Source organism: Aeromonas salmonicida (assembly GCF_028355655.1).
Taxonomy (GTDB): Bacteria; Pseudomonadota; Gammaproteobacteria; order Enterobacterales; family Aeromonadaceae; genus Aeromonas; species Aeromonas salmonicida.
On the sequence record NZ_CP110645.1, the window covers coordinates 745094 to 802764 of the forward strand.

General features: G+C 59.4%; 46 protein-coding genes and 14 tRNA genes (2 of these 60 running past the window's edge). 46 read left to right on the top strand and 14 right to left on the bottom strand.

Going from position 1 to position 57671, the window contains the following annotated elements:
* Nucleotides 1-595, top strand: the end of a protein-coding gene (locus ONZ54_RS03655; RefSeq protein ID WP_021138612.1) for an aldose 1-epimerase family protein. It extends 620 nt beyond the left edge of the window; the window shows 595 of its 1215 coding nt (coding positions 621-1215); its start codon lies off the left edge, out of view; it ends in the stop codon at nt 593-595.
* Between the two features lie 82 nt (nt 596-677).
* On the opposite strand, the gene ONZ54_RS03660 is transcribed toward ONZ54_RS03655, so the two are convergent.
* A complete protein-coding gene (locus ONZ54_RS03660; protein ID WP_271787487.1) occupies nt 678-2468 on the bottom strand; it encodes an AMP-dependent synthetase/ligase in 1791 nt (596 codons plus the stop codon).
* A 185-nt stretch (nt 2469-2653) separates the two neighbouring features.
* Between ONZ54_RS03660 and ONZ54_RS03665 the strand changes: the two genes are divergently transcribed.
* The gene (locus ONZ54_RS03665) at nt 2654-3199 is read left to right on the top strand and encodes a thioredoxin domain-containing protein (RefSeq protein ID WP_125608171.1); all 546 of its coding nucleotides are present in this window, start codon (nt 2654-2656) and stop codon (nt 3197-3199) included.
* Between the two features lie 24 nt (nt 3200-3223).
* Here the strand turns inward: ONZ54_RS03665 and rimI are convergent, their stop codons facing one another.
* Entirely contained in the window at nt 3224-3673 is a 450-nt protein-coding gene (gene rimI / locus ONZ54_RS03670) for a ribosomal protein S18-alanine N-acetyltransferase (protein ID WP_005313345.1), read from the bottom strand.
* Nucleotides 3674-3782: 109 nt separating this feature from the next.
* On the bottom strand, nt 3783-4187 hold the full coding sequence (locus ONZ54_RS03675; protein ID WP_271787488.1) for a DNA polymerase III subunit psi: 405 nt from the start codon (nt 4185-4187) through the stop codon (nt 3783-3785).
* Between the two features lie 238 nt (nt 4188-4425).
* Here ONZ54_RS03675 and ONZ54_RS03680 point away from each other — a divergent pair, with 238 nt between their 5' ends.
* Both ONZ54_RS03680 and viaA read left to right on the top strand, forming a co-directional pair.
* Nucleotides 4426-6051, top strand: coding sequence for an ATPase RavA domain-containing protein (locus ONZ54_RS03680; protein WP_271787489.1), 1626 nt, complete (start codon nt 4426-4428; stop codon nt 6049-6051).
* Complete coding sequence (viaA, locus tag ONZ54_RS03685) at nt 6052-7506, top strand: ATPase RavA stimulator ViaA (protein WP_005313338.1); 1455 nt, start codon at nt 6052-6054, stop codon at nt 7504-7506.
* Here the strand turns inward: viaA and ONZ54_RS03690 are convergent.
* Nucleotides 7453-8391, bottom strand: coding sequence for a DMT family transporter (locus ONZ54_RS03690; protein ID WP_271787490.1), 939 nt, complete (start codon nt 8389-8391; stop codon nt 7453-7455). The two genes, viaA and ONZ54_RS03690, sit on opposite strands and share 54 nt — an antisense overlap.
* A 138-nt stretch (nt 8392-8529) precedes the next feature.
* Between ONZ54_RS03690 and ONZ54_RS03695 the strand changes: the two genes are divergently transcribed.
* Nucleotides 8530-8982 carry an Lrp/AsnC family transcriptional regulator gene (locus ONZ54_RS03695; RefSeq protein ID WP_271787491.1) on the top strand — a complete coding sequence of 151 codons (453 nt, stop codon included), beginning with the start codon at nt 8530-8532 and terminating at the stop codon, nt 8980-8982.
* Between the two features lie 6 nt (nt 8983-8988).
* Here ONZ54_RS03695 and ONZ54_RS03700 read toward each other — a convergent pair whose 3' ends face one another.
* Nucleotides 8989-9993 (bottom strand): sensor domain-containing diguanylate cyclase, encoded by a 1005-nt coding sequence (locus ONZ54_RS03700; RefSeq protein WP_271787492.1) that lies wholly within the window; start codon nt 9991-9993, stop codon nt 8989-8991.
* Nucleotides 9994-10237: 244 nt separating this feature from the next.
* On the opposite strand from ONZ54_RS03700, the gene ONZ54_RS03705 reads away from it, so the two are divergent.
* Together ONZ54_RS03705 and prfC are read left to right on the top strand one after the other, a co-directional pair.
* The gene (locus ONZ54_RS03705) at nt 10238-12118 is read left to right on the top strand and encodes a GGDEF domain-containing protein (protein WP_271787493.1); all 1881 of its coding nucleotides are present in this window, start codon (nt 10238-10240) and stop codon (nt 12116-12118) included.
* Nucleotides 12119-12368: 250 nt separating this feature from the next.
* The gene (gene prfC / locus ONZ54_RS03710; protein WP_271788243.1) at nt 12369-13958 is read left to right on the top strand and encodes a peptide chain release factor 3; all 1590 of its coding nucleotides are present in this window, start codon (nt 12369-12371) and stop codon (nt 13956-13958) included.
* Nucleotides 13959-14053: 95 nt separating this feature from the next.
* Here prfC and ONZ54_RS03715 read toward each other — a convergent pair whose 3' ends face one another.
* Both ONZ54_RS03715 and ONZ54_RS03720 read right to left on the bottom strand, forming a co-directional pair.
* Nucleotides 14054-14986 (bottom strand): bifunctional helix-turn-helix transcriptional regulator/GNAT family N-acetyltransferase, encoded by a 933-nt coding sequence (locus tag ONZ54_RS03715; RefSeq protein WP_096119686.1) that lies wholly within the window; start codon nt 14984-14986, stop codon nt 14054-14056.
* A gap of 205 nt (nt 14987-15191) precedes the next feature.
* Nucleotides 15192-16229, bottom strand: coding sequence for an alkene reductase (locus tag ONZ54_RS03720; RefSeq protein WP_271787494.1), 1038 nt, complete (start codon nt 16227-16229; stop codon nt 15192-15194).
* A gap of 187 nt (nt 16230-16416) precedes the next feature.
* Between ONZ54_RS03720 and ONZ54_RS03725 the strand changes: the two genes are divergently transcribed.
* Nucleotides 16417-16983, top strand: coding sequence for a TetR/AcrR family transcriptional regulator (locus tag ONZ54_RS03725; RefSeq protein ID WP_111587976.1), 567 nt, complete (start codon nt 16417-16419; stop codon nt 16981-16983).
* A gap of 102 nt (nt 16984-17085) precedes the next feature.
* On the opposite strand, the gene ONZ54_RS03730 is transcribed toward ONZ54_RS03725, so the two are convergent.
* Both ONZ54_RS03730 and ONZ54_RS03735 read right to left on the bottom strand, forming a co-directional pair.
* The gene (locus ONZ54_RS03730) at nt 17086-18810 is read right to left on the bottom strand and encodes a proline--tRNA ligase (protein WP_111587975.1); all 1725 of its coding nucleotides are present in this window, start codon (nt 18808-18810) and stop codon (nt 17086-17088) included.
* A gap of 136 nt (nt 18811-18946) precedes the next feature.
* Nucleotides 18947-20956 (bottom strand): methyl-accepting chemotaxis protein, encoded by a 2010-nt coding sequence (locus ONZ54_RS03735; RefSeq protein WP_271787495.1) that lies wholly within the window; start codon nt 20954-20956, stop codon nt 18947-18949.
* A gap of 239 nt (nt 20957-21195) precedes the next feature.
* On the opposite strand from ONZ54_RS03735, the gene ruvA reads away from it, so the two are divergent.
* The 27 genes from ruvA (at nt 21196) to ONZ54_RS03870 (ending at nt 34140) form a co-directional block, all read left to right on the top strand.
* Entirely contained in the window at nt 21196-21810 is a 615-nt protein-coding gene (ruvA, locus tag ONZ54_RS03740) for a Holliday junction branch migration protein RuvA (protein WP_005313314.1), read from the top strand.
* Nucleotides 21811-21818: 8 nt separating this feature from the next.
* Complete coding sequence (gene ruvB, locus ONZ54_RS03745; RefSeq protein WP_005313309.1) at nt 21819-22829, top strand: Holliday junction branch migration DNA helicase RuvB; 1011 nt, start codon at nt 21819-21821, stop codon at nt 22827-22829.
* A gap of 934 nt (nt 22830-23763) precedes the next feature.
* The gene (locus tag ONZ54_RS03750) at nt 23764-25320 is read left to right on the top strand and encodes a cytochrome ubiquinol oxidase subunit I (RefSeq protein WP_005313307.1); all 1557 of its coding nucleotides are present in this window, start codon (nt 23764-23766) and stop codon (nt 25318-25320) included.
* Nucleotides 25321-25332: 12 nt separating this feature from the next.
* A complete protein-coding gene (cydB, locus tag ONZ54_RS03755) occupies nt 25333-26469 on the top strand; it encodes a cytochrome d ubiquinol oxidase subunit II (protein ID WP_005313305.1) in 1137 nt (378 codons plus the stop codon).
* 14 nt (nt 26470-26483) lie between these two features.
* Complete coding sequence (gene cydX, locus ONZ54_RS03760) at nt 26484-26600, top strand: cytochrome bd-I oxidase subunit CydX (protein WP_005313303.1); 117 nt, start codon at nt 26484-26486, stop codon at nt 26598-26600.
* Nucleotides 26587-26898 (top strand): cyd operon YbgE family protein, encoded by a 312-nt coding sequence (locus tag ONZ54_RS03765; protein WP_005313299.1) that lies wholly within the window; start codon nt 26587-26589, stop codon nt 26896-26898. The genes cydX and ONZ54_RS03765 overlap by 14 nt, the downstream gene beginning before the upstream one ends.
* 105 nt (nt 26899-27003) lie before the next feature.
* Nucleotides 27004-27411, top strand: a complete 408-nt coding sequence (ybgC, locus tag ONZ54_RS03770; RefSeq protein ID WP_271787496.1) for a tol-pal system-associated acyl-CoA thioesterase — start codon at nt 27004-27006, stop codon at nt 27409-27411.
* Nucleotides 27401-28090, top strand: coding sequence for a protein TolQ (gene tolQ, locus ONZ54_RS03775; protein ID WP_005313294.1), 690 nt, complete (start codon nt 27401-27403; stop codon nt 28088-28090). Before ybgC ends, tolQ begins: the two co-directional genes overlap by 11 nt.
* Entirely contained in the window at nt 28090-28536 is a 447-nt protein-coding gene (gene tolR / locus ONZ54_RS03780) for a protein TolR (protein ID WP_005313291.1), read from the top strand. Before tolQ ends, tolR begins: the two co-directional genes overlap by 1 nt.
* 5 nt (nt 28537-28541) lie before the next feature.
* Nucleotides 28542-29705 carry a cell envelope integrity protein TolA gene (gene tolA / locus ONZ54_RS03785; protein ID WP_087756455.1) on the top strand — a complete coding sequence of 388 codons (1164 nt, stop codon included), beginning with the start codon at nt 28542-28544 and terminating at the stop codon, nt 29703-29705.
* A gap of 94 nt (nt 29706-29799) precedes the next feature.
* Nucleotides 29800-31125 carry a Tol-Pal system beta propeller repeat protein TolB gene (gene tolB, locus ONZ54_RS03790; protein ID WP_011898362.1) on the top strand — a complete coding sequence of 442 codons (1326 nt, stop codon included), beginning with the start codon at nt 29800-29802 and terminating at the stop codon, nt 31123-31125.
* Between the two features lie 49 nt (nt 31126-31174).
* Nucleotides 31175-31699 carry a peptidoglycan-associated lipoprotein Pal gene (pal, locus tag ONZ54_RS03795; protein WP_005313284.1) on the top strand — a complete coding sequence of 175 codons (525 nt, stop codon included), beginning with the start codon at nt 31175-31177 and terminating at the stop codon, nt 31697-31699.
* Between the two features lie 86 nt (nt 31700-31785).
* Nucleotides 31786-32586: a tol-pal system protein YbgF gene (ybgF, locus tag ONZ54_RS03800; RefSeq protein WP_017412184.1), complete on the top strand. Its 801-nt coding sequence runs from the start codon at nt 31786-31788 to the stop codon at nt 32584-32586.
* A gap of 174 nt (nt 32587-32760) precedes the next feature.
* Nucleotides 32761-32836: transfer RNA gene (locus tag ONZ54_RS03805), tRNA-Lys, on the top strand.
* A 30-nt stretch (nt 32837-32866) separates the two neighbouring features.
* A tRNA-Val gene (locus ONZ54_RS03810) sits at nt 32867-32942 on the top strand.
* A gap of 58 nt (nt 32943-33000) precedes the next feature.
* Nucleotides 33001-33076, top strand: a tRNA-Lys gene (locus ONZ54_RS03815).
* Nucleotides 33077-33097: 21 nt separating this feature from the next.
* Nucleotides 33098-33173 (top strand) — tRNA-Val (locus tag ONZ54_RS03820).
* A 23-nt stretch (nt 33174-33196) separates the two neighbouring features.
* Nucleotides 33197-33272: transfer RNA gene (locus tag ONZ54_RS03825), tRNA-Lys, on the top strand.
* A gap of 18 nt (nt 33273-33290) precedes the next feature.
* A tRNA-Val gene (locus ONZ54_RS03830) sits at nt 33291-33366 on the top strand.
* Between the two features lie 24 nt (nt 33367-33390).
* Nucleotides 33391-33466, top strand: a tRNA-Lys gene (locus ONZ54_RS03835).
* A gap of 18 nt (nt 33467-33484) precedes the next feature.
* A tRNA-Val gene (locus ONZ54_RS03840) sits at nt 33485-33560 on the top strand.
* A 24-nt stretch (nt 33561-33584) separates the two neighbouring features.
* Nucleotides 33585-33660: transfer RNA gene (locus ONZ54_RS03845), tRNA-Lys, on the top strand.
* 18 nt (nt 33661-33678) lie between these two features.
* Nucleotides 33679-33754 (top strand) — tRNA-Val (locus tag ONZ54_RS03850).
* Between the two features lie 23 nt (nt 33755-33777).
* A tRNA-Lys gene (locus tag ONZ54_RS03855) sits at nt 33778-33853 on the top strand.
* An 18-nt stretch (nt 33854-33871) separates the two neighbouring features.
* Nucleotides 33872-33947 (top strand) — tRNA-Val (locus ONZ54_RS03860).
* A 23-nt stretch (nt 33948-33970) separates the two neighbouring features.
* A tRNA-Lys gene (locus tag ONZ54_RS03865) sits at nt 33971-34046 on the top strand.
* Nucleotides 34047-34064: 18 nt separating this feature from the next.
* Nucleotides 34065-34140, top strand: a tRNA-Val gene (locus ONZ54_RS03870).
* A gap of 48 nt (nt 34141-34188) precedes the next feature.
* Here the strand turns inward: ONZ54_RS03870 and ONZ54_RS03875 are convergent.
* Nucleotides 34189-36294 (bottom strand): methyl-accepting chemotaxis protein, encoded by a 2106-nt coding sequence (locus ONZ54_RS03875; protein WP_271787497.1) that lies wholly within the window; start codon nt 36292-36294, stop codon nt 34189-34191.
* Nucleotides 36295-36435: 141 nt separating this feature from the next.
* On the opposite strand from ONZ54_RS03875, the gene nadA reads away from it, so the two are divergent.
* The gene (gene nadA, locus ONZ54_RS03880; RefSeq protein WP_058395912.1) at nt 36436-37509 is read left to right on the top strand and encodes a quinolinate synthase NadA; all 1074 of its coding nucleotides are present in this window, start codon (nt 36436-36438) and stop codon (nt 37507-37509) included.
* An 88-nt stretch (nt 37510-37597) separates the two neighbouring features.
* On the opposite strand, the gene ONZ54_RS03885 is transcribed toward nadA, so the two are convergent.
* Both ONZ54_RS03885 and gap read right to left on the bottom strand, forming a co-directional pair.
* Nucleotides 37598-38464 carry a D-hexose-6-phosphate mutarotase gene (locus ONZ54_RS03885; RefSeq protein WP_059113053.1) on the bottom strand — a complete coding sequence of 289 codons (867 nt, stop codon included), beginning with the start codon at nt 38462-38464 and terminating at the stop codon, nt 37598-37600.
* Nucleotides 38465-38580: 116 nt separating this feature from the next.
* Nucleotides 38581-39576, bottom strand: coding sequence for a type I glyceraldehyde-3-phosphate dehydrogenase (gap, locus tag ONZ54_RS03890; protein WP_005313250.1), 996 nt, complete (start codon nt 39574-39576; stop codon nt 38581-38583).
* Between the two features lie 345 nt (nt 39577-39921).
* Between gap and malQ the strand changes: the two genes are divergently transcribed.
* The 4 genes from malQ (at nt 39922) to msrB (ending at nt 46955) form a co-directional block, all read left to right on the top strand.
* Nucleotides 39922-42111 (top strand): 4-alpha-glucanotransferase, encoded by a 2190-nt coding sequence (gene malQ / locus ONZ54_RS03895; RefSeq protein WP_271787498.1) that lies wholly within the window; start codon nt 39922-39924, stop codon nt 42109-42111.
* Nucleotides 42112-42193: 82 nt separating this feature from the next.
* Nucleotides 42194-44371: a 1,4-alpha-glucan branching protein GlgB gene (gene glgB / locus ONZ54_RS03900; protein WP_271787499.1), complete on the top strand. Its 2178-nt coding sequence runs from the start codon at nt 42194-42196 to the stop codon at nt 44369-44371.
* Nucleotides 44371-46512 carry a glycogen debranching protein GlgX gene (glgX, locus tag ONZ54_RS03905; protein WP_125608205.1) on the top strand — a complete coding sequence of 714 codons (2142 nt, stop codon included), beginning with the start codon at nt 44371-44373 and terminating at the stop codon, nt 46510-46512. The genes glgB and glgX overlap by 1 nt, the downstream gene beginning before the upstream one ends.
* A 56-nt stretch (nt 46513-46568) precedes the next feature.
* Entirely contained in the window at nt 46569-46955 is a 387-nt protein-coding gene (gene msrB / locus ONZ54_RS03910) for a peptide-methionine (R)-S-oxide reductase MsrB (RefSeq protein WP_059113056.1), read from the top strand.
* A gap of 173 nt (nt 46956-47128) precedes the next feature.
* Here the strand turns inward: msrB and ONZ54_RS03915 are convergent, their stop codons facing one another.
* The gene (locus ONZ54_RS03915) at nt 47129-48379 is read right to left on the bottom strand and encodes a methyl-accepting chemotaxis protein (RefSeq protein ID WP_271787500.1); all 1251 of its coding nucleotides are present in this window, start codon (nt 48377-48379) and stop codon (nt 47129-47131) included.
* A gap of 100 nt (nt 48380-48479) precedes the next feature.
* Between ONZ54_RS03915 and ONZ54_RS03920 the strand changes: the two genes are divergently transcribed.
* From ONZ54_RS03920 to hemE, 5 genes are all read left to right on the top strand, one after another.
* Nucleotides 48480-49232 (top strand): potassium channel family protein, encoded by a 753-nt coding sequence (locus ONZ54_RS03920; protein ID WP_021139416.1) that lies wholly within the window; start codon nt 48480-48482, stop codon nt 49230-49232.
* A gap of 152 nt (nt 49233-49384) precedes the next feature.
* Nucleotides 49385-49990, top strand: coding sequence for a TIGR04211 family SH3 domain-containing protein (locus ONZ54_RS03925; RefSeq protein WP_017411655.1), 606 nt, complete (start codon nt 49385-49387; stop codon nt 49988-49990).
* 311 nt (nt 49991-50301) lie between these two features.
* Nucleotides 50302-53466 (top strand): bifunctional proline dehydrogenase/L-glutamate gamma-semialdehyde dehydrogenase PutA, encoded by a 3165-nt coding sequence (gene putA / locus ONZ54_RS03930; RefSeq protein WP_271787501.1) that lies wholly within the window; start codon nt 50302-50304, stop codon nt 53464-53466.
* Nucleotides 53467-53659: 193 nt separating this feature from the next.
* A complete protein-coding gene (gene nudC, locus ONZ54_RS03935; protein WP_271787502.1) occupies nt 53660-54439 on the top strand; it encodes an NAD(+) diphosphatase in 780 nt (259 codons plus the stop codon).
* 163 nt (nt 54440-54602) lie between these two features.
* Nucleotides 54603-55670, top strand: a complete 1068-nt coding sequence (gene hemE / locus ONZ54_RS03940; protein WP_005313219.1) for a uroporphyrinogen decarboxylase — start codon at nt 54603-54605, stop codon at nt 55668-55670.
* A gap of 88 nt (nt 55671-55758) precedes the next feature.
* On the opposite strand, the gene ppa is transcribed toward hemE, so the two are convergent.
* On the bottom strand, nt 55759-56289 hold the full coding sequence (ppa, locus tag ONZ54_RS03945) for an inorganic diphosphatase (RefSeq protein WP_005313216.1): 531 nt from the start codon (nt 56287-56289) through the stop codon (nt 55759-55761).
* 234 nt (nt 56290-56523) lie between these two features.
* Here ppa and mpl point away from each other — a divergent pair, with 234 nt between their 5' ends.
* Nucleotides 56524-57671 carry the 5' portion of a UDP-N-acetylmuramate:L-alanyl-gamma-D-glutamyl-meso-diaminopimelate ligase gene (gene mpl / locus ONZ54_RS03950; protein WP_271787503.1) on the top strand. The gene runs 223 nt beyond the window's last position, so only the first 1148 of its 1371 coding nucleotides appear in the window; it begins with the start codon at nt 56524-56526; the stop codon falls past the right edge of the window.

Genomic DNA, 57671 nt, shown 5'->3' on the forward strand with positions numbered 1-57671 from the left:
GGAATTTTCCCTGCAGGACAAGCTGACCAACCACGCGGATTATGAGAACGAGTACCAGATCATCTACCACAGCAATTTCGGGGCGCCGATCCTGGAAGAGGGGGCGCAAGTCAGCACGCCGGTGAAGCAGATCTCCCCGTTCAACGACTACGCCAAGGCGGGCCTGAAGAGCTGGCAAACCTATCTGGGGCCGACCAAGGGCTTCGACGAGATGGTGTTCAACCTGGTGCCTTACAGCGATGCCGATGGCAACACCCTGGCTGTGCTCAACAACCGGCAGGGCAGCGCCGGTGTGGCGGTGGCTTACAACACCCACCAGTTGCCCGTGCTGACCCTGTGGAAGAACACCGACACCCGGGCCCAGGGGTATGTGACGGGTATCGAGCCTGGTACCAGCTATGCCTACAGCACCAAGTACCAGCGTCCGCTGGGGCTGGTGCCCAAGATCCAGCCAGGCGAGACCAAGACCTTCGATCTGACCTATCGTCTGCTGCGCAATGGGGATGAGGTGAAGCAGGCGCTGGCAGAGGTCGACAAGATCCAGGGGGGCCGTCCCACCGAGATGCGCGAGCTGCCACTGGTCAAACTGCCCTGATCACTTGTCAGACAGACAGCAAAAAGCCGCTCGATGAGCGGCTTTTTGATTTCATGGCGGGCGGGATCAGACGTGGTTGTACTCAGACATGGTTGTACATGGCCTCGATCTCGCTTTGGTACTTGGATTCAATGATCTTGCGGCGCAGCTTCATGGTGGGGGTGATCTCTCCCAGCTCCATGGAGAAGGCGCTCGGCAGCAGGGTGAACTTCTTCACCTGCTCGAACTTGGCCAGCTCCTTTTGCAGATCCTGGATGCGGGCATCGAAGAACTCCATCACCCGGGAGTGGCGCAGCAGTTCCGTCTTGCACTGGTACTGCAGGTTGATGGAGCGGGCGTATTCTTCCAGCGATTCGAAGCAGGGCACTATCAGCGCCGAGACGAAGTGGCGGGCATCGGCGACGATGGCGATCTGCTCGATGAAGCGATCCTTGCCGATGGTCCCTTCCACCAGTTGCGGGGCCACATACTTGCCGTTGGAGGTCTTCATCAGCTCCTTCAGCCGTTCGGTGAAGTAGATATTGCCGTCCTTGTCCAGCTCGCCCGCATCACCGGTACAGAGAAAGCCATCTGCGGTCATCACCTCGGCAGTGGCTTCCGGCTTGTTGTAGTAGCCGCGCATCACTGTCGGTGAGCGCACCAGCAGCTCGTTGTTCTCCCCCAGCTTCACTTCGATGCCATTCAGGGCCGTACCGATGGAGCCCAGCTTGAATTGTTGATCTTCGTAGCAGCAGACGGTAGCCGTGGTCTCTGTCATGCCATAGCCGTACTTGAGGTTGAGCCCCATGGCCTGGAAGAAGAGATTCACGTCGTCGGCCAGACGAGCGCCGGCCACCGGCAGGAAGCGGGTATGGCCGCCAAAGCGGGCGCGCAGCTTGCGAAATACCAGTCGCTCAGCCAGCGCGAGCTGGGCACAGAGCAGGGGAGAGGCTGATTTGCCCGCCTGACGGGTCGCCACCATCTGCTTGCCGACGCGGGTGGCCCAGCCAAACAGGGTGCGGCGCAGGCGCGGCGCCTGGGCAACCCTGGCCTGGATCATGGCGTAGGCCTTCTCGTAGAGGCGCGGCACGGCGCACATCACGGTCGGCTGCACCTCGCCGATGACGTCCATCACCTTCTGCGGGTCGCGAATGTAGACGTTCTCGGCGCCGCAGTAGAGCACATAGTAGGTCCAGGCACGTTCGAACACATGGCTCAGCGGCAGCATGCAGAGCGACACATCCTGCTCGTTGAGGTCCAGGCGGCTGTTGTGCATCTCGAAACAGGCGGCGATGTTGGCAAAATCGAGCATGACCCCCTTGGGTTCGCCCGTGGTACCCGAGGTGTAGATCAGGGTCAGCAGGTCATCCATCCGGTACTGGCTTTCCCGCACCCGCAGCTCCTGCTCGCTGGCCTGATGGTTGCCGGAAGCGAGAAATTCCTGAAAGTGGCTGGCCTGGGCGCAGCCGCGCAGATTGACCTTGCCATCGAGGGCGACAATCTGGCGGATCTCGCCATCATTCAACAAGGTCAGCGCCTGATCGAACTGGGGCTGCTCACCCACGAACAGCAGGCCGATACTGGCATCGCGCACTATGTACCTGAGTTGCTCAAGGGTGCTGGTGGGGTAGATGGGCACGCTGACGCCGCGGGCGGCGAGGATGCCGAGATCTGCCTGGGTCCACTCCGGCATGTTGCGGGCGTAGAGACCGACCATTTCGGTTGGCTGGTGGCCGGCGCGGATCAGCGCCTGGGCACAGTAGTCCATGGCCTGTCCCAGGGTACGCCAGCCGATGGCGCGCCACTGGCCATCCTGTTGTACGCGCAGGGCGGCCTTGTTGCCAAGCCGGGCAATACGTTCACGCATCAGTCGAACCAGATGGAGTTTCGGCATCAGTCAAACATCCTCAAGTAACAGTTGTACGCCCGCGAGGGCACTAAAATTCGCGCTAGAGTTTAAACTCCAACATTACAGCTTACAAGTGTTCGCCATTTGTCCTGGATCACAAAGTCGCCAACCAGGGCGAGCTGAGGCATGATGGTCGACAAGTGAACGGAGTCATTCAGAGAGGGTGAACAATGCGTGTCGGGATCAAGGGAATTATCACGGGGGTATTGCTGTTGCTGGCCGGGACGGGTGGGCTCTGGTTTGCGTTCAGTGGCACGCCGGCCGAGGAGGAGACCCCCTGGCTGGCTGGGGCCCAGGGGTACGAAAAAGCGCAGCAGCTGGCTCTGCACAAGGGGTATTCATTGCTCTATGTGATTGAGAGTGCCAAGTGCCGACGCTGCAAACTGCTGGACAAGATGCTGTGGCAGTCTGACGACATGTCACCCGTGCTGGCCAAGCTGATCAAGGTACGGCTCAATCCCCATGCGAAGGATGGCAGCGAGCATATACTGCGCCGCTTCCCGCAGGTTGCCACCCCGCCAGGCATCTATGTGCAACGGCCGGGAGAACCCCTCAAGCCCATCAAGATAGTGGTGGATCTCGAGCAGATCTGGATGCCGGGAGTTACCTGGCAGCGCGGCTTCTTCATGCCGCTGTCGGCGGCCGGTTTCGAAGCCGTGCTGCACACCACCCAGAGCCTGCAGGATCCGGCCCTCGACAATGCGCCGCTGCTCTGAGTGGCGCCGGCATGAGGGTTTGGCTCAGCTGAAGTCGAACAGGCGCGACATGAGCACGGCATCTTCCCGCTCGTTGCCGGTGCCATAGTAGTCGACCCGGCGGCAATACTCGGCAAACCCTTCACTCTCGTAGAGGCCGATGGCTGTCTTGTTGCTGGCGCGCACCTCCAGAAACCAGGCCTCGGCTCTCTTTTCCTTGCTGCGGGCGAGATACTCCTTCAGCAGTGCCCGTCCCAGCCCCTTGCCCTGAAAATCGGGGTGCACACAGATGTTCATCAGCGAACTGTCGCCCGCCACCAGATCCGAGATGTAGAACCCCGCAGGCCGCCCATCCACCAACATCAAACCATTGAGATAGCGCGGCCCGAAACAGGAGAGCAGATTGGCCTGGCTCCAGGGCTCCTTGTGGGCGGCTTGTTCTATGGGATAGACAAGCTCGAAGTCGGATTCGAGCAGGGGGCGAAAGAGGTGCATGATCACTCCGGTTAATGCGGGGACGGCTGGCCCGGTCGGCCAAATGTAAAGTTTGGTAAAGATGAGATAGCCGGGCTGTATTGCGGCCCGGAGCCGATCACAATGGGCCCTACTCCTGGCAGGATGGCACCCGTTGACGCAGCTGTTGCCACAGCGCCCGTTTGTGGGGCGCATCGGGAGAGAGCGGACAGATCAGCGCCTCCGGCCAGCGAGGATCCGGCTCGGTGAGCCAGAGCAGCGGGGGGGCAGCTTGTTCGGGCATCTCCTGCAGCAGGCTCACCTCATGGGGGGCAATCCCCAGCAGCTGGCAGATGTCATGGAGCAGAGCGGTATCCGGCAGCGCCGGTGCCCGCACCCAGAGCTTGCCGGTGGGCAGGTCGACATGAGGCCGGGGATCTGGCTGCCCGGTCTGTGCTGCCTCATCACGAGAGCCAGCCAGTAACTGGGGGCGTCTGAGTTGCCAGCCTTGAATACCGATTCTGGCCAAGATGTGCTGGCGAACGGGATCTTGCATGGATGATGACTCACTCTTGATCTGAGTTGGTGAAAAATGTGCTGCGAAGGGTACACTCGAACGCCTTTTTCTGCACTCTTTGCCCTTTGCCATTCTGCTGTGCTTCCAGTCCGGTCAGTCGGGATGGGGTTGGCAGGCAGACCATAACAGACAACATCATAATAAAACCAACCCCGGGCAATCTGGTCGTCATGACGTGACCCGGAATTATCGTGATCCCAGCTTCGGAATGCTCTCTATGTCATTATCTGCTCACAGTTCTGCCCGTGCCGTGCCCATTCATGAACGCCTGCCCAACCTGCTGGCCGCCCTCAGTGAGGGGCTTTATGAACGCCAGGATGCCTTGCGGCTAGGCCTGCTGGCAGCACTGAGCGGCGAGAGCGTGTTTCTGCTGGGCCCCCCCGGGATTGCCAAGAGCCTGATTGCCCGTCGTCTGAAGCTGGCCTTCCATGAAGCCCGTCACTTCGAGTATCTGATGACCCGCTTCAGTACGCCGGAGGAGGTGTTTGGCCCCTTGTCTATCCAAGCCCTGAAGGAAGATGGCAAGTACCTGCGCCTGACCGCCGGATATCTGCCCCAGGCCGAGGTGGTCTTTCTCGACGAGATCTGGAAGGCGGGCCCGGCCATCCTCAACACCCTGCTGACTGCCATCAACGAGCGTCAGTTCCGTAACGGCGACGAGACACTTCCCATTCCGATGCGTCTGCTGATCAGCGCCTCCAACGAGCTGCCCGCCCCGGACAGCGGGCTGGATGCGCTCTATGACCGCATGCTGGTGCGCGTCTGGATGGACAGGGTGCAAGAGAAATCCAACTTCCAGGCCATGTTGTCCAGTGATGGCGCCTCCCCCCGTCACCTATCTCCCGGCCTGCAGGTGCAAAGCGAGGAGTATCAGCTGTGGCAACGGCAGATCGAGCAGGTGGTGTTGCCCGACGAGGTATTCGAGCTTGTCTATCAGCTGCGACAGCGGCTCGACAGCATGGGCGACGAACCCTGCTATGTCTCGGATCGGCGCTGGAAAAAGGCGGTGCGCCTGTGCAAGGCCAGTGCCTTCTTCCATGGCCGGCGGGAGGTAGCGCCGCTGGATCTGCTGCTGCTGAAAGATTGTCTCTGGCATAACGAAGATAGCCGCACCGCCCTGCTGACGCTGATGGAGGAGTTTGCCCGCCTGCACTGTTACCGGCAGCAGGCGTTGATTTCCCGTCATATGGCCGTCACTTCGGCCTTGCAGGAGTTGCAACAGCAGATGAGTACCCGGCTGGCGCTCAAGGCTGATCCCCACAAGGGGATGCTGGGCAAGCGCAGCAAGGGCTGGCAATTGCCTCTGGAGGAGGCCCGCAAGCAGGGAGAGCGGGGCCTGCAAATCCAGCTGCACCTGCTTACCCCGGCCCGACTCAGCCCGGAGGAGCCTGATCTGCTGGTAGAGACACTGGAGTGTGACAAGGTGGTGCTGGGTCACTGGCAGTTCGGTGGCGACAAGGTGATGTTCCATCCCGTTGGCAGCAAGACAGGATTGACGCTGGAGCTTGAGCTCGACAGCAGCCAGCGTCTCAACCTGCTCGACAGCCAGCGCCACCCCATTCCTCTGGTGCTGGTGTGCCGTGAGCCCTTGCCTGGTCTGATAAGCGCCCCCTGGTACAAGACCCTTGCCAACCTCAATGACCAGTTGGCGGCCTTGCGCACCGAGCTGCGTCGCCAGCGTCATCGTTTTGATGACCACCAACCCCACCATTTCATCGGCTCGCGCTGGCTGGTTGCCATCGAGGAGGGCTTCTTCACCCTGGCCCGTGAACTTGATCAAACGGCTGAGCAACTGGCCCAGTGGCAGCAGCGCCTGCCACTGCTGTGCGGGGAGCAGGGGTAAATGATCGAAATTGGCACCATGAGCGCCTTGCTGGCGATCTCGGAGGGAGAGATGGTGTCCGAGATGGTGGTCGCCCTGCTGGCCAGTACCCAGATCTCCCGCTTCATCCGGATAGGCAAGGCACAGGGGCGTTCCCTGAAACAGCGGCTGCAGCGCTGGCGCCATCAGGTGAACGACACCATAGCTCATACCCCTGTGCCTCCCGTGCTGGAACAGGAGTTTCTGCTCTATCAGCACTTTATCTCCCTTTCCCTCGCTCGCCTTGTGGCCGAGTTGCCTACCCTGCTCAGTGCTCTGGAGCGGGGTAGCGACTTTGCCGATGAGGGGCGACAGCTGGCCCATCAGTTGGTGGATCATCCCACCGAGGGAGCCAGGCGGCTGATGCTTGAGAAGTGGCGAGCCAGCCTGGTGGGGGCCTTGCTGCGTTTGCAGCAGGAGCTGGCCGAGGCGGAGCGGCTCAGGTTGCAGCAGGAGCTGGAGGAACAGATAGGCGCCAGCGAGGAGCTGGAACAAGTGCTGGATCCCCAGCGGCGCACGGCCGGTGGCTTGTGGAACCTGGCTCAGGGACGCTGGCAGCCTGCCTCTCTGGTGCTGATCCGCCAATATGCCGCCATGCTGCGCAAAGAGCCCATGTTGCAGGAGATCGCAGACAGCATGGGGCGCAGTCTGCACGATAGCGAGCAGTTGCAGCGGCCCCAGCCGCCGCAGCCGACCCTGATCCAGGAGCCGGTGTTAAGTGACGACGTGCCCGATGATCTGGTCGGGATCCATCCGGCCAATGATCTGATGAGAATGCTGCCGAGTGAGGCCGTCATGCTGGGGGTGCCCGAGCTGGAGCTGGAGTTTTACCGCCGCTATCTGGAGCGGCGCCTGCTCAGCTATCAGGCCAGAGGTACCCTGCCGAGGCATCAGTTGCTGCCTCGTACCACGGATCGGGGTGATCAGGAGTTGCAGCCCATGGGGCCAGTGATTGTCTGTATCGACACGTCCGGCTCCATGGGGGGGTACCCTGAGCAGTGTGCCAAGGCGCTGGCGCTGGCACTGTTGCAGCTTGCCTTGACCGAGCAGCGGCGCTGCTTCGTGATGCTCTTCTCCACCGATGTGGCGACCTTCGAGCTGACCGATGCCAACGGCCTCGATGAGGCTCAGCGTTTTCTGGCCATGACCTTCAATGGCGGCACGGATCTGCTGCCCTGCCTGAGCGCCACCCTGCAACAGTTACAAGCGCCCGGTTTCGAGCTGGCGGATGTGCTGGTGATCTCCGACTTCATTGCCCAGCGTCTGCCCGCTTCGCTGGTGGAGCTGATGGACCGCCAGCGTGGCCGTGGCACCCGGTTCAACGCCGTTGCCATGTCTCGTCACGCCAAGCCGGCCCTGCTGCGGGTGTTCGATAAAAGCTGGCTACTCGACTGCGGTCTGCGCGGCCGCCTGCTGCGCCGCTGGTTGCGTAGCTGATATTGCCCCCCCTGATCCGCGCCATACTGGCAGACTGGCCAGCACAACGCCGACACACAAGAGGCCCTGCGCCAGCCATACCGGCTGGGGTATGGTCTCCCCCAGTATCCACCAGGCCAGCATGGCCGCCATCACAGGGGTCAGGGAGCCGAGTGCCGAGCTGACCTCGGCCCCCAGGGTGCGAATGGCGTGGGCGTAACAGAGCGCCGCCAGCAAACCGGCCCCAATTCCCTGCAACAAACCCTGCCATAACCAGATGCTGGCATGACTCACAGTGGGCAAGGGGCTCCACAGGAGTGTCGGCAGCAGCAACAGGGCTGAGGGCACCGCCACCAGAGCGGCGGCATCCAGTGCCGCGAGTCCGCTGTGCCTGACTGCCAGGGTAAACAGGGCCCACAGCAGGGCCGCCCCCAGAAAACAGACTTGCCCCTGCCATAAACCGGGCTCCCCGCTCAGCAGCAGGGTCGCCGTGGCCAGGGCGATGAGGGAGAGCCCGCAGCGCCGTTGGGCGGGACAAGGTTCGCGCCACAGCAGCAGGCCCAGCAGGCTGACCATGAGGGGGGCTGTGCCCGGTATCAGGGCGCTGCCCTGGGCGACCGGAGCCAGCTGCATGCCGGTGGCGCCGAGCCAGAAGAAGGGCAGACCGGCCCCGGTCAGCATGGCCAGCTGCCAGCGCAGGGGAACGCTGTGCAGCCGGGTGCGGTGGCGCCAGTAGTAGGGAAGCAGCAGCAAGGCGGGGATACCAAATCGCAGCAGCGCCAGCGCCTGTGGCGGGAGCTTTTCCTCTGCACCAAGGCGCAGGGAGAGGAAGAAACCGGACCAGAGCAGCACAGTGGCGAGGGCGGCGGCCCAGCCGCTGCAACGGGGTGACAGGGTGAATGACATAAGGGCTCCCTCCATGGAATGTCCTGCACCATTATCCAGCCAGGAGGGAGGGTGTTTCAGGGCAAACTGTTTGAGAAATCCGGATGTAGTTGCTAGCTTCAGCCAATCCAACAGGGATTTTTACCGGATATCGCCAAAATGCTCGACAGAATTGATTTACATCTGCTGCGGTTGCTGCAACAGGATGGTCGCCTCTCCACTGTGGAGCTGGCGGAGCAGGTTGGGTTGTCAGCCTCCCCCTGTGCGCGGCGCCTGAGGCGGCTGGAGGGGGAGGGACACATTCATGGGTATCGTGCCGTGCTGGCGCGGGAGAAACTCGGCCTTGGCATCACCATCTTCGTCAACGTGCGGCTCAGCCAGCACAAGGAGCCCTTGGTAGATGCCTTCGAGCAGGCGGTGGCGGCCATGGCTGAGGTGATCAGCTGCCACACCGTCTCCGGCAATTACGACTATCTGCTGGAGGTGGTGGTGCCGGATCTGCCCGCCTATGAGCAGTGGATCAGACGATTGCAGTCCCAGGACATGGTCAATGACATCAGCAGCCACTTCGCCATTCGCGCGGTCAAGGTGATGGGGCCGCTGCCCATTTGACCTTTTTCAGGCGCCGGGCTGGTGGCCGAGTCCCCGCTCGTTGACCTGATCCTGATCCAGCAGGGGCTGGCCGCTGGGCTGGGAGACATAAAAACCCCGCTTGCCGCTGCGCTTGACCCGGTACATGGCCTGGTCGGCTCTGGCCAGCGCCGTGCTGAAGTCATCCTGTGGCCGGATCTGCGCTATCCCCATGCTCAATCCCACCTCGGCCTCGCCGTTGGGCAGCTCGAACGGAGTCGAGATGACATTGACGCACTGGTGGGCCAGGTGATGGGTGCGGGGATCGTCACTGTGCCAGGGCAGCAGCAACACGAACTCATCCCCGCCGAGGCGGCCCAGCTTCACCCCTTCGTCACAACATGCCTTGATCCGCTGGGTGAGGGCGATCAGCAGCTCATCACCTGCCCTGTGGCCCAGGTTGTCGTTCACCTGCTTGAAGTTATCGAGATCGATGAAGCAGATGGCCCTGAACTCCTGCGGGAACTGGCGTTGCAATGCAGTGCGATTGAGCAGGCCAGTGAGAGGATCCCTATGGGCGAGCTGGGCAAGCTGCTGTTCGTACTCCTTCTCATGGGTGATGTCGATGTGGGTACCCATCACCCGCAGCGGTTGGCCCTGCTCATCCCACTCCACCACCCGGCCCCTGTCCAGCACCCAGGTGGTCTTGCCATCCTTGGCGATCATGCGGTGCATCGCCTGATAGAAGGGGCTCTTGCCGCTCAGATGATCGAAGAAGGCCTGCAGTACCCGCTCCCTGTCTTCCGGATGCAGGTGTTCACGCCACACATCGAAGTGGGCCGACAGCTCCTTGGGCTGGTAGCCGAGCATGGCCCCCCAGCGTCGGTTGAAGATGATGAGCTTGCCGGTGGGAAGGTGATTCTGCCAGATACACAGGCCAGTGCCGTCCATGGCGGCATCCAGTTTCTCCCGCGCATCGTCGGCCACCCGCTTCAGGCGCTCATTCTCCTGCAGCAGCTTGTCATAGGCGGCCTGCAGCTCCTCGTATGTCATGAACTCGTTCTTCCCTGTGGTCGTTGCGGCCTATAGTCGATGCTGGCTGTGAGCCTGTAAAGTGCGACAAAACGATAATGCAGCCCTCCTCTCGTCTTGCACTTCTTGGCAAAGCTTCTGGCCGGGGCTGGTGGCCTGTGAGTGGTACCGCAAGGACAGGTTTTGCTGGCGAGCCACCCAAGGAGCGATATGATAAGTCCATGTTTGCGCAGCAATGAGCTTGTTTCCTCTCATGATTCATAAAATGGCTTCACTTTGTCTGATGCCGCTGCTCCTGCTCGCAGGGGGGGCCATGCCGGCGTGGGCAGCCCGTGGCCCCTTGCCGGAACCTGTGCTCGTCGGGGAGCTGAGCCAGTTGGAAAATGATGCTCTTCCCCCTCGAGTCTTCCGGCTGCGAGTTGCCGCCCTGGCGGCCCACAGAGAGAGCTATTCACCACAGTTGCAGGGACGCATCGCTCGGTTGCAGTGCTGGGCGCGCGATTCCGAGCGTACCAGCGAATATGAGGCGACCATTGCGTTTGCTAGTGAGCAGTTGGCGTCGGCTCGCAAGCAGCAGGACAGAGAGACGGAGGCCGGACTCTTTATCTGCCGGGGCTTCAATCAGCAGATGCTGGGCAATATGACCCAGGCCAAGGCGGATTATGATGCCGCCCTGGTACTGGCTGAGGCTCTCGAAGCCCCTCGTCTGAAGAGCGATGCTCTCAGTTATCGGGGCGATATGTTTGCCTATCAGGGGGCATTGGCCCAGGGCTTGATAGACCTGCTCGCCGCCTATGACGGCTATGTTGCGCTGGGACTGGAGGGGATGAGGCTGCAGGTGTTGGCCCAGATTGCCAACACCTACCGGCGAATGGGGATATACGCGCGAGCCCATGAGTATTTTGAAGAGCTGATGCAGGCCTATCTGCAACGGCACGATCAGAGCAACCTGATCGATGTCGGTACCCAGCTGGCCATCCTCTATACCGATCAGGGCCGTTACGAGCAAGCCCTGCCCCTGCTAGAAGCGGGTGAGCGTTATTACCGTCAGCAGCAGAGAGAGATGGATCTCGCCTGGCTCAGGGTCGAGTTGTCCTGGTGCCTGCTGAATCTGAAGCGGGTTGACGAGGCGCTGACCAAGCTGGAGCAGGCGAAACCTGTTCTGTATCGACATGAAAAAGATACGGACGAGGCGACGCTGGGGCTATGGCAACTGGTGATGGGATTGACGCTGGATGCCAAAAAGGAGTGGGACAAGGCCCTGCACTATCTGGCCAGGGCCGAGTCCATCTTCAGTCAGGAGCAGAACCAGCGCTTTCTCGCCTGGATCTATCAGGCCAGGGCCAGAATTCTTGAGCAGCAGGGTCAGGTCAATGGTGCGCTGGCGGCGCTCCAGCAGTATGTGCAGATAAAGAGCGAGCTGGATCGCTTGCTGAACGAACAGCGTTCGGCCCAGATCCGCCTGGAGTTCGATCTGGCGCGCAAGGAGCTGGAGAACCAGACCCTCAAGACCCGGCAGCTGGTTCAGGCCGAGCGGTTGAAGCAGTTGCAGGAGCGGCGCCAGTGGCAATATATCGTGGTGGTACTGTTGCTGGTCGTTATGGGGATGCTGGCGCTCTATCTGTTAAATCGCTCCCGCAAGCTGCGTCAGCTTGCCATGACCGACGAGCTGACCGGCATCCACAATCGTCGCCAGATCCAGGCCAAGGGAGAGGTGTGGTTCAGGCAGGCCAGAGACAATGGCAAGCCACTGTGCGTGCTGATCCTGGACATAGACCACTTCAAGCAGGTCAATGACACCCTGGGTCACCACATGGGAGACAGGGTGCTGACTGCCGTGGCCAGGTGCATCGGCGCCCAGATGCGTCATCTGGACAGGGTCGGGCGGCACGGTGGCGAAGAGTTTCTGGTGCTGCTGCCTGATACCCGTATGGAGGAGGCACTCGAGGTGGCTGAGCGGATCCGTCATGAGGTCTCCCGGTTGCACATAGAGGAGATGCCGGAGGGTCATCCGGTGCATGTCAGCATCGGCTGTGCCGAATGCAGCCTGCTCGATGACAGTCTGGGGGATCTGATCAAACGGGCTGATGAGGCCATGTACAGAGCCAAGCAGGCCGGTCGCAACCAGGTAATGCGGGCCGAATAGAGCGATCTGACGCCCTTCGCGAACGGCCCTAAGCCGGGCTGGGTATTTTTCACTCGCGCGGGTATAATGTCGCGCAATTTTGCTTTGACTCAGGCGAGAAGACCCATGTAACGCAGCCCTCCTCCCTCTCTCCACCGGGTTGGCAAAACGCCAGCTGGCGTGGCTTTCGTTGCGTATACATGTGCCGTGAGCGGCATCCCGTATTTATTCCCACGGTGGTCAAGGCCGCCGCCCAATAGAAGAACGTTGAATTATGTCAGCTGAATTTCTGAGTGAAGTCTCCAAGAGACGCACTTTTGCGATCATCTCGCACCCGGATGCGGGTAAAACCACCATCACCGAAAAGGTCCTGCTGTTCGGACATGCCATTCAGCGCGCCGGTACCGTCAAGGGCCGTGGCTCAGGCCAGCACGCCAAATCTGACTGGATGGAGATGGAGAAGCAGCGTGGTATCTCCATCACCACCTCTGTGATGCAGTTCCCCTATGCGGATTGCCTGGTCAACCTGCTCGATACCCCGGGTCACGAGGACTTCTCCGAAGATACCTACCGTACCCTGACGGCGGTCGACTGCTGCCTGATGGTCATCGATGCCGCCAAGGGTGTCGAAGATCGTACTCGCAAGCTGATGGAAGTGACCCGGCTGCGCGATACCCCCATTCTTACCTTCATGAACAAGCTGGACCGCGAAGTGCGCGATCCGATGGAAGTGATGGACGAGGTGGAACGCGAGCTGAAGATCATGTGTGCCCCCATCACCTGGCCCATCGGCTGCGGCAAATCCTTCAAGGGTGTCTATCACCTCTACAAGGACGAGACCTACCTGTATCAGACCGGTCAGGGCCATACCATCCAGGAGAAGCGGGTGGTCAAGGGCCTGCACAACCCTGATCTGGACGCCGCCATCGGCGAAGATCTGGCAGCCCAGCTGCGTGGTGAACTGGAGCTGGTGCAGGGCGCCTCTCCCGAGTTCGATCACGAGTCCTTCATCGCGGGCGAGATGACGCCAGTCTTCTTCGGTACTGCGTTGGGTAACTTCGGTGTCGACCACATGCTGGACGGCCTGACCGATTGGGCCCCTGCGCCTATGCCGCGCAAGGCCGAGAGCCGCATCGTTGAAGCGACCGAGGAGAAATTCTCCGGCTTCGTGTTCAAGATCCAGGCGAACATGGATCCGAAACACCGCGACCGTATCGCCTTCATGCGCGTGGTGTCCGGCACTTACAGCAAGGGCATGAAGATGCGCCACGTGCGGATCGGCAAGGACGTGAACATCTCAGATGCCGTCACCTTCATGGCCGGTGATCGGGAGCAGGCCATCGAGGCCGTCGCGGGCGATATCATAGGTCTGCACAACCACGGCACCATACAGATAGGCGACACCTTCACCCAGGGTGAGGATCTCAAGTTCACCGGCATCCCGAACTTTGCCCCCGAGCTGTTCCGCCGCATCCGCCTGCGCGACCCGCTCAAGCAGAAGCAGCTGCTCAAGGGACTGGTCCAGCTCTCTGAAGAGGGGGCTGTGCAGGTGTTCCGTCCTCTTATCAGCAACGATCTCATCGTCGGTGCGGTCGGTGTGCTGCAGTTCGATGTGGTGGTCTCGCGTCTGAAGAGCGAGTACAACGTCGAGGCCCTGTACGAGGCGGTCAACGTCTCTACCGCCCGCTGGGTGGAAGGGACTGACGCCAAGAAGTTCGAAGAGTTCAAGCGCAAGAATGAGCTGAACCTGGCGCTGGATGGCGGTGACAACCTCACCTACATAGCCCCGACCATGGTCAACCTTCGTCTGTCTCAGGAACGTCATCCGGACGTTCACTTCCGTCAGACTCGCGAGCATTGATAATGGCTTGCCTGCAAGATAAAAAAGACCCCGCTTCGGCGGGGTCTTTTTTGTTGGCGACTTGGGTGCCCGGTCTGAACCGGATTTATCGATTGCTAGGATGCTGAGGGGCTTCGGGTGAGCGACAGCATCATGCAGATCTCGCAGGCATCGTGGCCGGTACAGCCAAGCGGCCCTGGCAGATGCTCGAAGCCAAGGGATTCGTAGAGCGTGGTCGCCTCGCGCAGTACCTCTGTGGTTTCCAGATAGCAGCGCTGGTAACCGAGGGTGCGTGCCTCGTCCAGTGCCTGCAGCACCAGCCGTCGACCCAACCCCAGCCCGCGCAGGGAGGGCATGAAGTACATCTTCTGCAGCTCGCAGACCTGATCCTCTTCCCCCGCCAGCGGCGCTATGCCGCCACCGCCGAGGATGGTGCCATCCGGCCCTTCGATCACCCAGTAGCGGCTCTTCTCGCCCAGATAGGTCTCGTGCAGTCGATCGAGGTCAGGGTCGGCCACCCCGTAGCCCTTGTCGGCGGTGAGACCGTACTCGGCAGAGACGGCGCGCACCACGGCGGCGATATGGGGATTGTCGGCGGCTGTGATGGGACGGATGCGGTAGCCCTGCTGACGGCGGGCGCGGGAGAGGGCGCTGCGATAGAGGCGCAGACCGGCCCACAGTTGCTCGCGCTCGCTCAGGGTGAGCTGGGCCAGGGTCTCTTCCATGGCGCTGTCCATCTCCTGATGCAGTACCAGCAGTTGGGCCTGCCCTGCGATGGTGAGGCGCGCCTCCTTGCTGCGGCCATCGGACGGATGGGGATGCCAGCTGATGAGCTCGCGCTCGGCGAGTCGCGCCAGCGGGCGGCTGGCATTGGATTTGTCGATACGCAGCCGCTCTGCCAGCTGCTGGTTGGTGGCAGGGCCGCTCTCCAGTTCGATTAGCAGATGCGCTTCGAGCGGGGTCAGTGCCAGCTCGCCACACTGCTGGGAGAGCATGCCGAGTTCGCGAACCAGATCGCGCGACAGGGCGCGCAGGGGACGGGGATCCATATCAGGGCTTCCTATTTGGTTGTCTTCAACAACCAATATAGCCAACTAGTTGTCACTGGCAACCTTTTTATGAGGGTTGAGTGGTGGATCATGAGGCGGACAAGGAGAGGCCGGATATAAAAAAGGGCCCGAAAGGGGCCCAAACATTGGAAACCCGCGCCGGGGGGCGCGGATCCCATCCTTGGTTGGTCATGAACTGGCGTGTTTACACCAGCTCTGTCAGCATGGCGTCGGCATAAGGGGTCAGTGCCTCGCCCTTCTGCACTTTGGCGAGATAGTCCGGGTTGGCGATCAGCGGGCGGCCGATGGCGACGAGGTCGAACCGGTTGGCCTTGATGGCATCCAGGGCGGTGTCGGCGCTGTAGTTGCCAACCCCGACCAGATGGCCGTCATAGTGGGCGCGCAGGTAGTCGGAAGCGCGGCCATCCAGATAGTCGAAGGTGAGGCTGTCATCGAAGATGCCCAGATGCACATAGGCCAGGGCGCGCTGGTTCAGCTCGGCCAGCAGATAATCGAACACGGCGCGATCCCGCTTGTCACCTTCCAGATGCACATAGGCACCGGGGGAGAGACGCACTCCCACTCGATCTGCCCCGATGCGGGCGTTGACCGCATCCACCACTTCCAGTGCGAAGCGGCTCATGTTTTCCGGGCTGCCGCCGTACTGATCGGTACGCAGGTTGCTCGAATGGTGCAGGAACTGGTCGATGAGGTAGCCGTTGGCACCGTGGATCTCCACCCCGTCAAAACCTGCTTCAATGGCGTTGGCAGCGGCCAGGGCGTAATCCTCTGCCAGCTGGCCTATCTCGGCCACTGTCAGGGGACGGGGCACCTGATACTCCAGCTCGCGCATGCGTGGCACAGTCCCCTCATGGGCGACGGCAGACGGTGCCAGTACTTCGCCATGATGGAAGAAAGGATGGGAGAGGCGACCCACGTGCCACAGTTGGGCGAAGATTTTGCCGCCATTGGCGTGTACGGCGCTGGTGACCTTTTTCCAGCCTTCGATCTGCTCCGGGCTGTAGAGTCCGGGGGTATTGGGATAGCCCTGGCCATCCGGGCGAATGATGGTGGCTTCGGAGATGATGAGGCCGATATCGGCACGACGGGCGTAATAGGCGGCCATCTGTTCGGTGGGCACCAGGCCCGGACCGGCCATGCAACGGGTGAGCGGTGCCATCATGAAGCGATTCGCGAGGGTGAGGGTGTCGTTGAGGCGATAGGGCTGAAACAGGGTATTCATGATCGTCTGTCCTGAGGGATTGATTCTTGAACGTGCATTCAAGACGTTTTTTGTTTTGTGTGCAAGTCTTTTTTGAACGAGCATTCAACATGGGTTGGTCTTGCCTGCCAGCTGGGGTAAACTTGCCGCCCTTTTTGTTCCCCCTCATCGGCTCTGCGCCGATGATCGCTTTTTCAACGGAGAAACCATGCGCAGCGCCGAGTTCAACCGGGACGACGTCTTGCGAAATGCCATGGAGGCATTTCGGGCCAAGGGTTACGCCAAGACCACCATGCAGGAGCTGGTGGCGGCGACCGGGTTGCATCCGGGCAGCCTCTACGCGGCGTTTGGCAACAAACGCGGCCTGCTGCTGGCGGCGGTCGATCACTATGTGCAGGAAAAAAGCGCGCTGCGCCGTGGTTTCTTTGCCGGCCAGAGCCCGCTGGCGGGGGTACAGGCCTACCTCAGCCAGATAGTGAACGATGCCCTGTGCGGCACCTGTCTGGTGACGCGTACCCTGATGGAGCTGGCGGAGCAGGACGAAGAGCTGCACCTGCGGCTCAAGGCTATCTATGCCGAGCTGGACGCCGATCTGGCGCAGATCCTGACTCTCGCCCAGCAGCGCGGGGAGCTGATGGCCGACCGCGACATCCCGACTCTGACCGCCTTCCTGCTGATCAATATCCAGGGGCTGGTCACCTTCGCCCAGTGCCGCCCCGACCGCGCCCTGCTCGATGGCGTCGTCACCCAGCTGATGACGGCCCTGCGCGCCTGAGTCGTAGGGGGATCTGATGGCCCTTCGGCCTGTCAGGCTCAGCAGAAAACAAAAAGCGCGCCGATTGGCGCGCTTTTTTATACCAGCAGTGGCAGCGTGGGATTAACGACCCAGCTTGGCCTTGAGCATGGCAATGATCTCTGTGATCGCCACTTCCTGCTTCTCGCCTGAGCGGCGGCACTTGTATTCCACCACGCCGTTGTCCAGACCGCGATCGCCGATGACGATGGCGTGTGGCACACCCAGCAGCTCCATGTCGGCGAACATCACGCCTGGGCGCTCCTTGCGGTCATCGAACAGCACGTCCACACCGGCGGCTTTCAGCTCGGCGTAGAACTGTTGTGCCTGCTCGGCCACGCGCTCGGATTTGTGCATGTTCATCGGCACGATGGCCACTTCGAACGGGGCTATGGCGTCCGGCCAGATGATGCCGTACTGGTCGTTGTTCTGCTCGATGGCAGCCGCCACCAGACGAGAGACCCCGATACCGTAGCAACCCATCTCCATGGTGACGGACTTGCCGCCCTCGTTCAGCACGCTCGCCTTCATGGCTTCGGAGTACTTGGTACCCAGCTGGAAGATATGGCCCACTTCGATACCGCGCTTGAGCAGCAGCTTGCCCTGGCCGCACGGGCTCGGGTCGCCTTCCACCACGTTGCGCAGGTCGGCAACGTCAAAGGTGGCGATATCGCGATCCCAGTTGGCACCGGTCAGGTGGAAGCCGGTTTCGTTGGCGCCGCAGACAAAGTCCGCCAGATGGGCGGCGCTGCGATCGGCAATGATGCGACCAGCAAAGCCGACCGGACCGATGGAGCCCGCATCGCAACCGGCGGCAGCCTTGATCTGCTCGTCGTTGGCGAAGGTCAGCGGGTTGGCAACACCCGGGAGCTTCTCGGCCTTGATCTCGTTCAGCTCGTGATCGCCACGCAGCACCAGGGCGATGACGGCCTGCTTGCCGTGCTCGTCTGCTTCGGCCAGTACCAGCAGGGTCTTGGCGATGGCGGTCGGTGCCACGCTCAGGAAAGCAGCGACGTCGTCGATGGTGTGGACATTCGGAGTGGCCACCTTGCTCAGTGCTGCGGTGGCGGCAGGACGCGCGCCAACGGGTGCCAGCGCTTCAGCCATCTCTATGTTGGCGGCGTAATCTGAGGTATCGGAGAAGGCAATTAAATCTTCACCGCTCTCGGCCAGTACCTGGAATTCGTGAGAGCCGGTGCCGCCGATGGAGCCGGTATCGGCCTGTACAGGACGGAAGTTCAGCCCCATGCGGGTAAAAGCGGCGCAGTAGGCGGCGTGCATCCGCTCGTAGGTCTCGATCAGCGAGGCCTTGTCGATGTGGAAGGAGTAGGCGTCCTTCATCAGGAACTCGCGACCGCGCATCACCCCGAAACGGGGACGCACTTCATCGCGGAACTTGGTCTGGATCTGGTAGAGGTTGAGCGGCAGCTGCTTGTAGCTGTTCACTTCGTAACGGACCAGGGAGGTGATCACCTCTTCGTGGGTCGGACCCAGCACGAAGGGGCGGTTGTGGCGGTCGGTCAGGCGGCACAGCTCGGGGCCGTAGTCGTCCCAGCGGCCGGACTCCTGCCACAGCTCGGCGGGTTGTACCACCGGCATGGAGACTTCGATGGCGCCAGCATTGTTCATCTCTTCGCGAACAATGTTCTCGATCTTTTTCAGTACCCGCAGGCCGGACGGCAGCCAGGCATACATGCCGGAGGCCAGTTTGCGGATCATGCCGGCGCGCAGCATCAGCTGATGACTGACGACTTCGGCGTCGGACGGGGTTTCCTTGAGAGTGGAAAGCAGGTATTGGCTGGTACGCATCGCTCGTGACCTTAGATAAGACGGGCCGCGGGGCCCTGGATAAATTCAAGAGCGGAATTTTAACAGGGAGGGCCCTGTGGCCCAAGGGCTAAATTTAGCGCAGCGGGAGAAAGCGGGGGCGGGGCCCCCGCCCGTGTCAGACCCGAAATTGCGACAGCAGTCGCTGTTGCAGCAGGCTGGCCTGATGGAGGGAGGAGGCAAGCTGCAGGCACTCCTGCGCCTCCTGCTCCCCTGTCTGGGCCTGCAGGCTGATGCCGGAGACCTTGTCCGAGGTGTGGCTCAGGGTGTGGGAGAGCTGACCTGTGGCATCCGCCACCTGCTGCACCATGTCGGCCAGATGGTCGATGGCTTCCTCCACCTTGAACAGGATCTGCTTGGTGTTGTCGGAGTCTTCCATCCCCGATTCCACGGTTTTCAGGTTGCGTTGCATCATCAGATAAGCCTTCTCGGTCTGCTGCTGAATGCTGTTGATCACCTCGGTTATCTCGGCGCTGGAAGCGGCGGTGCGGTTGGCCAGGGTACGTACCTCGTCCGCCACCACGGCAAAGCCCCGGCCCATTTCGCCGGCCCGGGCTGCCTCGATGGCGGCGTTGAGGGCCAGCAGGTTGGTCTGCTCCGAGATACTGCTGATGGTGGAGATGATCTGGCCAATCTGGCTGGCCTGCTCCTTGAGGGCATTGATGGCATTGGCACATTCACCTACTTCCACCACCACTCGCTGCATGCCTGCGCTGGCAGAGGCCACATACTGACTGCTCTGTGTGGTCAGCTGACGGACCTGATTGGCGTTTTGCGCGGCCAGACTGCAGTTATCCGAGATGGAGGTGGCGACCTGTACCATCTGCTCGCTGTCGTGGTGCAACGCCTGGGCGTGTTCGGCGGTCTGACGGCTGCTCTGGCTGATGGCCTCGACCCGGTTGACCGAGGTGTGCACGTGGTCGCTGATGTGCTGATTGTTGTCCATGGTGGAGCTGATCATCTTTTGCAGCTTTTCGATGAAGCAATCCACGCTGCCCGCTAGCGAACCTAGCTCGTCGTCCCGCTTGAGGTTGATGCGCGCGTTGAGATCCCCGTCGCCCGCGGCTATGTCCTGCATGCGCTTGTCAACTTGCAGCAGGGGGTTGACTATGGTGCGCACCAGCCAGAAGCCACACAGAGTGACAATCAGCAGGCTCAGCACCAGACCGCCCAGGATCAGGTTTTTGGTATAGCCGATGATGGTATTGAGCTGGTTCACCTGATCCTCGACGGTCGCATCGCCCTGGGCCTCGACCTCGACCAGCGCCTGTTTGAGTTGTTCGGCACTGCTCTCGTAAAGAGCCAGCTGGCGCTGGTAATCAGTCAGGGCCGCGATCCACTCACTTGTCAGCCGCGTGCTGTCGGCCAGCAGGGCGCGATACTGAGTGGAGAGCGACTGGCCGGCAAACTCCCCTTCACCGGGCACATCGAACAGGCCGGTCGCCAGCATGCCGTCCACCGCTTCCTGATAGAAGCGGTTTGCCTCCGCCAGTTCGGCCTGGATGGCGGGGGTGGGGCCTTCACTCTGCATCTTCTCCAGAGCATAGAGCTGACGCAGGAAACCTATGTTGGCCTCCATGCCGCCGTCAGCCGCCTGCCAGCGGGTGGAGAGGCCGCCGTTCCAGCTGATGGCCTGATCAGGTGACTGGGTGAGGCTCTCGACTGCGCCATCACCGATCACCTCCAGCTGGGTTGAAAGGCGTGACATGCGCTCCGAACTGGCGCGCAGTGCCTGATCGATACCGGTAAAGGTGCGGTAGAGCGTCAGCAGTTTTTCCTGCTGTTGCTGATACGTCTGCTCATGCTGGTTCATGGTACTGATAGCCGTCGTATCGATGAGCTTGCCTTCCTCAACCCGTTGCAGGGCCTCGGTGGCTGCCTGTTTGGCTCGCTGCAGCTCGGGCTCGTCGAGGGGCATGCCTCTGAGCATTTTCTGGATATACAGAGACTGGTTGCCCAGCTCGATGGATCCCTCCATGGCGCCATCGGCGGTTTGCCAGGCGGCGCCCAATACATAGGAGAGCAAGTCGGCCAGCCGCTGGCTGCCATACCAGCCGATCGCGCCCATGCCCAGTGTGCAACCGAGCAGGATAGTCAGCCCAAGATTCGATGTAGTGACAATTTTCATGATGCAGGACCTTCCCTGGTTCCGAACAAACCCAATTCAGTGTTCTATCAATGGCCAAGATTCGCCATTCCCGGTGGAAAATAAAGTTACTGCCCAGATCCGATCCAAGCATGGCTCCGAAAGCGCCAGAATGCCGAGAATCCTCTGTCATCCGTCACCGCCCTATGCTGGATACTTATCCAGTTATTCTTTATGCTATGACCCAATTTACAGATAGATGGTTTGGCGAGGAGAGAGCCGTGATTGGTCGCTTGAGAGGCGTAGTCATTGAGAAACAACCCCCCGAGGTGCTGCTGGAAGTCGGGGGCCTGGGTTATGAAGTACAGATGCCCATGAGCTGCTTCTATGATCTGCCCGAGATCGGCAAGGAAGTGACCATCCACACTCATTTCGTGGTGCGTGAAGATGCCCAGCTGCTGTACGGCTTCAATCACAAGCAGGAGCGGGCGCTGTTTCGCGAGCTGATCAAAACCAATGGCGTCGGCCCCAAGCTGGCGCTGGCCATTCTCTCCGGCATGACCGCTACCCAGTTTGTGCTGAGTGTCGAGCGTGAGGAGATAAGCTCCCTGATCAAGTTGCCAGGCGTGGGCAAGAAGACCGCCGAGCGGCTGGTGGTGGAGATGAAGGACAGGCTCAAAGGCTGGGTCAGCCACGATCTCTTCTCGCCGGCCGAGATCAGCCTGCCAGCCAGGGAGAGCGTCCTGCGTGCCCCGGATTCGAGCGAAGAGGCGGCCAGTGCACTGGTGGCGCTTGGCTACAAGCCGCAGCAGGCCAGCCAGATCGTCAGCAAGATAGCCAAAGAGGGAATGTCGGTGGAAGATATCATCCGTGAATCCCTGCGTAGTCTGGTGTGAGGTAGGCAATGATTGAAGCGGACCGTCTCATTTCCGCCACTGGCGTGCGTGAGGATGAGATCATCGATAGGGCCATACGGCCAAAGATGCTGGCCGATTACACAGGTCAGGATCCCGTCTGCGAGCAGATGGAGATCTTCATCGAGGCGGCCCGCCAGCGTGGTGAGGCACTCGATCACCTGTTGATCTTCGGCCCGCCGGGTCTGGGCAAGACAACGCTTGCGAACATAGTCGCCAACGAGATGGGGGTCAACATCAAGACCACCTCGGGCCCTGTGCTGGAGAAAGCCGGTGATCTGGCGGCCCTGCTCACCAACCTCGAACCGAACGACGTCTTGTTCATCGATGAGATCCACCGTCTCAGCCCTGTGGTGGAGGAGGTGCTCTATCCGGCGATGGAGGATTACCAGCTCGACATCATGATAGGGGAGGGCCCTGCCGCTCGCTCCATCAAGCTCGACTTGCCACCCTTTACCCTGATCGGGGCCACCACCCGGGCCGGTTCCCTGACCAGCCCGCTGCGGGATCGTTTCGGCATAGTCCAGCGGCTGGAGTTTTACAACGTCAAGGATCTGACCGATATCGTCTCTCGCAGTGCCCGCTGTCTGGGGCTGGAGATGACAGGTGACGGGGCCCTGGAGTTGGCCCGTCGCTCGCGCGGTACTCCGCGTATTGCTAACCGCTTGTTGCGCCGGGTGCGCGACTTTGCTCAGGTCAAGTCTGATGGCCGGATCGATGGACCCATAGCGGCCCGTGCCATGGACATGCTGGACGTGGACAATGAAGGTTTCGACTTCATGGACCGCAAGCTATTGTTGGCTGTCATAGACAAGTTTATGGGGGGCCCTGTGGGTCTCGATAACCTGGCGGCTGCCATAGGTGAAGAAAAAGATACTATCGAGGATGTACTGGAACCTTATTTGATCCAGCAGGGCTACCTGCAACGTACACCCAGAGGGCGGATGGCGACACCAAGAGCTTATGCACATTTTGGCCTGCAACGGCCAGATGAAAGGTGAAAACAGCTGTTTGAACAAAAAACCGCCATCAAGGGCGGTTTTTTGTTATCCGGACATAAAAAAGCCCACGGCACAGGCGGTGGGCAAAGACAATTCAGGATGGATGTTCACAGACAGTGAGTGCGTCTGGACACAGACCGGAAAAAACAGAGGAGCCGTCGCGAGGCCTCAGAGTCGGTTCATTTGATAGAGCTGAACGAACGAAAGCTTGTAGTAACGGATGGTTTTAGCAACAAACTTTTTCATCTTAAATTCCAATAGACAGGTTCGAAATGTTCATCGAATACGTGCCGGGAACCCGGATTGACCGGCCTGTATCCAAGGGGATGCCCTCACTGCGAGGCGCATTGTAGGGGCTCTGTCTGACTCGGACAAACAAGAAAAATTGAGCATGTCAGATTAGATTAACTAATCATTTATCTGGTCTGTTCAATTAGCATTAAAATGCGTTTTTACTGGTTTTAAATTGAGTTGGTTGGCAGCGTTGGCAGGCGGGGGAAACATAATGAAATTCACGTTGGAAGTCATTTTTTAACAGAACTGCCACTTATTGATCGAGATAATAAAATTGATTTAAATCAATGATTTGTGATTTTCAGTTTTTTGTGACACAGCTCTCCAAATTAAATGGAATTGAGCGTGAAAATGCTTTTAAAAGGCATGTATTCATGGTGGTTTTACATTGATTTCAATCAAATAAAGGTGATATAAAACACCGGTCATTATGGGCAGGAATAAAGCAAGCCAGATTGTTTTGCAATTGTTAAACATTAGCTTTTTTTGTTCCTCGATATTGCCTTGTTGTTAATGCTGGTAGCAGTCGAAACCGGTCGTCAGTGCAAACTGGAACATGACCGATCATTCGGGGACTTCCAACGGAAGCTTTGTCCTTAAAACTTAAAATAGCCGTGCCAATAATCGGTGAGGAAACATCATGATTGCTGAGCATGTGGTAGACCTATCGCGGTTCCAATTTGCTGCGACGGCCCTTTATCACTTCCTGTTTGTGCCCCTGACGCTCGGAATGGCCTTCATTCTGGCGATCATGGAATCTGTCTATGTGATGACCAACAACACTGTCTACCGGGACATGACCAAGTTCTGGGGCAAGTTGTTTGGTATTAACTTCGCCCTCGGGGTTACCACAGGGCTGACCATGGAGTTTCAGTTCGGTACCAACTGGGCCTACTACTCCCACTATGTCGGTGATATCTTCGGGGCCCCGCTGGCCATCGAAGGGCTGATGGCGTTCTTCCTGGAATCCACCTTTGTCGGCATGTTCTTCTTTGGTTGGGACCGCCTGACCAAGCGTCAGCATCTGGCTGCAACTTGGTTGATGGCGCTGGGAACCAACCTTTCCGCCCTCTGGATCCTGGTTGCCAACGGCTGGATGCAGAATCCGGTCGGTGCCGAGTTCAACTTCGAGTCCATGCGGATGGAGATGGTGAGCTTCGCCGAGCTGGTCTTCAACCCGGTCGCTCAGGTCAAGTTTGTCCATACGGTCGCGGCTGGCTACACCACGGGCGCCATGTTCGTGCTGGGCATCTCTTCTTACTACCTGCTGAAGAATCGTGATGTGGCCTTCGCCCGTCGCTCCTTCGCCATCGCAGCGGCCTTCGGTATGGCCTCCATCCTCTCTGTGCTGATCCTGGGTGACGAGTCCGGCTACGAGACAGGTGAAGTGCAGAAGGTGAAGTTGGCGGCCATCGAAGCCGAGTGGGACACAGAACCTGCACCGGCTGCATTTACCCTGTTCGGCATTCCGAATCAGGAAGAGATGCGTACCGATTACGCCATCAAGATCCCCTATGCGCTCGGCATCATTGCTACTCGCTCTCTGGACGGCCAGGTGACCGGCCTCAAGGATCTGAAGAGCGAGCACGAGCTGCGTGTGCGTAACGGCATGAACGCTTACGATCTGCTGACCAAGCTGCAATCCGGCGACAAGTCCGAAGATACCCTGGCACGCTTCGATGAAGTGAAACAGGATCTCGGCTACGGTCTGCTGCTCAAGCGTTACACCAGCAATGTGACAGACGCGACCGACGAACAGATCAAGGCCGCCGTGGATGACTCCATCCCGCAGGTTCTGCCGCTGTTCTTCGCTTTCCGCATCATGGTTGCCTGCGGCATGCTGATGCTGGTACTGATCGGTCTGGCCTTCTATGACAGTGCTCGTCACCGTATCGGTGAGAGAAAGTGGCTGCTCAAAGCCCTGCTGTGGGGTATCCCGCTGCCCTGGATCGCCATCGAGGCGGGCTGGTTTGTCGCCGAGTATGGCCGTCAACCCTGGACCATAGCCGAAGTGCTGCCGACCTCGCTCTCTGCATCCAACGTGCCTGCGTCCGAGATCTGGTTCTCCCTGATCGGGATCTTCCTGTTCTATACCGTACTGCTGATCATCGAGATGTACCTGATGTTCAAGTATGCGCGTCTGGGCCCAAGCAGCCTGAAGACGGGCAAGTACCACTTCGAACAGAGCAAGGTATAAGGAGAGTAACCCATGTTTGATTACGAAATGTTGCGTCTGGTCTGGTGGGTACTGGTTGGCGTCTTGCTGATCGGCTTCGCCATCACCGACGGTTTCGATATGGGGGTGGGCGCACTGCTCCCCTTCGTCGGCAAGAAGGATGTGGAGCGTCGGGTGATGCTTAACACCATGGGCCCGCACTGGGAAGGCAACCAGGTATGGCTGGTCACGGCGGGCGGTGCCCTGTTTGCGGCCTGGCCCATGGTCTATGCGGCGGCCTTCTCGGGCTTCTACATCGCCATGATCCTGACCCTGATGGCGCTCTTCTTCCGTCCGGTCGGTTTCAAGTATCGTTCCCTGCGTGAAGATGCCAAGTGGCGCAGCAACTGGGACTGGGCGCTGTTTATTGGCAGCGCAGTACCCCCCATAGTGTTCGGGGTGGCCTTTGGCAACTTGCTGCAGGGCGTGCCGTTCGAATTCAACCAGTTCATGATGCTGACCTATCACGGCAACTTCTTCGGCCTGCTCAATCCGTTCGGCATTCTGGCCGGTCTGGTGAGCCTGTTCATGCTGGTCACTCAGGGGGCGACCTGGCTGATGATGAAGACCGATGGTGAGGTGCTGGCGCGTTCCCGCACTGCAGCCATGATCTGCTCCCTGCTGACCCTGGTGCTGTTTGGCCTGGCTGGTTGGTGGGTGAGTGGCATGGACGGCTACGTGGTCGTCAAGGCGGCTGCGACCGATGCGGTATCCAATCCCATGAACAAGGAAGTGGTGCGCCAGGCCGGTGCCTGGATGAACAACTACGCCCTCTATCCCTGGATGATAGCCGCGCCGTTACTGGGCCTCTCCATGAGCCTGCTCACTGCGCTGTTTGCCAAGCTGAATAAAGGCTGGGTGGCGTTTACCTGTTCTTCATTGGCGGTTGCCGGCGTGATCCTGACCGCAGGCTTCTCCATGTTCCCGTTCGTGATGCCCTCGAGCCTCGAGCCGTCACTGAGCCTGACCATGTGGGATGCCACCGCATCGTTCAACACCCTGAAGGTGATGACGGTGGCGGCAGCTATCTTGGTACCGATTGTGCTGGCTTATACCATCTGGACCTACGTCAAGATGTTTGGTCGGGTGACCAGCAAGCACATCGAAGACAACCAACAATCGCTCTACTAAGAAGGTGCCCTGATATGTGGTATTTCACCTGGATCCTGGGTCTGTTGCTGGCGTGTTCATTTGGCATCATCAATGCGCTCTGGCTGGAACACAGCGAGAACATGGATCGTCAGATCGATGAAGACAAGTGATCGGCTCGCCCGGTTGGCCGCTCCTCTGGAGCGCCAACCCTGGCAGGGGTTGATGTTGGTAGCGGCGGCCCTGTTGGCCGTCGCTATTTTACAGGCCCCCAACCTGGTGGCTGCCAACACCAGTGAGCATGGGCTGTTGCTCGCTCCCTGGCTGATGTGGGCGGTCTGTTGCGGCGTCATGCACGGGCTGGGATTCCATCCCCGCAGCCTCATTGGCCGAGTGTTGTTTTGCCCCTGGCTCGCCTTGCCCAGTTTGTTGTATGGGCTCTGGTTGACCCAAGGCTATTTCCTTTCATAAAAAACGGGGGGAGGCAGGATTTCCCTGTCTCACCCTGCTTCTTTCCTATTCAGCCCTGCGCTATGATAGCCCCCCATCTGACTGTCGAATGGATCACAGATTTTTATGGGGGAAGTCTCTGAGTTTCCGGTACGTGTCTACTACGAAGACACTGACGCCGGGGGCATCGTCTACAACGCCAATTATCTCAAGTTTATGGAACGTGCTCGCACCGAGTTTCTGCGCAGCGGCGGCATCGAACAGGATGTCTTGCTGCAAGCCGGATTCGCGTTTGTGGTGAGTCGAACAGAGATCGATTTCCGCTCGGCGGCCCGTTTTAATGAATTGTTGACCGTAATAACGCAAGTGACTGAAGTGAAACGTGCATCCATGCGCTTCTCACAGCAGATCCTGGCGGCTGATGGACGACTGATCACCCAGGCCATGGTACAGATAGCCTGTGTCAGTCATTCGCATATGAAACCTGTTGCAATACCAGAAAATGTGAAGGGAGTGCTGTTAAGTGCACGCTGAAATTTCGTTTATTGGCCTGTTTTGGCAAGCCAGCCTGTTGGTAAAACTGGTCATGATGACCCTGATGGGGATGTCGGTTGTCTCCTGGGCGCTGATCTTTCAACGCTCCAAGGTCATCAAGGCGGCCAATCTGGCATCCGAGCAGTTTGAAGACCGCTTCTGGTCCGGGGTCGATCTCAACCGCCTCTATCAGGAGTCTTCCTCCCGCCGCGATGATATCGAAGGCATGGAAGACATCTTCTATTCCGGCTTCAAGGAGTATGCTCGCCTGCTCAAGGCGGGCGCCCGTGGCCAGGATGCGGTGATGGACGGTACCTATCGTGCCATGCGGGTATCGCTTTCCCGCGCGGTGGACGAGCTGGAATCCAACCTGCCCGTGCTGGCAACCGTCGGCTCCATCAGCCCCTATATCGGCCTGTTTGGTACCGTATGGGGCATCATGAACGCCTTTATCGCCCTGGGCCAGGTACAGCAGGCTACTTTGCAGATGGTGGCTCCAGGTATCGCGGAAGCGCTGATCGCGACCGCCATGGGCCTGTTTGCCGCTATTCCTGCGGTTATTTTCTATAACCGGTTTACCAACAAGGTAGAGAAGCTGGAGAACGCCTACGCCAACTTCATGGACGAGTTCACCACCATACTGAACCGTCAAATTGCACAGCAGCAGGGTGATCAGTAATGCAAACCTATCAGCGGATCCGGCGCAAGAAGGTGTGCGAGATCAACGTGGTTCCCTATATCGACGTCATGCTGGTGCTGCTTATCATCTTCATGGCGGTGACGCCGGTGATCACGCAAGGGGTCAAGGTTGACCTGCCGCAGGCAGAATCCGAGCAGTTGCCGGAAGATGCCAAGCCCCCCTTCATTGTCAGCGTCAATACCGAAGGCGAGTACGTCATCAAGGCCGGTGAGGCCGATGATGAGCCGGTGCCTGCCGGGACGCCCGAGGCGATGCAGCAATACATCACCGAAAAAGCCATGGGCTATCTGGCCATCAACCAGAACGCCCCCGTCGTGGTGGCGGGTGACAAGTCCGTGCGCTACGAAGAGGTGATACTGCTGATGGTGGCTCTCAAGAATGCGGGCGTGCCTCAGGTTGGCCTGATGACAGATCCGGTGAATTGACGGAGATGGATGTGAAGCGTGGTATTTCCGGTTATCTCATCGCGTCGCTGCTGCTGCACCTGATCGTCGGCATTATTTTGCTGGTCGGGGTCGACTTCAGCAAACCGAAGCGGCCAGAGTCGAAGGGGCAGATCGTCAATGCCGTCATGCTCGACGAGAACTTCCTCAACGAGCAGGCCAAGCAGATCCAGCAGCAGAAGTCTCAGCCCAAGCCCCAGAAGGTAGAGAAAGAGCAGGATAAGGAAGACACGGACCTCGCCAAGCGTGAGCTGGCCCAGCAGCAGGAGCGGCTGCGTATCGCCGAAACCAAGCGCAAGGAAGCCGAAGAGGCGACCCGCAAGGCCGAGGCAGAGAAGCAGAAAAAAGTCGCCGAGCAGAAGCAGGCGGAAGAGAAGGCCCAAAAAGCCGAGGAAGCCCGCAAGCTGGAAGAGCAGAAAACCAAGACGGCGGAATCTGAGCGCAAGGCTGCAGAAGCCGAGAGCAAGGCGCTGGCGCTGAAGAAGAAAAAGGAACAAGAGAAGAAAGAGGCCGAGGAGAAGCAAGCCAAGGCTGAGGCGGCCAAGAAAGCGGACGCTGACAAGAAGGCCAAGCAGGAGGCCGAGAAGAAAGCCAAGGCCCAAGCGGACAAGAAAGCCAAGGCAGAGGCCGAGAAAAAGGCCAAGGCGGAAGCGGACAAGAAAGCCAAGGAGGCCAAGGAAGAAGCTGCCAAGAAGGCAAAAGCTGACGCAGAGAAGAAAGCCAAGGCCGAAGCTGACAAGCAGGCCAAGATAGCGGCCGAGCGCAAGCGTAAAGCAGCCGAGCAAGCCAAGTTGCAAAAAGAGATGGAAGACATGATGCAGCAGCAGCTGGCGGCTGAGGCCAATGCCCGCAGTCAGGCTGCATCAGCGGCAGCGCAAGGTGAAGTCGACAAATATGCGGCTCTCATCAAGGCCACTGTTGAGCGTTATATGATTTTGGATCCCACCATGCGGGGCAAAACATGTACTATCGGTGTGCGGCTTGCCAGCACTGGCTTTGTCATATCGGTAGATAACGGCCAGGGTGACCCGGCAGTATGTCGTTCCGGCAAAGCGGCCGTATTGAAGGCCAATCAACTGCCGGTACCGAAGGATCCTGCGGCCTTCGAGATGTTGAAGGAATTCAACCTCAAGTTGGAACCGAGCATCTAGGCATGAGAAAACGGGGTCGTTTACTGTGGTTGGCAGCGTCTTGCTGAGAATGGAATGTAACCTCTCATTTTTATTGGAACCGAGTATTTAAGCCATGATAAGAAAAGTGTTTTTTGCTTTGGTTGGCTGCTTGTTGCTGAGCCAGAGTGCTCAGGCGGCCTTGGACATCGTCATCACTGGCGGTATCGACAGTGCGCGACCGATTGCCATTGCACCCTTCAAGTGGGAAGGCAATGGCCAGTTGCCGCAGGATATCGCGGAAGTGGTCTCCAACGACCTGATGCGAAGTGGCAAGTTCAAACCGCTGGCCCGTGGCCAGATGCCGCAAACCCCTAGCTCCAGTGGCGAGATCAACTTCGCACCCTGGGCGTCCCAGGGGGTTGAGGCAGTCGTGGTCGGTTCCATTGCTGCCGTCGGCGACGGTACTTACAAGATCAACTTCGAGCTGGTCGACGTACTGAAGGGCCAGCTGGCCAAGACTCAGGGCGGGGAGAGCAACGGTTACATCCTGGACAGCCGGATGGCGACCATACCGGGTGCCCAGATGCGCCAATTTGCTCACCGTATCTCCGACATCGTCTATGAGCGTCTGACGGGCGAACGTGGTGCCTTCCTGACCCGGATTGCCTATGTCTCGATCGAGCAGGGGGCCCAGTTCCCGTATCAGCTGCGTATCTCCGATTACGACGGCTACAACGAGAAGACGCTGCTGCGCTCCCGCGAGCCGCTGATGTCACCGGCCTGGTCGCCGGACGGCAGCAAGCTGGCTTACGTGAGTTTCGAGAACCAGAAGTCTGAAATCTATGTGCAGGACATCTACAACCAGCAGCGCAGCCTGATCTCCAGTTTCCGCGGTATCAACGGGGCGCCAAAGTGGTCTCCGGATGGTCGTCGATTGGCTATTGTACTGTCCAAAGATGGTCAGCCTGATATCTATGTCATTGATGTTGCAAGCAAGCAGCTGACAAGGGTGACAAATACCCGGGTGATCGATACTGAACCGGCCTGGATGCCTGACGGGCAAACTTTGATTTTCACCTCTGAACGTGGTGGCAAACCCCAGATTTATAGCGTAAATTTGGCGACTGGCGTCACTCGCCGGATGACCTGGGAAGGAGAATCCAACCAGGGTGCCTCTGTCACGCCGGACGGCAAGTCCATGGTGATGGTGACCCGGGTTCAGGGACAATATCGCATCGCTCGTCAAGATATGGAAAGCGGAGCAATGTTGGTATTGACCCAGAGTGCTCTGGATGAGTCGCCAAGTGTGGCTCCCAATGGCAGCATGATCATTTATGCCACCATCTATCAAGGTCGCAAGAGCCTGGCGTTGGTATCGACCGATGGTCGTTTCAAGGCGGTTCTTCCGACCAGTAGCGGTGAAATTCGTGCACCAGCTTGGTCGCCCTTCTTGAATTGATAAAAATTCGATTGTTTTTTGTTTTGTTATAAAGGTTTAAGGAAATAGCATGCAACTCAATAAACTGCTCAAGGGTTTGGCCATCGCACTGCCACTGTTCACCCTGGCCGCTTGTAGCTCCTCTTCTGATTCTGACGCCGCTGGCGCCGAGTCAGGTATGACCGACGGCATGGGCGGTGTACAAACCGGTGGCGCCAACGGTATGTTGTCCCCGGAAGAGCAGATGCGTCAGAAGTTTGAAGCACTGCAACGTGACAACGTGATCTACTTCCCGTTTGATGGTTATGACATTCAGGGTCAGTACGCCGACCTGCTGGATGCACACGCCAGCTACCTGCGTGAGCGTCCGTCCGTCAAGGTGTTGATCGAAGGCCACGCCGATGAGCGCGGTACTCCGGAATACAACATCGCGTTGGGCGAGCGTCGTGCCAAGGCTGTTGCCAAGTATCTGCAAACCCTGGGTGTGCAGGCTGAGCAGCTCTCCATCGTCAGCTATGGCGAAGAGAAGCCGCTGGATCTGTCTCACACCGAGGATGCCTTTGCCAAAAACCGCCGTGCGGTTCTGGTTTACTAAGGTTTGATCCGAATTTAATTCGTATATAAGCAAGCGGCCATTTCGATGGCCGTTTTATTTGCACTAAACGCTAAGGTTTATTCCGAATGAAGCTCGTGTATAAGCAAGCGACTATTGTGATGGCCGTCTTATTTGCACTGAGTGCTCAGGCGGCTGCGCCTGTAAGCGACCTCAGTGGCAATGGCGGTGGTGGCGTGGCCCTCAGCGGCAACAATGGCGCCATCATGCCCACAGGCAGCCTGGAAGACAGGGTTGCTTTGCTGGAGCGCACCCTCAATGCCCGTCTGCGCCTGCAGGCCGAATTGCAGCAACAGGTGGATTCCCTGCAAGGGGAGGTCTCTGAACTGCGTGGCCAGCTGGAGCAGCAAACCTACCAGATGGAACAGTCGCAAGAGCGTCAGCGTCAGCTCTATCAAGAGCTGGACAAGGTGGCCAACAGCAAGCCTGCTGCTGCCCCCGCCACGCCTGCGGCCGGTGCGAGTGCAGCCCCTGCGGCAAACTACTCTGCCAATCTGGATGAGAACCAGGCCTACGATGCGGCCGTGAACATGGTGCTCAAGGACAAGAACTACGACAAGGCCATTCCCGCCTTCGAAGGGTTCATCAAGCAGTACCCGAGTTCGAGCTATGTGCCGAATGCCCACTACTGGCTCGGTCAACTGCTGTTCAACAAGGGGGACAGGACCGGTGCCGCGGCGCAGTTCTCCACGGTAGCGAACAAGTTCAGCAAGTCTCCCAAGCGGGCCGATGCCCTGCTGAAACTGGGTATGCTGGCACAACTCGATGGCAAGAAAGCGGAAGCCAAAACCTTCTATGAGCAGGTGATCAAGGGCTACCCCAATACCTCGCCGGCCCAATTGGCCAAGCAGAGTCTGAGCAAGTTGTAACATTGCCGTAGGTCACTGTTTTCGTAACAATCTTGTAAATACGGCCCTGCTTTGTATGCGCAGTGAACAAACAGATTTAATTTAAGAATTTTCTATTGCGCCAGGATGATAAATCCGTAATATAGGCCGCCGTCAGAGCCGGAGCAGTATTGCAGCCGGTCCTGGTCGTGGTGAGGGTCGTTAGCTCAGTCGGTAGAGCAGTTGACTTTTAATCAATTGGTCGCTGGTTCGAATCCAGCACGACCCACCATTTCTCCATCAGGTGGAGACAGAATTCCCAGGTCGTTTAGCTCAGCTGGGAGAGCACCTCCCTTACAAGGAGGGGGTCACTGGTTCGATCCCAGTAACGACCACCAGATTTGTGAGTAGAGTTGAAACTGTTTGCCGAAGGCGAACAGTGCCAGGCAAAGGTGGGGGTCGTTAGCTCAGTTGGTAGAGCAGTTGACTCTTAATCAATTGGTCGCTGGTTCGAACCCAGCACGACCCACCAGTTTGGCAACAAGCATTCCCAGGTCGTTTAGCTCAGCTGGGAGAGCACCTCCCTTACAAGGAGGGGGTCACTGGTTCGATCCCAGTAACGACCACCAGTTTGTAAAAAAATGATTTAGATGGGTCGTTAGCTCAGTCGGTAGAGCAGTTGACTTTTAATCAATTGGTCGCTGGTTCGAATCCAGCACGACCCACCATCATTTTCAGAATTCCCAGGTCGTTTAGCTCAGCTGGGAGAGCACCTCCCTTACAAGGAGGGGGTCACTGGTTCGATCCCAGTAACGACCACCAGTTTGTAAAAAAAATGATTTAGATGGGTCGTTAGCTCAGTCGGTAGAGCAGTTGACTTTTAATCAATTGGTCGCTGGTTCGAATCCAGCACGACCCACCATCATTTCCAGAATTCCCAGGTCGTTTAGCTCAGCTGGGAGAGCACCTCCCTTACAAGGAGGGGGTCACTGGTTCGATCCCAGTAACGACCACCAGTTTGTAAAAAAAATGATTTAGATGGGTCGTTAGCTCAGTCGGTAGAGCAGTTGACTTTTAATCAATTGGTCGCTGGTTCGAATCCAGCACGACCCACCATCATTTCCAGAATTCCCAGGTCGTTTAGCTCAGCTGGGAGAGCACCTCCCTTACAAGGAGGGGGTCACTGGTTCGATCCCAGTAACGACCACCAGTTTGTAAAAAAATGATTTAGATGGGTCGTTAGCTCAGTCGGTAGAGCAGTTGACTTTTAATCAATTGGTCGCTGGTTCGAATCCAGCACGACCCACCATCATTTCCAGAATTCCCAGGTCGTTTAGCTCAGCTGGGAGAGCACCTCCCTTACAAGGAGGGGGTCACTGGTTCGATCCCAGTAACGACCACCAGTTTGTAAAAAAATGATTTAGATGGGTCGTTAGCTCAGTCGGTAGAGCAGTTGACTTTTAATCAATTGGTCGCTGGTTCGAATCCAGCACGACCCACCATCATTTCCAGAATTCCCAGGTCGTTTAGCTCAGCTGGGAGAGCACCTCCCTTACAAGGAGGGGGTCACTGGTTCGATCCCAGTAACGACCACCAGATCAAAAAGCCCGCAACGATGCGGGCTTTTTTTATGGTCGTTTGTCATCAGGTTCTCAAGCGGTCCAGCTGGGTTGCCAGTGCAGTTGAGGCCTGCTCCAGCTCTTCGCTCAAGCGATGGCTGGCACTGGCCTCCTGTCCCAGGGTGGTGGCGGCATCACCAATCCGCATCAGGTTCTGGTTGATGTCATCGCTGACCGCACTCTGCTGCTCGGCAGCCGTGGCCACCTGGCTGATGTGATCGTGGATCTGCTGGATCTGGGCGACCACCCGGTTGAGGGCCTCGAACGCCTGTTCCGTGCCCTCGACCGTACTGGCCGAGCGGGTGATGCCTGTGCTCATCAGTTGCTGGCTGCTGCTCACCTCGGTTTGCAGGCTGCCGATGAGCTGGCCTATCTCGTCGGTGGACTCCCGGGTCTTGTTGGCAAGGGCCCGTACTTCGTCTGCCACCACCGCAAAACCTCGTCCCATGTCTCCCGCCCGCGCTGCCTCTATGGCTGCGTTCAGTGCCAGCAGGTTGGTCTGCTCGGCAATGGCCCGGATCACATCCAGAATACGGCTGATATTGGTGCTGCGCTGTGCCACCAGCGCCACCGCCTTGTCAGCCTGATGCATGTCTTCAACCAGGGTATGGATCTCGTTGCGGGCATTGCTCAGGGTCTGCTGGGCGGTATTGATGTGATGGGTGGCTGCTTCTGACTCCTGGGCGGCCTGTTCCGCGTAACCCGCCACGCTGACCGCAGTGGTGCTCATTTGGTGCATGGCGCTGACCACGCTCTCCAGTTCTATGCTCTGCTCATCCAGACTGGTGCGCATGGTGTCGGCCGTCTGCTTCATGCCCTGTGCCTGCTGGTGTACCTGCTGGCCTATCAGTTTGCTGCCCTGCACCATGCCGCGCAGCTTGCCGAGAAAGGCATTGAGATGTCCTGCCAGCTCGATCAGCTCCTGGTGGGTGTCGATCTGCATCTGCTGGGTCAAATCTCCCTCGTTGCTGGAGAGGTGGGAGACATGGCGACTGATGAGCGACAAGGGGGCCGTGATGGTCTGGATGAACCAGATGAGCAGGCCCAGTGCCAGCAGGGTGATGAGGGTCACTGTGATCAGCTGCTGGCGCTGCGCCGCCTGCATCAGATCCCCCAGCTGAGTGCTGATGGTGTTGGCCTGACTCAGTGCCAGCGCCTTGGGTACCTTGATCAGCAGCCACCACTGGGTATCGGCCGCCTCGATCCGCACAGGTTGTTGCAGGATGAAGTCGGTATCGGTATCCAGGGTTTGTCCTGTGGGGGCGCTCAGCCCGACCTCCGTCAGCGGACGGCCCAGCTTGTCGGCATGGCGGTTGCTGCCGACGATGAGACCCATCTTGCTGACCAGGGTCACGTCGGCCTGATTGTCATACAGGCTTTTACCCAGGCTTTCTGCCAATTGCTGGAAAATGGGCAAGTTCATGTCGACACCGGTTATGCCAACGAACTTGCCCTCCTTGAGGATGGGCACCGTCAGGCTGGTCATCAGCATCTGGTTGCCCGGGCTTATCTCGTAGAGGTAGGGTTCCATCAGGCAGGGGCGACGAGTATCCCGGCCGCACAGGTACCATTCGCTGTTGCGAATACCGAATTCGTTGACCGAGGTGTCATACTTGGCCTCGCTGGCGGCAGCGTCCACTTGCTGTTGCGAGACCTGGCCACCCTGGTCCCGGACGAAGTAGATCTCCAGACTGCCCTTGTCGGGCACTGAGTGGGATGCGCCGGACTGCCAGCTGGCATCCTGGCCATCATAGCCATCGGCTTCAAACTGGGCATAAATGGAGCTGATCCCGCTCGCCTGCTGCAAGCGGCTGCCCAGCAGGGTTTCAACCTGGGGACGGGAGAGGGCGCGATCAGGCTGAGCCATGCTGCCCTCGAGCTGGGCGGCGATCCCCAGCGGCACCTGATAGGACTGTTGCAACAAGGCCCCTATTTGTACTGCGTAACGCTCGGCCTGGAACTGCAGAGTGCGAGAGACCTCCTGTTCCAGCGCACTGCGGGTCTGGGCCATGATGTCGCTGCGCAGGGATTGCAAGGAGGACGATTGCATCAGTGTCATGGCCAGTCCACTGGACAGAAAGAGGCCCATGGTGAGCAACAGCAGCTTGGTTTTGAGAGAGCGTTGTTTCATTCGACAACTCCTTTTGGCAAGAATGACAACGAATTACTTGAGTATATTCGGACACTTGCGTATCACCGGATTTGTTGATGGGTTTGTGGCCGGCTTCTGGTTATAATTTTTGCCTTTCCGAGCCTTGATGGAACAGTCGCAATGAGCAATGCACTGAGCAATATCCCTCCGGTGGTCGAGATGGACTACCCGTTCCCGGTCAAACCGGCCCCGCTGACCGCCGAGCAGAAAACGACCCTGATCGCAGACATCAAGGCACTGCTGAAAGAGCGTCAGGCCGTGCTGGTTGCCCACTACTACACGGATCCCGAGATCCAGGCGCTGGCCGAGGCCAGTGGCGGTTTCGTCGGTGACTCTCTCGAGATGGCCCGCTTTGGTCGGGATCATGCCGCGCAGACCCTGATCGTCGCCGGGGTGCGCTTCATGGGGGAGACCTCCAAGATCCTGAGCCCTCACAAGCGGGTACTGATGCCGACCCTGGAAGCCGAGTGTTCCCTCGATCTGGGCTGTCCCATCGATAAATTCTCGGCCTTCTGCGATGCCCACCCCGACCACATAGTGGTGGTCTATGCCAATACCTCGGCTGCGGTGAAGGCACGGGCGGACTGGGTGGTGACCTCCAGCATTGCGCTTGAGATAGTCGAACACCTCGACAGCCAGGGCCACAAGATCATCTGGGGCCCGGACAGGCACCTCGGTGCCTATATCGAGAAGAAGACGGGGGCCCAGATGCTGCGCTGGCAGGGCCACTGCATCGTCCATGACGAATTCAAGGCCAAGGCCCTGCGCGAGCTCAAGGAGCAGAACCCGGATGCGGCCGTGCTGGTGCACCCGGAATCTCCGGCTTCCGTCATCGAGCTGGCCGATGCGGTGGGCTCCACCAGTCAGCTGATCAAGGCGGCCAAAGAGCTGCCTCAGCAGAAGCTGATAGTGGCGACCGATCGCGGCATCTTCTACAAGATGCAGCAGGCTTGTCCGGACAAGGAGATGGTCGAGGCGCCGACCGGTGGCGATGGTGCCACCTGCCGTAGCTGCGCCCACTGTCCCTGGATGGCGATGAACGGCCTGGTGGCGATCAAGGAGGCGTTGACCGATGGCGCCGAGCGTCACGAGATCCTGGTGGATGAAGCCCTGCGGGTGAAGGCACTGATCCCGCTGGATCGCATGCTGGACTTCGCTGCGGAACTCAAGCTAAAGACTCAGGGTAACGCCTGAGTGCGCGAAGAGTTGAATAGAAAGGCTGAATAGAAGAGGGCACCCGTTGGGGTGCCCTCTTTCGTTATGGGGTTCGCGAAGACGAAGATCAGATGATCACGGTAGAGAGGCTGTGCTCCTCATCCGGTGCGATAACGACGCCAGCCTCGGCCGTGATGGCCGCTTCGACGCAGAGCATGGTGCGGTAACCATCGTTGCTCATGTCCGCCATGGCTGTGGCCCCTTCCAGCCAGGGGGTCCAGACCACGACGCTGTCGTTGTTACCGCTCACTACTTTAGTGGTGCGATCGCCGTCCTTGACCATCACCATGGCCTCGGCTTGGTGGTAGACCCGATCAATGGCAGCTGTGAGCGTCAGAGCGCCCTGCTGCTGCCCATCCTGACCGGTCAGCTTGTCGGCATAAGGCTCACCCAGCCCGGTCACGCTGACAGCCTCTGGGGCGCTTATCTGCAGATAGGTGTGCAAGGCGGCATTATAGGCGACGGGGGCTTTACCCGTATTGCGGGTAGTCAGCACCAGCGAGAGTTCCTTGCCTATCAGCACGTCCAGTTCCAGCTCGAAAGGGTGCGGCCAGAGGGCACGGGTTGACTCATTGTCACGCAGAGAGAGATGTACCAGGGTGCCATCACCGTGATCGGAGACGCCGTCCAGGGTCCAGAGGGTAGTGCGGGCAAAGCCATGGGAAGGTTTGCCACTGCCAACGCGGGCTGGCGCCGGGCCAAACCAGGGCCAGCAGACGGGGATACCGCCGCGGATGGGCTTGCTGCCATCCAGCACTGCCTTGTCGCTGAGCCAGATCGAGGCGGGTTCGCCGTGACGCTGGTAGCGCAATACATGGGCGCCAAACAGGCTGATCTCGGCCTTGGCATCGCCATTGTCGATGGTGAGCAGGGGTTGGCCAGCCGCGTTGTGGCTGAGGGTACAGTGGGCAGTCAGAGAGCGTATCGGTTGCATGAGGACTCCTGTGCTCGCGCACATTCATGAAGAGAGGGTCGGAAAATCCAGGGGCCGAAATACAAAAAGGCGGCCAATGGCCGCCTTTTTCAAGCTACTTGATTGCGCATCCCAAATTACTTGGAGATGTGAGCGATCAGGTCCAGAACTTTGCTGGAGTAGCCCATTTCGTTGTCGTACCAGGATACAACTTTAACGAATTTGTCGTTCAGTGCGATACCAGCCTTGGCATCGAACACGGAAGTTTGACGCTCACCCAGGAAGTCAGTGGAGACCACTTGATCTTCGGTGTAGCCCAGCACACCCTTCATGGAGCCTTCAGAGGCTGCTTTCATGGCTGCACAGATTTCGGCGTAGGTAGCGGCTTTCTTCAGGTTGACGGTCAGGTCAACAACGGACACGTCCGGAGTCGGTACGCGGAAGGCCATGCCGGTCAGCTTGCCGTTCAGTTCCGGGATAACAACGCCAACAGCTTTGGCAGCACCGGTAGAGGACGGGATGATGTTCTGAGCCGCACCGCGGCCACCGCGCCAGTCTTTGGCAGACGGACCATCAACGGTCTTCTGGGTAGCAGTGGTAGCGTGGACAGTGGTCATCAGGCCGGATTCGATACCGAAGGTATCGTTCAGAACCTTGGCGATCGGAGCCAGGCAGTTGGTGGTGCAGGAAGCGTTGGAAACGATGTCCTGGCCAGCGTAGGTAGCGTCGTTGACACCCATGACGAACATAGGAGTGGCGTCTTTGGACGGGCCAGTCAGAACGACTTTCTTGGCGCCGGCAGCGATGTGCTTGCGAGCAGTTGCGTCGTCCAAGAACAGACCGGTGGCTTCGGCAACAACGTCAACACCAATGGCATCCCATTTCAGGTTGGCCGGGTCACGCTCAGCGGTAACACGTACGGTTTTGCCGTTAACAACCAGGTTGCCGTCTTTAACTTCAACGGTACCGTTGAAACGACCGTGAGTTGAATCGTACTTCAGCATGTAAGCCATGTAGTCAACGTCGATCAGGTCGTTGATGCCAACCACTTCGATGTCAGCACGCTCAGCGGCCAGACGGAACACGAAACGACCGATGCGGCCAAAACCGTTAATACCTACTTTGATAGTCATATTTGGTTACCTAACTGTTCAGTAGTCAAAGAAAATTCCGTTTGTAAATTTACTAGAACTCCCCTGTGAGTCAACCAACAATCTGTCTGAAATTGCGCTATATCATGAAAAACTGTGAAATTTATTTTCTGTTTATGTAACTGACTACCAGTTTTTGTCGAAATAACTATCTATTGGTCAGCGTCACAGAGATCAACAATAGTGCCTGCTCTGTCACACAACCAGCCCGGCAGATGTGTAAAAATGTGCGCGGTTTAGCATGGCCACAGAGCCACTGTTCAAGTACCACCCATAAAAATTAATCAAAATAGTATAGATAGAATCCACAGCGGGAATTCTCAAACTATGACCACCCTGATTGAACAGCTGGCTGCCGCCAAAGGTATCGCCAGCGAGTATGTTGATGCCTGGGGCCACCCGGCCCAGGTATCCGAAGAGAGCAAGTCTGCCATGCTGGGCGCCATGGGTTACCGCGTCGATGACGAGGCCGCCCTGACCGAGCAGTTGGAAGAGGAGCACCGTCAGCATTGGCTGCGCGCGCTGGATCCCGTCATGGTGGTCCGCAGCGGTGAGCCCATCACCCTTGAAGTCCGTCTGCCCATCGATTTCGTCAATGACGCCCTTACCTGGCAGCTTGCGCTGGAGCAGGGGACTGTGTTGTCCGGCCAAATCACCCCAATTGAGGGTGAGCTGGTTGGCGTGGCTGAATTCGAAGAGATGGAGTGCCAGGCCTACCAGGTCACGCTGGATGTACAGCCAGCGCTTGGCTATCACCAGCTGACCTTGCTGGAGGAGGGCAACGATGAGCCACTTGCCAGCATGCGTCTCATCGTCGCGCCCAAGGCGTGCTACAAGCAGGCTCCGATCGCCGAAGGCCGCAAGGTGTGGGGCCCTAGCGTGCAGCTCTACTGTCTGCGCAGCCGCCACAACTGGGGCATAGGCGATTTCAGCGATCTCGGCCAGTTGGTCGAGAAAGCGGCCGCCTGGGGCGCCCACTTCGTGGGTCTGAATCCCATTCATGCCCTCTATCCGGCCAACCCCGAGAGTGCCAGCCCTTACAGCCCATCTTCCCGTCGCTGGCTCAATGTGGCCTATATCAACGTGGAAGCCGTGCCCGAGTTTCTGGCCAACGATCGCCTCAAGGCCGAAGTGGCCAATCCGGCTTTTCAGCAGCACCTGAACGAGCTGCGTGCCAAGAGCAACGTGGATTACACCGGCGTTATCCAGACCAAGATCGGCATGCTGCGTCAGGTGTTTGATGAAGCCAGCTTCAGTGCCGAGCGTCAGGCTGATTTCGATGCATTCGTGGCGGCCGGTGGTGACAGCCTGCAACAGCAGGCGGCGTTTGATGCCCTGCAGGCCCACTTCTATGCCAAGGGCGAAAATGCCTGGGGCTGGCCGGTATGGCCGGAAGAGTTGCGGGATTACCACAACCCCGAGGTGGCTGCCTGGATGGCCGCGCACAGCCAGGATGTGAACTTCTATCTCTACTTGCAGTTCCTGGCCGACGAGCAGCTGGCGCAAGCCGATGCTCGCGCCAAGGCCGCTGGCATGGTGATGGGGATCTATCGGGATCTGGCGGTCGGCGTCTCCGAAGGCTCCACCGAGATCTGGGCCAACCGGGATCTCTACTGCCCGAAAGCCTCGGTCGGTGCACCGCCTGACATTCTGGGCCCGCTTGGTCAGAACTGGGGCCTGCCCCCCATGAACCCGAACCAGCTGTTTGAAGCGGCCTATCAGCCCATGGTGGATCTGTTCCGCGCCAACATGCGCTCCTGCGGCGCGCTGCGCATCGACCACGTGATGGCCTTGCTGCGCCTGTGGTGGGTGCCGCCCGGAGAGTCTGCCGCCAAGGGGGCCTACATCTATTATCCGGTCAACGATCTGCTGGGTATCCTGGCGCTCGAATCCCACCGCAATCAGTGCCTGCTGATCGGCGAGGATCTGGGGACTGTACCGGAAGGCATAGACGTCACGCTCAAAGAGAACGGAGTTCACTCCTACAAGGTGTTCTTCTTCGAGCGATCCAAGGCCGATGGCGGTTTCATCTCTCCCGCTCACTACACCGAGCAGGCGATGTCGGCCCTGACCACCCACGACATGCCGACCCTGAAGGGCTTCTGGCATTGCGATGATCTGGCGCTGGGTCGCGAGTTGGGATTGTATCCGGATGAAGACGTTCTCAAGACACTGTATGCTGATCGCCACCAGGCCAAGCAGCGGATCCTCGACAGCCTGCATGCCCATGGGGTCATCTCTGACGACATCAGTCATGACGTGAACTGGGTCGGCATGAATACCGAGCTCAACCATGGTCTGCAACTGCATATGTCCCGCGGCAGCTGTGCACTGTTCAGCACCCAGCTGGAAGACTGGCTGGAGATGGACAAGCCGGTCAACGTGCCGGGCACCAGTTACGAATACCCCAACTGGCGTCGCAAGCTGTCCACCGATCTGGAGGATATTTTTGCCAATGAAGCGCTCAAGGCGCTGGCAGGCAAGATGAGCCAGGCCCGTGATGAGGCCAGTCGTTGAGCCACTGCCGACAAAACGTGACTCACTTACATCCGCTTCGGCCCTGGCCGGAGCGGATGCTCAGCTATGAAAGGAAATCTCGATGCTCGTTGAACGTTTGGTTGCTGCCCGCTGTGCCGATCCCTTCTCTCATTTAGGCCTGCAGGCCAATCCGGATGGGCCTGGCCTCAAACTGACCGCCTGGTTGCCGGATGCCCTTGAGGTGCGCGTCAAGGATCTCAAGTCGGGCAAAGTCGTTGCCACCCTGGCACCCACCGATGAATCGGGCCTTTTTGAAACTGTTTTCACCCGCCGTAAAAATCCCTTTCCCTATCAGCTGCTCGCCAGCTACCCCGATGCCAGTACCGAATTTGTCGACCCCTATCAGTTTCAGGATGCGGGTTGGGCCGGTCTGGCAGAACTGACCTCACAGCCGGAAAACATCTACCACACCCTGGGTGCGCAACTGCGCAGCGTGGAGCATCTTGGCGTGCAGGTGGAAGGGGTGCGTTTTGCCGTCTATGCGCCGAGCGCCACCGCCGTGAGCCTGATCGGTGATTTCAACTTCTGGGACGGCCGTCGTCACCCCATGCAGCGCAGCCAGTGCGGTCACTGGGTGTTGTTCGTGCCGGGCCTCAAGGCCGGGGATCGCTACAAGTTTGAACTCAAGGATCCTGCCGGTCATCGTCTGCCTCACAAGAGCGACCCTGTCGGTTTCTACTGTGAACAGTATCCGTCGTTCGCCTCAGTGGTGTATGACCACGATCAATACCAGTGGCAAGATGCAGCCTGGATTGCCAGCCAGCACAATGACAAGCGGGATCAGCCCCTCTCCATCTATGAACTGCATGTCGGCTCCTGGAAGCGTCATCCCAACGGCGACAGCCTGAGCTGGCGCGAGCTGGCGGTGGATCTGGTGGCCTACATCAAGGAGATGGAGTACACCCATATCGAGTTGCTGCCGGTCTCCGAGCATCCGTTCAGCGGTTCCTGGGGCTATCAGCCGGTGGGCATGTTCTCTCCCACCAGCCGTTACGGCAGTGCCGATGACTTCAAATATTTCGTGGATCAGTGCCACCAGGCCGGCATAGGCGTCATTCTGGACTGGGTACCGGCTCACTTCCCGTCCGATGCCCACGGTCTGGCCCGTTTCGACGGCACGCCGCTCTATGAGTACGAAGATCCGCGCCGTGGCTGGCACCCGGACTGGAACTCCTACATTTACGACTTTGGCCGCAATACGGTGCGCCAGTTCCTGGTGGCGAGTGCCCTGTTCTGGCTCGACAAGTTCCACATCGACGGCCTGCGGGTGGATGCGGTCGCCTCCATGCTCTATCTGGATTACTCGCGCAATGCCGGCGAGTGGGTGCCGAACGTCGACGGTGGCAACCACAACTACGAGGCGATAAGCCTCTTGAAGTGGACCAATGAAGAGGTGTACGGCAAGTATCCCCACGCCATGACCATAGCCGAGGAGTCCACCGCCTTTGCCGGCGTGTCTCGTCCCACTTTTCTCGGTGGCCTCGGTTTTGGCTTCAAGTGGAATATGGGCTGGATGCACGACACCCTCACCTACATGCAGAAAGAGCCTATTCACCGCCGCTATCACCACAACGACATGACTTTCTCCATGGTTTATCACTATGACGAGAACTTCATCCTGTCGCTCTCCCACGACGAGGTGGTGCACGGCAAGCACTCCATGCTCTACAAGATGCCCGGCGACGAGTGGCAGCAGTCGGCCAACTTGCGCGCCTACATGGGCTTCATGTATGCCCACCCGGGCAAGAAGCTCAACTTCATGGGCACCGAGATCGCCCAGAGCAACGAGTGGAACCACGATGCCCAGCTGCCCTGGCACCTGCTGCAGTATCCCAAGCACGGCGGTCAGCAGCGCCTGATCCGCGATCTCAACCACCTCTACCGTCATGAAGCTGCCTTGTATCAGGCCGATTATGATCAGACCGGTTTCCGCTGGCTGGATCACAACGACGCCGACAACAGTGTCTTTGCCTGGCTGCGGGCCGACAAGCAGGGGGCCCACCCGATCATGGTGGCCTGCAACTTCACGCCGGTACCGCGCATCGCCTATCGACTCGGGGTGCCTGCCACCGGCAATTACTGCGTGGTGCTTAACACGGATAGCGAGCATTACTGGGGCAGCAACTATGATGTGGGTCTGGTCTTCGTCGCCGAGCCAACCCCCTGGCAGGGACTGGGGCACAGCATAGTGCTGGATCTGCCGCCGCTCGCGACCTTGTTCATCAAACAGGAGTCTTGATGTTTGCAATGGAAAAGGGGCAGGACCACCCGCTGGGGGTCCTGCTCGATGAGACAGGTTGTCACTTCTGCGTCTGGGCCCCCCAATCGGACATGGTAGAGCTCTGCCTGTTCGACGAGCAGGAGCAGGAGCTGGTCCGGCTGGCATTGCCCGGCCGGCGCGGCCAATATCGCTTCGGCTATGTGCGCGGCGTCAAGGCCGGTCAGCGTTACGGTTATCGGGTACATGGTGCGCCCCAGGAAGGGATGCTGTTTGATCCGCAAAAGCTGCTGATCGACCCCTATGCCAGGGCGCTAAGCCGGGCGACCCATTGGGATGACAAACTGTATGAGGGCGACAGCGCCGCCATGGTGGCCAAGTCAGTGGTGGTGGATGACACCTTCGACTGGCAGGGGGTCGGCAAGCCGGGCATAGAGCCTGCGCGTACCGTCATCTACGAAACCCACGTCAAGGGGTTCACCCGCCAGCATCAGGGGGTACCGAGCGAACTGCGCGGCACCTACCTTGGCATCTGCCATCCGGTGATCATCGAGCACTTGAAGTCCCTCGGCGTTACCTCTGTGCAGCTGATGCCGGTGGCGGCCTTCATGTCCGAGCCCAGGCTCGAGCAGCTGGGGCTCACCAACTACTGGGGCTACAACCCCATCGCTTTCTTTGCCCCCGAGCCGCGCTACAGCGCGGGGGAGGCGGTGACTGAGTTCAAGACCATGGTGCGCGAGCTGCACAGGGCCGGGCTCGAAGTGATACTGGACGTGGTCTACAACCACACAGCCGAATCCGGTTTCGATGGCCCCACGTTGTCATTCAAGGGCTTTGACAATGCGGGCTACTATGCCTTCGAAGCGGGGGCTCACGGCCCCGACTACAGTCGCCATGCCAACGTCACCGGCTGCGGCAACAGCGTCAATCTGGATCACCCCAACAGCCTGCGGCTGGTGCTGGATGCCCTGCGTTACTGGGTCACGGAGATGCAGGTGGATGGTTTTCGCTTCGACCTTGCTGTCACCCTGGCGCGGGAGGCGGGGGAGTTCGATCCCATGGGGGCCTTCTTCAAGGCCATGATGGCGGATCCCGTGCTGGCGCGGGTCAAGCTCATCGCCGAGCCCTGGGACATAGGGCCGTTCGGCTATCGCCTCGGCCAGTTCCCGAGCCAGTGGCTGGAGATCAACGACCGTTACCGCGACACTGTGCGCGCCTTCTGGCGCGGCGATGCCGGCAAGATGGGGGATTTTGCCACCCGGCTGGTGGGCTCGCGGGATCTCTTCCCGAAGAACTGGCGCGCTCCCCATACCAGCGTCAACTACCTCTGCTATCACGACGGTTTCACCCTGGAGGATCTGGTTTCCTACAACCAGCGCCACAACCAGGCCAATGGCGAGGACAACCGGGATGGCCACGGCAACAACCTCTCCAGCAACCATGGGGTCGAGGGGCCGACCCTGGATCCCCGTGTCAACAACCTGCGTCAGCAGCAGAAGCGCAACCTGATTGCCACCCTGCTGCTCTCCCAGGGCACGCCGCACTTCCTAGCCGGGGACGAGATGGGCCGCAGCCAGCTGGGCAACAACAACGCCTATTGCCAGGACAACCAGATCAGCTGGGTCAACTGGCAGTGGCGGCCGGAGGATGAGCGGCTGCTCGCCTTCACCCAGCAGATGATGGCCTTGCGGGCGGAGTCCTCCGTTTTCGCCAACCTGCAACTGAGTGATGACAGCTGGAACGGGGCACCCACCAGCTGCCATCAGGTCAACTGGTATCACCCGGACGGCCATCAGCTGACGGATCAGGATTGGCACGCCCCCATGGGACAGGCATTTGCCATGGACATCGGCATGCAGCAGTGCGAAGGGGAGCGCTGGTATGTGCTGTTCAACGCCAGCGACTACGATATCCAGTTCCGTCTGCCGCCACCGGGGGAGGGGCTGGAGTGGATCCAGACCATAGACACTGCCACCAATGACGGCCTGCCCTTCCTGCCCGATGACATCAAGCGGCAGGTGGCGGTTGGCCGAGCCCACTCCCTCAAGTTGCTGGAGCGGGTTTCATTGCCGGCGGTTGCCTTGGCCAAAGAGGAGGTCGCCGTTACACCGGATGTTGCCACCGTGTTGCCAACGGGATCACAGTTCCCGCTGGCGGGGTAGAGCAAAGCGGCCTGACTGGGTATGCTGGGCGCCGTGATTAATGGCAAGGAGTCGGTATGAGCAACAACAATCCCGAGCAGTGGCGCAACAAGCTGAGTTCGGAACAGTTTCGCGTCTGCTGGGAGAAAGGCACCGAGCAGCCCTACAGCGGTGCCTTGCTCCACAACCGCAAGAGTGGTGACTATCTCTGCGTCTGCTGCAAGAGCGTGCTGTTTCACTCGGATGCCAAGTTTGACTCCGGCTGTGGCTGGCCCTCGTTCGATCGAGCCATCGAAGGCACAGTGACCTACACAGAAGACAGCAGCCACGGCATGAAGCGGGTGGAGATCACCTGCAGCCAGTGCGGCTCCCATCTGGGTCACGTCTTCCCCGACGGACCGACCGAGACAGGCCAGCGTTACTGCGTCAACAGCCTGAGTCTGGATTTCGACCCGGACGCCTGACGGGCTCACCCACTGATATGAAAAACGGCGCCTCTGTTAACAGAGGCGCCGTTTTTTTGTGTCCTTACCACCGCCGCATTGCCGGAGGCCTGTCTGGGCCAGACCTGTGGTTATCCGGATCCGGCATTCGGTAGCGGGCACCACGAGCCCACAGGTTGGTTCATGTGATGCCATCAGGCCAGTTTGAAGGCCTGAATATGGGTATCCAGGGTCTGGCTGTGATGTTCCACCAGCTCGGAGGCTTCCTGCAGCTCCCGCAGTACCACCACTGAACCTTCCACGACTTGTTTTACCTGCTCCAGATTGCCGCTCATCTCCTCGGCTACCGAGCTCTGTTGCTCGGAGGCGGCCGCGATCTGGCGATTCATGTCCGCCACACCTTGTACCCGCTGCACTATGGTGGCGAGCTGATCGCCGGCCTGGGTCACCTGCTCCACCCCCTTGTCGGCCTGTTGCACGCTCTGGGCCATCAACTCGGCAGCCTGATGGGCATTGCCCTGCAACTGCTCGATCATCTTCTGGATCTCGACGGTGGCGGCCTGGGCCCGGTTGGCCAGCTCGCGCACCTCGGAGGCGACCACGGCAAAGCCGCGACCCGCTTCGCCGGCACGGGCGGCCTCGATGGCGGCGTTGAGGGCCAACAGGTTGGTCTGCTCCGAAATGCTGCGAATGGTATCCACCACTGAGCCTATCTGCTCGACCCCCTGTTCCACCTGATTGACCACGTTGGAGGAGCGCTGGATGTTGCCGGAGAGGGTATCTATGGTGTTGACGGTCGCCGCCACGCAGCGGCTGCCCTCTTCGGCCAGCAGGCTGGTTTCGGCGGTGGCATGGGAAGCTTGTTCCGCATGGGCGGCCACCTCGCGGATGGCACCCACCATCTGGCTCATGGCGCTGGCCAGTTGTTCTATCTGGGTGAACTCTTCGTTGATGGCCTCGTTGGCCTCTTCCATGCAAAGGGTGACCTGGGAGGCGATGTCATTGAGCTCCTTGCAGGCGACGCGCTGGGTGCCGAACACCTCCTTGAGATTCTCCTGTGAGTGGGCCACGGCCTTGGCGATGTCGCCGAACTCATCACGAGACTTGAGCAGCACCTTGTGGCTCAAATCCTTGCGGGCGAAACGCTCAAGCAGGCCCACCAGATAGTGCACCTGCTTGACCATGAGGCGGGAGCCGGTCAGCAACAACACGACGAAGACGATCCCCATCACGGCGGTTTCCATCACGCCGCTCCAGAGCAGGCGAGCGGCAATGGCATTGGCCTTGTCGGCGTCGATGCCCTCACTCAGCAGTGTGGTTTCCAGATTGCTGGCATCGAACCAGAGCTTGGCCAGCAGCAGCACAGTACTGAACACCATGAGCAGTACCACTTTGGGTACCAGCCGGATATTGCTCATTCGCCTCTCCAGCGGGTTTAACTGCATAATTTTTCTCCTTTTAATGACCGGTTTTCCTTTGCCCTCAGGACTATCGGCATTATCTTCCTTTTTATTAATTCGCACCGTGCCTAAAGTAGGAAAATGTATGCGACATCACTCTTCTGGCCTGAGATCCATGGATCTGCTCATGGCCCTGCTCTCCATCGTCTCAGTGGTACTGGTGGGATTCCGCTGGCTGGGGGCTCGCCACTTCACTCCCGAGACGCTCTCCCTCTTTTATGATCTGGACAGTTTGATCTGCTACGTCTTCCTCGCCCATTTCACCTATGGCTGGTTCCGAGCCAGTGACAAGCGAGCCTTCTTCAAGGCGAACTGGTTCTATCTGCCGGGCAGTCTGCCCATGGTGGAGCAGTTGCGCTGGGCCAGGTTGATCCAGCTCTATCGGGTGATCCAGCTGCTGCGCAGCAACCCTGACCTGCTCGCCATAGTGCGCAGGGGGCGAAACGAGAGCCGTCTGGCCGGGATACTGCTGATCTTTTTCCTGCAAATCGGGGTGGGTACGGCACTCATCTACTGGGTCGAGGGAGACAGACCCGGCAGCCAGATCCACAACGCCTATGACGCCTTTTGGTGGACCCTGGTGACGCTCTCTACCATCGGTTACGGCGACATAGTGCCGCAAACCGAGGAGGGGCGTTTCGTCGCCAGCCTGATGATCATCTTCGGGGTCGGTCTGTTCAGCGCCCTGAGCGGCTTCATGGCCAGCCTGTTCCTGCAACACGGGCGGGGTGACAACGAACTGGAAAAGTGGCGCCATCAACAGAGTGCGCAGCAGGATCTGCTGCTTCAGGAGCTGCGTGCCCTGCGCGAAGAGGTGAAGGCACTGAAACAGAAATAGCCTGCGACGTCCGGAATGGTCGCGTGAGTGAGGGGCAAGTTGCGAGTCAGCTCTCAGCTCGGGGGGAAGCGCTTTTCTTTGCTTGTCCTTTGACCCGCTGGCGGCTTAACATTCGGCCTGTCACCTAACCAAAAGAAGAGAACCGATCGACCATGCGCGCCCTTCTCGGGATCCTTATCTGCTTGTGTGCCCAACAGGCACTGGCCGACACCCGTTATGTCTCAGACAACATCTTTACCTTCATCCACAATGGTCCAGGTACCCAGTTCCGGATCCTCGGCAGCGTCAAGGCGGGTGAACCGCTGGAAGTAAAGGCGGTGAACAACGAAGCCGGTTTCACCCAGGTGGTGGACGGTCGTGGCCGTGAAGGCTGGATCAAGAACGCCGAGCTGCAGGGCGAGATCAGCCTGCGCGAGCGTCTGCCCCAGGTCCAGCAAGAGCTGGAAGATCTCAAGGCTCGCCTGCAGAACCTCAACGGTGACAATGAAAAACGCTTCACCGAGAAGGATGGCAAGATCGCCGAGCAGAGCAAGGAGATCGACAGCCTGAAGGCCCAGCTTGCCAGCCAGAGCGAGGAGATGGGTAACCTCAAGGAGCAGAACGAGGCCCTGACCCGCAGCTATGACAACCAGGAGCACGACATGCAGATGGACTGGTTCATCCGCGGTGGTGCCATGGTGGGCGGCGGTATCCTGCTTGGTATCCTGCTCCCCATGCTGCCCCGTCGTCGCAGCCGCGGCGAGCGCTGGATGAACTGAGCGGCATCTTGCCATCAGCATGGTGAATACAGGACAAACGGACCGTTTCTGTCGGTCGGATGAAGAGGGGTCGCAATAGCGGCCCCTCTTTTTTGCCTCGCATAAAATTGTATACAAAATAAGGCGATAAACTTGTCTGTCTCGCCGTCTCCTGGTCTGAATACAGGCTAAATTTGCCAGTCAGCGATTTTTTGTTAATAGCAGGCAACAATTTCATTTCATCTATGGGTGGAGATTGTATACATTATCGGCGTTTCGGCGGCACGACCGCCTTCGTCAATATAGCCTGCGGGCGTACAGGAAGACCCCCTATGTTCAAAGCTACTCAAGTGCTTGCTGCTGACTACATTCCCTCCGATCTGGCCGCTTTGCGCGAAGCCATCACCCAGAATTACGTGGTGGATGAAAACGCCTATCTGGCGGAGCTTTCCGCCATGTTGCCGGGGGATGGGGCCTCGCTGGAGCAGGTAACCCAGCGCGCCCGCGCCCTGGTCACCAAGGTGCGCAAGGAGAGTGGCTCGGGAGATGGCATCGATGCCTTCTTGCAGGAGTACAGCCTGGATACCCAGGAGGGGATCATACTGATGTGCCTGGCAGAGGCCCTGCTGCGCATCCCCGATGCAGAGACCGCCGACGCCCTCATCAAGGACAAGCTCTCCGGCGCCAACTGGTCCTCCCATTTTCGCAAGAGCGACTCCACCCTGGTCAATGCCTCCACCTGGGGCCTGATGCTGACCGGCAAGATCATCAAGCTGGACAAGAAGCTGGACGGCAATCCGGCCAACATGCTGGGGCGCATGGTCAACAAGCTCGGCGAGCCGGTGGTGCGCTCCGCCATGTATGCCGCCATGAAGATAATGGGCAAGCAGTTCGTGCTGGGGCGCGACATGAAAGAGGCCCTCAAGGCGAGCCGCAAGTCCCGGGAGAAGGGTTACACCCACACCTATGACATGTTGGGGGAGTCCGCCCTGACCCTGGCTGATGCGGACAAGTATTTCGGCGACTACCAGCGCGCCATCGAGGCGGTCGGCAATGAGCGCATCAGCGACGGCGGCCCGGCGCCGTCCATTTCCATCAAGCTGTCGGCCCTGCATCCGCGCTATGACGTGGCGAACCGCGAGCGGGTGCTCGGCGAAATGAGCGAGCGGCTGGTGGGTCTGGTGCGCCTGGCCCGCGACAAGGACGTGGCCATCAGCATCGATGCCGAGGAGATGGACCGCCTCGAGCTGTCACTGGATCTCTTCGAGCAGCTCTACCGCTCTGACGCCAATCGTGGCTGGGGCAAGCTCGGCATGGTAGTGCAGGCTTATTCCAAGCGCGCTCTGCCGGTGCTCTGCTGGCTGACGGCGCTGGCCCGGGAGCAGGGGGACCTGATCCCGGTGCGGCTGGTGAAGGGGGCCTACTGGGACAGCGAGCTGAAATATGCCCAGCAGGCTGGCCTGCCCGGCTACCCGCTCTTTACCCGCAAGGCGGGTACCGACATCTCCTATCTGGCCTGCGCCCGCTATCTACTGAGCGAGCCGACCCGTGGTTTCATCTCTCCCCAGTTTGCGACCCACAACGCCAATACCGTGGTCTGCATTCTGGAAATGGCCGGTGATCGCCAGTTTGAGTTCCAGCGCCTGCACGGCATGGGGGAGGAGTTGCACAATGCCGTGCTGAACGACCATCCCGGCCTGCACTGCCGCATCTATGCCCCGGTCGGTGCCCACAAGGATCTGCTGCCCTATCTGGTACGTCGCCTGCTGGAAAACGGGGCCAACACCTCCTTCGTTCACAAGCTGGTGGACCCGAACACCCCGGTGGATTCACTGGCCGAACACCCGCTGCGCACCCTCAAGCGCTACACCAGTCTGGCCAACGATCGCATTCCACAGCCGGTGAATCTGTTCAGCGACCGCAAGAACTCCAGCGGCGTCAACATGAATATCGTCTCCATCCAGCGTCCCTTCTTCGCCCGTTTGAAAGAGCTGGAGAGCAAGCAGTGGCTGGCGGGCCCCATCGTTGATGGCGAAACCCTCAAGCGCAGCGAAGCCCGCACAGTGCTGAGTCCGCAGGATGTGAGCCAGCTGGTGGGCAAGATCCACTGGGCCGACGCACAGGCGGTAGAGCAGGCGCTGGTCTCGGCTCATGCCGCCTTCCCGCGCTGGCGCGAGACGCCGGTAAGCGTGCGTGCCGCTGCGCTGGAGAAGCTGGCAGATCTGCTGGAAGCCAACCGCGAGCAGTTCATCTCGCTCTGTACTCGCGAGGCGGGCAAGCTGCTGCAGGATGGGATCGACGAGGTACGCGAGGCGGTGGACTTCTGCCGTTACTACGCGCTGCAGGCCCGTGGTTTGATGGGACAGGCGACCCTGCTGCCCGGCTACACCGGCGAGCAGAACGAGCTGTTCCTGCAGGGCCGGGGGGTCTTCGTCTGCATCAGCCCGTGGAACTTCCCGCTGGCCATTTTCCTTGGGCAAGTCGCGGCGGCACTGGCCACCGGCAATACTGTCATCGCCAAACCGGCGGAGCAGACCGGCCTCATCGCCCATCTGGCGGTGACCCTGGCTCATCAGGCGGGCATCCCGGGTGATGTGCTGCAACTGCTGCCGGGCGATGGCGCCACAGTGGGGGCCAAGCTAACGGCGGATGCCCGCATTGGCGGCGTCTGTTTCACCGGCTCCACCGAGACCGCCAAGCTCATCAACCTGACACTGGCCCAGCGTGATGGCGCCATACTGCCGCTCATCGCCGAGACAGGCGGCCAGAACGCCATGATAGTCGACTCCACCGCTCTGCCGGAGCAGGTGGTGCGCGACGTGGTGAGCGCCGCCTTCCAGAGTGCCGGTCAGCGTTGCTCAGCCTTGCGGGTACTCTACCTGCAGGAGGAGATAGCGCCGCGGGTGCTGGAGATCCTGACCGGCGCCCTGCAGGAGCTGAAAGTGGGCAATCCGGCCGAGCACAACACGGACGTGGGGCCCGTCATCGACGCCGAGGCCAAGGCCGGGCTGGATGCGCACCTGGCGCACATGATCCCGCGCTCACGTCTGATCGCTCAAGCCCCCATGCCATCCGCGACGCTGGCGGGTCACTTCGTGCAGCCGACGGCGCTGGAGATTGGCTCCATCCGTGAGCTGGTGAAGGAGCAGTTCGGTCCCATCCTCCATGTGGTGCGCTACGCTGCCCGTGAGCTGGACAAGGTGATTGCGGATATCAACGGCACCGGCTACGGCCTGACGCTGGGGATCCACAGCCGCAACGAATCCCACGCCGAGGAGCTGGCCAGCCGCATCAACGTGGGCAACGTCTACATCAACCGCAACCAGATCGGCGCCATGGTCGGGGTACAGCCATTTGGTGGTCAGGGCCTCTCCGGCACAGGCCCCAAGGCGGGCGGTCCCCACTACCTCGGCCGCTTCGTCACCGAGAAGACCCGTACCATCAACACCACTGCGGTGGGCGGCAATGCCTCCCTGCTGGCGATGGGCGATGCCTGATTGACGTTTTGAAGTCTTTGCATCAAGGCTGCCTGCGGGCAGCCTTTTTCTTGGCCGTGGAGTGGGGTGGATCCGCCATCTTGGGGTCGCCAAGGTGTCTGCCCGGCCGTAATATGGTCGCCACTTGTCCGTGCCTTGCACACTGTTCTCGACAAGGGATTTCAACCTGATTTGCAACGAGAGTCTGCATCTGATGCCATTAACCGAACAGGCCCGCTGGTTCGTACTGGGGGGCGATCACCTCGTCCTGCTGGATGAACAGGGCCATATTCCGCAAGGCCCCCGAGCCTGTTTGCCTGCCCATTTTAACCCGGCGTCATTCGAGCGTTTCGATGAGTGGGATGGCCTGCCCTGCTATTTGCTGGACCTGGGGGCAGATGCCGATGCCAGCCATTTCACCCCGTTGCGCCAGCTGATGGTAGCGGGGGATGAAGAGGGATTTCGTCTCGCGGGTCGCGCCTGGCAGCTGGCGACCTTTCGGCGCAGCCACCGCTTCTGCGGCGAGTGCGGTGCCCCCATGGCCCCCAAGGCGGGTGAGTGGGCCCAGGTGTGCCAGCTTGGCCACACCGTCTATCCGCGCATCTCCCCCTGCATCATAGTGGCGGTGCGCAAGGGTCCCGAGATACTGCTGGCGGCCCATCGCCGTCACTATCAGGTGGAGGACCCCATGTATACGGTGCTGGCAGGCTTCGTGGAAGCGGGGGAGAACCTGGAGCAGTGCGTGGCGCGGGAGGTGTTCGAGGAGAGCGGCATCCGGGTGCGCAACGTGCGCTATGTGGCCAGCCAGCCCTGGCCCTTCCCCCACAGCCTGATGATGGGGTTTACCGCCGACTACGATAGCGGCGAGATCCGGGTACAGGACGATGAACTGGTGGCAGCTGATTTCTTCACCGCCGACCGGCTGCCACGGTTGCCGCCCCATGGCACCATAGCGCGACGTTTGATTGAGCAGAGCCTGGCCGAAGAGGGTTGAGGTCGGTCTGACCTTGTCATCAGGGTAAAAACGGGGCGCTTGTTTGCGCCCCTTCACATCTTTGCGCTTGCAGCGGCCTGGCCGCATCTTTGGGCCGTCCCCCGCCGCGTACAAAGTGGTATCATATCCGCCATTTTATGCATGACATGACTCAGGAACTGGGATGAAAGAGCTGAAGAACGATCGATACCTGCGTGCCCTGCTGCGCCAGGACGTGGACATGACACCAGTATGGATGATGCGCCAGGCTGGCCGTTATCTGCCGGAATACAAGGCGACCCGCGCCGTCGCGGGGGACTTCATGTCCCTGTGCCGCAACGCCGAGCTGGCTTGTGAAGTCACCTTGCAGCCCCTGCGCCGTTATCCGCTCGATGCCGCCATCCTCTTCTCCGACATCCTGACCGTGCCCGACGCCATGGGGCTGGGTCTCTATTTCGAACAGGGTGAAGGCCCGCGCTTCGAGCGACCCATCAAATCCATGGCTGACGTGCAGGCGCTGCCCATTCCGGATCCGGAAGACGAGCTCGGCTACGTGATGAATGCGGTGCGCACCATACGCCGCGAGCTCAAGGGTGAAGTGCCGCTCATCGGCTTCTCCGGCAGTCCCTGGACCCTGGCCACCTACATGGTGGAGGGGGGCAGCTCCAAGGCCTTCACCAAGATCAAGCAGATGATGTATGCAGAGCCGCAGACACTGCACCTGCTGCTGGACAAGCTGGCCGACAGCGTGATCGGGTATCTCAATGCCCAGATCAAGGCCGGTGCCCAGTCCGTCATGGTGTTCGACACCTGGGGCGGCGTGCTGACCCCGCGGGATTACCGCGACTTCTCCCTGCAATACATGCACAAGATCGTCGATGGTCTGATCCGCGAAAACGAAGGTCGCCGCGTACCGGTCACTCTGTTCACCAAGAACGGCGGCCAGTGGCTGGAGCAGATCGCTGCCACCGGTTGCGATGCCCTGGGGCTGGACTGGACCATAGACATAGCGGACGCCAAGCGCCGGGTCGGTGACAAGGTGGCGCTGCAGGGCAACATGGATCCTTCCATGCTCTATGCGGCACCAGCGCGTATCCGCGAAGAGGTCGCCACCATACTGGCGGGCTTTGGCAGCGGCAACGGCCACGTCTTCAACCTGGGTCACGGTATCCATCAGGATGTGGACCCGGAGCACGCCGGGGTGTTTGTGAATGCGGTGCACGAGCTGTCTGCTCAGTACCACGGCCGTTGAGGCGGGCAAAAGCCCTAAAAAATTAAGGCGCCAATGGCGCCTTAATTTTTGGTATTGGCCCACGGGGGCCTTTTAACAAGAGAGACGCTTACTTGGCAGCGTAACGCTCGGCAGAGGTAACGATCTCGGCTTCGGCAGCGGCCTTGTCGCCCCAACCTTCAACCTTGACCCACTTGCCTGCTTCCAGCTCTTTGTAACGCTCGAAGAAGTGCTGGATCTGGGCTTTCAGCAGCTCGGGCAGATCGTTCACATCCTTGATGTGGTCGTACTGCTTGGTCAGCTTGGAGTGCGGAACGGCCACGATCTTGGCATCTTCGCCAGATTCGTCGGTCATCTTCAGCACGCCAACCGGACGGCAACGAATGACGGAGCCAGCCAGCAGCGGGTAAGGAGTCGGCACCAGCACGTCGACGGGGTCCCCATCCAGAGACAGGGTGGCGTTCACGTAACCGTAGTTGCACGGGTAGAACATAGGGGTAGACATGAAGCGATCAACAAAGATGGCACCGCTGTCCTTGTCGACTTCGTATTTGATCGGATCGGCATTCTGCGGGATTTCGATGATGACATAGATGTCGTCGGGCAGGCTCTTGCCAGCCGGTACCAGGTTCAGGCTCATGACGTTTCCTTCAGTGTTGGAGTCAAGTTTGCAGGCCGATATTATAGCGATGTCGCGTCAAATGACCATATTTCGAGGGCACTGTGAAAGAGTTGGCTGATGTCGCGCAGCCTGGGTCTGCCAAATTGCTGCCACCTTCTCCGGGGTCGGTGATTTCTCGTCGCGACCGCGGCTTGTGCCGCAACCTCAACAACCCCTAGAATGCGCACTCCCTTTACTGGAAAAGGCAGCGGTATGCATATTCACATTCTCGGGATCTGCGGCACCTTCATGGGTGGCCTGGCGGTGTTGGCAAAACAGCTTGGCTATCGGGTGACCGGCTCGGATGCCAACGTCTATCCCCCCATGAGTACCCAGCTCGAGCAACAGGGCATAGAGTTGACCGAGGGTTATGATCCCTCCCAGCTCGATCCGGCACCGGATCTGGTGGTGATCGGCAACGCCATGAGCCGTGGCAATCCCTGTGTGGAGTATGTGCTGGATCGCAATCTGCCCTATATCTCAGGTCCTCAGTGGCTGCTGGAGCATGTGTTGCAGGATCGCTGGGTGCTGGCAGTAGCGGGCACCCATGGCAAGACCACCACCGCCAGCATGCTGGCCTGGGTGCTGGAGTACGCCAAGCTGGAGCCGGGTTTCCTTATCGGTGGCGTGCCGGGCAACTTCCCGGTATCAGCCCGCCTGGGCTCTGCGCCTTTCTTCGTCATCGAAGCGGACGAGTATGACTGCGCCTTCTTCGACAAGCGCTCCAAGTTTGTTCACTATCATCCGCGCACCCTGGTGATGAACAATCTGGAGTTCGATCACGCGGACATATTCCCGGATCTGGCCGCCATCCAGCGCCAGTTCCACCACCTGATGCGCACAGTACCGAGCAATGGCCGGGTGCTGTTCCCGCAGGCCGATGACAACCTCACTGCGGTGCGCAAGATGGGCTGCTGGAGCGAAGTCGAGCTGGTGGGTCAGGACGACGCCAAGTGGAAGGCGGTCAAGCTGACCGACGACGGCTCCGCCTTCGAGGTGTGGCTGGATGGGAGCAAGCAGGGCGAGGTGCACTGGGAGTGTATCGGCGAGCACAACGTCAACAACGGTCTGATGGCCATCGCCGCTGCCCGTCATGCCGGTGTCATGGTGGAGCACGGCATAGCTGCCCTGTGCCAGTTCAAGTCCCCCAAGCGGCGGATGGAGCTCAAGGGCGAGGTGGCGGGCATCAGCGTCTATGACGATTTTGCCCACCACCCCACCGCCATCGAGACCACCCTCGGCGGTCTGCGCGCCAAGGTGGGCAAGGCCCGCATTCTGGCGGTGCTGGAGCCCCGCTCCAACACCATGAAGCTGGGAGTCCACAAGGAGGAGCTGGCAGCCTGTTTCGACAGTGCCGACGA

Coding starts and splice junctions, on each gene's coding strand:
- ONZ54_RS03925 (WP_017411655.1), top strand. CDS start 49,385: ATGCGCGCCCTTCTCGGGATCCTTATCTGCTTGTGTGCCCAACAGGCA.
- ONZ54_RS03705 (WP_271787493.1), top strand. CDS start 10,238: ATGGCTTCACTTTGTCTGATGCCGCTGCTCCTGCTCGCAGGGGGGGCC.
- nadA (WP_058395912.1), top strand. CDS start 36,436: ATGAGCAATGCACTGAGCAATATCCCTCCGGTGGTCGAGATGGACTAC.
- ONZ54_RS03730 (WP_111587975.1), bottom strand. CDS start 18,810: ATGCGTACCAGCCAATACCTGCTTTCCACTCTCAAGGAAACCCCGTCC.
- hemE (WP_005313219.1), top strand. CDS start 54,603: ATGAAAGAGCTGAAGAACGATCGATACCTGCGTGCCCTGCTGCGCCAG.
- glgX (WP_125608205.1), top strand. CDS start 44,371: ATGTTTGCAATGGAAAAGGGGCAGGACCACCCGCTGGGGGTCCTGCTC.
- gap (WP_005313250.1), bottom strand. CDS start 39,576: ATGACTATCAAAGTAGGTATTAACGGTTTTGGCCGCATCGGTCGTTTC.
- cydX (WP_005313303.1), top strand. CDS start 26,484: ATGTGGTATTTCACCTGGATCCTGGGTCTGTTGCTGGCGTGTTCATTT.
- ONZ54_RS03660 (WP_271787487.1), bottom strand. CDS start 2,468: ATGCCGAAACTCCATCTGGTTCGACTGATGCGTGAACGTATTGCCCGG.
- ONZ54_RS03675 (WP_271787488.1), bottom strand. CDS start 4,187: ATGCAAGATCCCGTTCGCCAGCACATCTTGGCCAGAATCGGTATTCAA.
- tolR (WP_005313291.1), top strand. CDS start 28,090: ATGCAAACCTATCAGCGGATCCGGCGCAAGAAGGTGTGCGAGATCAAC.
- msrB (WP_059113056.1), top strand. CDS start 46,569: ATGAGCAACAACAATCCCGAGCAGTGGCGCAACAAGCTGAGTTCGGAA.
- tolB (WP_011898362.1), top strand. CDS start 29,800: ATGATAAGAAAAGTGTTTTTTGCTTTGGTTGGCTGCTTGTTGCTGAGC.
- ONZ54_RS03725 (WP_111587976.1), top strand. CDS start 16,417: ATGCGCAGCGCCGAGTTCAACCGGGACGACGTCTTGCGAAATGCCATG.
- ONZ54_RS03765 (WP_005313299.1), top strand. CDS start 26,587: ATGAAGACAAGTGATCGGCTCGCCCGGTTGGCCGCTCCTCTGGAGCGC.
- viaA (WP_005313338.1), top strand. CDS start 6,052: ATGATCGAAATTGGCACCATGAGCGCCTTGCTGGCGATCTCGGAGGGA.
- ONZ54_RS03690 (WP_271787490.1), bottom strand. CDS start 8,391: ATGTCATTCACCCTGTCACCCCGTTGCAGCGGCTGGGCCGCCGCCCTC.
- pal (WP_005313284.1), top strand. CDS start 31,175: ATGCAACTCAATAAACTGCTCAAGGGTTTGGCCATCGCACTGCCACTG.
- ONZ54_RS03720 (WP_271787494.1), bottom strand. CDS start 16,229: ATGAATACCCTGTTTCAGCCCTATCGCCTCAACGACACCCTCACCCTC.
- ONZ54_RS03715 (WP_096119686.1), bottom strand. CDS start 14,986: ATGGATCCCCGTCCCCTGCGCGCCCTGTCGCGCGATCTGGTTCGCGAA.
- tolA (WP_087756455.1), top strand. CDS start 28,542: ATGGATGTGAAGCGTGGTATTTCCGGTTATCTCATCGCGTCGCTGCTG.
- ONZ54_RS03665 (WP_125608171.1), top strand. CDS start 2,654: ATGCGTGTCGGGATCAAGGGAATTATCACGGGGGTATTGCTGTTGCTG.
- ONZ54_RS03920 (WP_021139416.1), top strand. CDS start 48,480: ATGCGACATCACTCTTCTGGCCTGAGATCCATGGATCTGCTCATGGCC.
- ONZ54_RS03695 (WP_271787491.1), top strand. CDS start 8,530: ATGCTCGACAGAATTGATTTACATCTGCTGCGGTTGCTGCAACAGGAT.
- ONZ54_RS03680 (WP_271787489.1), top strand. CDS start 4,426: ATGTCATTATCTGCTCACAGTTCTGCCCGTGCCGTGCCCATTCATGAA.
- cydB (WP_005313305.1), top strand. CDS start 25,333: ATGTTTGATTACGAAATGTTGCGTCTGGTCTGGTGGGTACTGGTTGGC.
- ybgF (WP_017412184.1), top strand. CDS start 31,786: ATGAAGCTCGTGTATAAGCAAGCGACTATTGTGATGGCCGTCTTATTT.
- ONZ54_RS03915 (WP_271787500.1), bottom strand. CDS start 48,379: ATGCAGTTAAACCCGCTGGAGAGGCGAATGAGCAATATCCGGCTGGTA.
- nudC (WP_271787502.1), top strand. CDS start 53,660: ATGCCATTAACCGAACAGGCCCGCTGGTTCGTACTGGGGGGCGATCAC.
- glgB (WP_271787499.1), top strand. CDS start 42,194: ATGCTCGTTGAACGTTTGGTTGCTGCCCGCTGTGCCGATCCCTTCTCT.
- ruvB (WP_005313309.1), top strand. CDS start 21,819: ATGATTGAAGCGGACCGTCTCATTTCCGCCACTGGCGTGCGTGAGGAT.
- ppa (WP_005313216.1), bottom strand. CDS start 56,289: ATGAGCCTGAACCTGGTACCGGCTGGCAAGAGCCTGCCCGACGACATC.
- ONZ54_RS03750 (WP_005313307.1), top strand. CDS start 23,764: ATGATTGCTGAGCATGTGGTAGACCTATCGCGGTTCCAATTTGCTGCG.
- ONZ54_RS03875 (WP_271787497.1), bottom strand. CDS start 36,294: ATGAAACAACGCTCTCTCAAAACCAAGCTGCTGTTGCTCACCATGGGC.
- ybgC (WP_271787496.1), top strand. CDS start 27,004: ATGGGGGAAGTCTCTGAGTTTCCGGTACGTGTCTACTACGAAGACACT.
- ONZ54_RS03700 (WP_271787492.1), bottom strand. CDS start 9,993: ATGACATACGAGGAGCTGCAGGCCGCCTATGACAAGCTGCTGCAGGAG.
- putA (WP_271787501.1), top strand. CDS start 50,302: ATGTTCAAAGCTACTCAAGTGCTTGCTGCTGACTACATTCCCTCCGAT.
- ONZ54_RS03885 (WP_059113053.1), bottom strand. CDS start 38,464: ATGCAACCGATACGCTCTCTGACTGCCCACTGTACCCTCAGCCACAAC.
- ONZ54_RS03735 (WP_271787495.1), bottom strand. CDS start 20,956: ATGAAAATTGTCACTACATCGAATCTTGGGCTGACTATCCTGCTCGGT.
- malQ (WP_271787498.1), top strand. CDS start 39,922: ATGACCACCCTGATTGAACAGCTGGCTGCCGCCAAAGGTATCGCCAGC.
- rimI (WP_005313345.1), bottom strand. CDS start 3,673: ATGCACCTCTTTCGCCCCCTGCTCGAATCCGACTTCGAGCTTGTCTAT.